Origin of the sequence: Candidatus Limnocylindrus sp. (genome assembly GCF_040397215.1) — a bacterium.
Classification (GTDB): domain Bacteria; phylum Chloroflexota; class Limnocylindria; order Limnocylindrales; family Limnocylindraceae; genus Limnocylindrus.
This window is the reverse complement of the sequence record NZ_JBBAWK010000001.1, coordinates 1-57,671: the sequence shown is the minus strand read 5'-3', so window position 1 is coordinate 57,671 and position 57,671 is coordinate 1. Positions and strand designations below refer to the sequence as shown.

The 57,671-nt window shown below is 62.7% G+C and carries 50 protein-coding genes, 1 tRNA gene and 1 pseudogene (1 of these 52 running past the window's edge); 41 read left to right on the top strand and 11 right to left on the bottom strand.

Annotation, left to right across the window (positions count from 1 at the left end; all coding sequences use genetic code 11):
* The 3 genes in view from AC3LCN_RS00260 to tkt are tightly spaced (at most 1 nt apart) and all read right to left on the bottom strand, a layout consistent with a single transcriptional unit that may run on beyond the window.
* A protein-coding gene (locus tag AC3LCN_RS00260; protein ID WP_488648087.1) for a glucose-6-phosphate isomerase crosses the window boundary here: on the bottom strand, positions 1-1,733 show its 5' portion. Its footprint begins 46 nt before the window's first position; the window shows 1,733 of its 1,779 coding nt (coding positions 1-1,733); the start codon lies at positions 1,731-1,733; its stop codon lies beyond the left edge, outside the window.
* A complete protein-coding gene (locus AC3LCN_RS00255; RefSeq protein WP_488648086.1) occupies positions 1,730-2,194 on the bottom strand; it encodes an RpiB/LacA/LacB family sugar-phosphate isomerase in 465 nt (154 codons plus the stop codon). Before AC3LCN_RS00255 ends, AC3LCN_RS00260 begins: the two co-directional genes overlap by 4 nt.
* A 1-nt stretch (position 2,195) precedes the next feature.
* Entirely contained in the window at positions 2,196-4,244 is a 2,049-nt protein-coding gene (tkt, locus tag AC3LCN_RS00250) for a transketolase (RefSeq protein ID WP_488648085.1), read from the bottom strand.
* Positions 4,245-4,392: 148 nt separating this feature from the next.
* Here tkt and AC3LCN_RS00245 point away from each other — a divergent pair, with 148 nt between their 5' ends.
* From AC3LCN_RS00245 to rsfS, 11 genes are all read left to right on the top strand, one after another.
* The gene (locus AC3LCN_RS00245; protein WP_488648084.1) at positions 4,393-5,427 is read left to right on the top strand and encodes an ABC transporter ATP-binding protein; all 1,035 of its coding nucleotides are present in this window, start codon (positions 4,393-4,395) and stop codon (positions 5,425-5,427) included.
* Entirely contained in the window at positions 5,420-6,310 is an 891-nt protein-coding gene (locus AC3LCN_RS00240; protein WP_488648083.1) for an ABC transporter permease, read from the top strand. The genes AC3LCN_RS00245 and AC3LCN_RS00240 overlap by 8 nt, the downstream gene beginning before the upstream one ends.
* Entirely contained in the window at positions 6,300-7,193 is an 894-nt protein-coding gene (locus AC3LCN_RS00235; RefSeq protein ID WP_488648082.1) for an ABC transporter permease, read from the top strand. Before AC3LCN_RS00240 ends, AC3LCN_RS00235 begins: the two co-directional genes overlap by 11 nt.
* Positions 7,190-8,104: a DMT family transporter gene (locus AC3LCN_RS00230; RefSeq protein ID WP_488648081.1), complete on the top strand. Its 915-nt coding sequence runs from the start codon at positions 7,190-7,192 to the stop codon at positions 8,102-8,104. The genes AC3LCN_RS00235 and AC3LCN_RS00230 overlap by 4 nt, the downstream gene beginning before the upstream one ends.
* Positions 8,105-8,170: 66 nt before the next feature.
* On the top strand, positions 8,171-9,910 hold the full coding sequence (gene pyrG, locus AC3LCN_RS00225) for a CTP synthase (RefSeq protein WP_488648080.1): 1,740 nt from the start codon (positions 8,171-8,173) through the stop codon (positions 9,908-9,910).
* A 43-nt stretch (positions 9,911-9,953) separates the two neighbouring features.
* Complete coding sequence (gene fsa, locus AC3LCN_RS00220) at positions 9,954-10,610, top strand: fructose-6-phosphate aldolase (protein ID WP_488648079.1); 657 nt, start codon at positions 9,954-9,956, stop codon at positions 10,608-10,610.
* Positions 10,611-10,922: 312 nt separating this feature from the next.
* Entirely contained in the window at positions 10,923-12,161 is a 1,239-nt protein-coding gene (gene rho, locus AC3LCN_RS00215) for a transcription termination factor Rho (protein ID WP_488648182.1), read from the top strand.
* An 89-nt stretch (positions 12,162-12,250) separates the two neighbouring features.
* Positions 12,251-13,783 (top strand): peptidoglycan DD-metalloendopeptidase family protein, encoded by a 1,533-nt coding sequence (locus AC3LCN_RS00210; protein WP_488648078.1) that lies wholly within the window; start codon positions 12,251-12,253, stop codon positions 13,781-13,783.
* A 5-nt stretch (positions 13,784-13,788) separates the two neighbouring features.
* The gene (obgE, locus tag AC3LCN_RS00205; RefSeq protein WP_488648077.1) at positions 13,789-15,180 is read left to right on the top strand and encodes a GTPase ObgE; all 1,392 of its coding nucleotides are present in this window, start codon (positions 13,789-13,791) and stop codon (positions 15,178-15,180) included.
* Positions 15,177-15,854 carry a nicotinate-nucleotide adenylyltransferase gene (nadD, locus tag AC3LCN_RS00200; RefSeq protein ID WP_488648076.1) on the top strand — a complete coding sequence of 226 codons (678 nt, stop codon included), beginning with the start codon at positions 15,177-15,179 and terminating at the stop codon, positions 15,852-15,854. The genes obgE and nadD overlap by 4 nt, the downstream gene beginning before the upstream one ends.
* A 32-nt stretch (positions 15,855-15,886) precedes the next feature.
* Positions 15,887-16,255 carry a ribosome silencing factor gene (rsfS, locus tag AC3LCN_RS00195; RefSeq protein ID WP_488648075.1) on the top strand — a complete coding sequence of 123 codons (369 nt, stop codon included), beginning with the start codon at positions 15,887-15,889 and terminating at the stop codon, positions 16,253-16,255.
* 2 nt (positions 16,256-16,257) lie between these two features.
* On the opposite strand, the gene galE is transcribed toward rsfS, so the two are convergent.
* The 3 genes from galE to AC3LCN_RS00180 are packed head-to-tail and all read right to left on the bottom strand — an operon-like array spanning position 16,258 to position 19,109.
* Positions 16,258-17,229 carry a UDP-glucose 4-epimerase GalE gene (gene galE, locus AC3LCN_RS00190; RefSeq protein ID WP_488648074.1) on the bottom strand — a complete coding sequence of 324 codons (972 nt, stop codon included), beginning with the start codon at positions 17,227-17,229 and terminating at the stop codon, positions 16,258-16,260.
* Positions 17,230-17,238: 9 nt separating this feature from the next.
* On the bottom strand, positions 17,239-18,579 hold the full coding sequence (locus AC3LCN_RS00185) for a CCA tRNA nucleotidyltransferase (RefSeq protein WP_488648073.1): 1,341 nt from the start codon (positions 18,577-18,579) through the stop codon (positions 17,239-17,241).
* The gene (locus AC3LCN_RS00180) at positions 18,576-19,109 is read right to left on the bottom strand and encodes an HNH endonuclease (protein ID WP_488648072.1); all 534 of its coding nucleotides are present in this window, start codon (positions 19,107-19,109) and stop codon (positions 18,576-18,578) included. The genes AC3LCN_RS00185 and AC3LCN_RS00180 overlap by 4 nt, the downstream gene beginning before the upstream one ends.
* An 85-nt stretch (positions 19,110-19,194) precedes the next feature.
* On the opposite strand from AC3LCN_RS00180, the gene pdxS reads away from it, so the two are divergent.
* The 12 genes from pdxS (at position 19,195) to mreC (ending at position 33,327) form a co-directional block, all read left to right on the top strand.
* Positions 19,195-20,094, top strand: a complete 900-nt coding sequence (gene pdxS / locus AC3LCN_RS00175; RefSeq protein WP_488648071.1) for a pyridoxal 5'-phosphate synthase lyase subunit PdxS — start codon at positions 19,195-19,197, stop codon at positions 20,092-20,094.
* A complete protein-coding gene (gene pdxT, locus AC3LCN_RS00170; protein WP_488648070.1) occupies positions 20,066-20,713 on the top strand; it encodes a pyridoxal 5'-phosphate synthase glutaminase subunit PdxT in 648 nt (215 codons plus the stop codon). The genes pdxS and pdxT overlap by 29 nt, the downstream gene beginning before the upstream one ends.
* Before the next feature lie 56 nt (positions 20,714-20,769).
* Complete coding sequence (locus AC3LCN_RS00165; protein WP_488648069.1) at positions 20,770-22,707, top strand: R3H domain-containing nucleic acid-binding protein; 1,938 nt, start codon at positions 20,770-20,772, stop codon at positions 22,705-22,707.
* A gap of 6 nt (positions 22,708-22,713) precedes the next feature.
* The gene (gene tmk / locus AC3LCN_RS00160) at positions 22,714-23,334 is read left to right on the top strand and encodes a dTMP kinase (protein ID WP_488648068.1); all 621 of its coding nucleotides are present in this window, start codon (positions 22,714-22,716) and stop codon (positions 23,332-23,334) included.
* Entirely contained in the window at positions 23,331-24,476 is a 1,146-nt protein-coding gene (locus tag AC3LCN_RS00155) for a GuaB3 family IMP dehydrogenase-related protein (protein ID WP_488648067.1), read from the top strand. The genes tmk and AC3LCN_RS00155 overlap by 4 nt, the downstream gene beginning before the upstream one ends.
* Before the next feature lie 7 nt (positions 24,477-24,483).
* Entirely contained in the window at positions 24,484-26,046 is a 1,563-nt protein-coding gene (gene guaA / locus AC3LCN_RS00150) for a glutamine-hydrolyzing GMP synthase (RefSeq protein WP_488648066.1), read from the top strand.
* Positions 26,043-26,519 (top strand): hypothetical protein, encoded by a 477-nt coding sequence (locus AC3LCN_RS00145; RefSeq protein ID WP_488648065.1) that lies wholly within the window; start codon positions 26,043-26,045, stop codon positions 26,517-26,519. The genes guaA and AC3LCN_RS00145 overlap by 4 nt, the downstream gene beginning before the upstream one ends.
* 27 nt (positions 26,520-26,546) lie before the next feature.
* Positions 26,547-29,537 (top strand): UPF0182 family membrane protein, encoded by a 2,991-nt coding sequence (locus AC3LCN_RS00140; protein ID WP_488648064.1) that lies wholly within the window; start codon positions 26,547-26,549, stop codon positions 29,535-29,537.
* A gap of 10 nt (positions 29,538-29,547) precedes the next feature.
* Complete coding sequence (locus tag AC3LCN_RS00135; RefSeq protein ID WP_488648063.1) at positions 29,548-30,531, top strand: CPBP family intramembrane glutamic endopeptidase; 984 nt, start codon at positions 29,548-29,550, stop codon at positions 30,529-30,531.
* A gap of 176 nt (positions 30,532-30,707) precedes the next feature.
* A complete protein-coding gene (locus AC3LCN_RS00130; RefSeq protein ID WP_488648062.1) occupies positions 30,708-31,349 on the top strand; it encodes a JAB domain-containing protein in 642 nt (213 codons plus the stop codon).
* A gap of 43 nt (positions 31,350-31,392) precedes the next feature.
* The gene (locus AC3LCN_RS00125; RefSeq protein ID WP_488648061.1) at positions 31,393-32,445 is read left to right on the top strand and encodes a rod shape-determining protein; all 1,053 of its coding nucleotides are present in this window, start codon (positions 31,393-31,395) and stop codon (positions 32,443-32,445) included.
* Between the two features lie 6 nt (positions 32,446-32,451).
* Positions 32,452-33,327, top strand: coding sequence for a rod shape-determining protein MreC (gene mreC, locus AC3LCN_RS00120; protein WP_488648060.1), 876 nt, complete (start codon positions 32,452-32,454; stop codon positions 33,325-33,327).
* On the opposite strand, the gene AC3LCN_RS00115 is transcribed toward mreC, so the two are convergent.
* Positions 33,263-34,099: an ABC transporter ATP-binding protein gene (locus tag AC3LCN_RS00115; RefSeq protein WP_488648059.1), complete on the bottom strand. Its 837-nt coding sequence runs from the start codon at positions 34,097-34,099 to the stop codon at positions 33,263-33,265. The genes mreC and AC3LCN_RS00115 overlap by 65 nt on opposite strands.
* Positions 34,100-34,954, bottom strand: a complete 855-nt coding sequence (locus AC3LCN_RS00110; RefSeq protein ID WP_488648058.1) for an ABC transporter permease — start codon at positions 34,952-34,954, stop codon at positions 34,100-34,102.
* A 74-nt stretch (positions 34,955-35,028) separates the two neighbouring features.
* On the opposite strand from AC3LCN_RS00110, the gene AC3LCN_RS00105 reads away from it, so the two are divergent.
* The 4 genes from AC3LCN_RS00105 to rdgB are packed head-to-tail and all read left to right on the top strand — an operon-like array spanning position 35,029 to position 39,321.
* Positions 35,029-36,768, top strand: coding sequence for a peptidylprolyl isomerase (locus AC3LCN_RS00105; protein WP_488648057.1), 1,740 nt, complete (start codon positions 35,029-35,031; stop codon positions 36,766-36,768).
* Positions 36,765-37,994, top strand: a complete 1,230-nt coding sequence (gene mazG, locus AC3LCN_RS00100; protein ID WP_488648056.1) for a nucleoside triphosphate pyrophosphohydrolase — start codon at positions 36,765-36,767, stop codon at positions 37,992-37,994. The genes AC3LCN_RS00105 and mazG overlap by 4 nt, the downstream gene beginning before the upstream one ends.
* Before the next feature lie 8 nt (positions 37,995-38,002).
* Positions 38,003-38,716, top strand: coding sequence for a ribonuclease PH (gene rph / locus AC3LCN_RS00095; RefSeq protein ID WP_488648055.1), 714 nt, complete (start codon positions 38,003-38,005; stop codon positions 38,714-38,716).
* Positions 38,713-39,321 (top strand): RdgB/HAM1 family non-canonical purine NTP pyrophosphatase, encoded by a 609-nt coding sequence (rdgB, locus tag AC3LCN_RS00090; RefSeq protein WP_488648054.1) that lies wholly within the window; start codon positions 38,713-38,715, stop codon positions 39,319-39,321. Before rph ends, rdgB begins: the two co-directional genes overlap by 4 nt.
* Here rdgB and AC3LCN_RS00085 read toward each other — a convergent pair.
* Entirely contained in the window at positions 39,293-40,174 is an 882-nt protein-coding gene (locus AC3LCN_RS00085; protein ID WP_488648053.1) for an alpha/beta hydrolase fold domain-containing protein, read from the bottom strand. The two genes, rdgB and AC3LCN_RS00085, sit on opposite strands and share 29 nt — an antisense overlap.
* Before the next feature lie 9 nt (positions 40,175-40,183).
* The gene (locus AC3LCN_RS00080) at positions 40,184-41,758 is read right to left on the bottom strand and encodes an LCP family protein (protein WP_488648052.1); all 1,575 of its coding nucleotides are present in this window, start codon (positions 41,756-41,758) and stop codon (positions 40,184-40,186) included.
* A gap of 48 nt (positions 41,759-41,806) precedes the next feature.
* Between AC3LCN_RS00080 and AC3LCN_RS00075 the strand changes: the two genes are divergently transcribed.
* The 3 genes from AC3LCN_RS00075 to AC3LCN_RS00065 all read left to right on the top strand — a co-directional run bounded on the left by AC3LCN_RS00075 (position 41,807) and on the right by AC3LCN_RS00065 (position 43,592).
* Positions 41,807-41,883, top strand: a tRNA-Pro gene (locus AC3LCN_RS00075).
* 61 nt (positions 41,884-41,944) lie between these two features.
* Complete coding sequence (locus tag AC3LCN_RS00070) at positions 41,945-42,595, top strand: carbonic anhydrase (protein WP_488648051.1); 651 nt, start codon at positions 41,945-41,947, stop codon at positions 42,593-42,595.
* An 85-nt stretch (positions 42,596-42,680) separates the two neighbouring features.
* Entirely contained in the window at positions 42,681-43,592 is a 912-nt protein-coding gene (locus AC3LCN_RS00065; protein WP_488648050.1) for a hypothetical protein, read from the top strand.
* A gap of 51 nt (positions 43,593-43,643) precedes the next feature.
* On the opposite strand, the gene AC3LCN_RS00060 is transcribed toward AC3LCN_RS00065, so the two are convergent.
* Positions 43,644-44,120, bottom strand: a complete 477-nt coding sequence (locus tag AC3LCN_RS00060; protein WP_488648049.1) for an Lrp/AsnC family transcriptional regulator — start codon at positions 44,118-44,120, stop codon at positions 43,644-43,646.
* 80 nt (positions 44,121-44,200) lie between these two features.
* Here AC3LCN_RS00060 and AC3LCN_RS00055 point away from each other — a divergent pair, with 80 nt between their 5' ends.
* The 11 genes and pseudogenes from AC3LCN_RS00055 to AC3LCN_RS00005 form a co-directional block, all read left to right on the top strand.
* The gene (locus tag AC3LCN_RS00055) at positions 44,201-45,640 is read left to right on the top strand and encodes a cytochrome c biogenesis ResB family protein (protein WP_488648048.1); all 1,440 of its coding nucleotides are present in this window, start codon (positions 44,201-44,203) and stop codon (positions 45,638-45,640) included.
* Positions 45,640-47,220, top strand: a complete 1,581-nt coding sequence (locus tag AC3LCN_RS00050) for a PucR family transcriptional regulator (RefSeq protein ID WP_488648047.1) — start codon at positions 45,640-45,642, stop codon at positions 47,218-47,220. Before AC3LCN_RS00055 ends, AC3LCN_RS00050 begins: the two co-directional genes overlap by 1 nt.
* Positions 47,221-47,277: 57 nt before the next feature.
* A complete protein-coding gene (locus tag AC3LCN_RS00045; RefSeq protein ID WP_488648046.1) occupies positions 47,278-50,118 on the top strand; it encodes a LysM peptidoglycan-binding domain-containing protein in 2,841 nt (946 codons plus the stop codon).
* Between the two features lie 171 nt (positions 50,119-50,289).
* A complete protein-coding gene (gene glnA / locus AC3LCN_RS00040) occupies positions 50,290-51,672 on the top strand; it encodes a type I glutamate--ammonia ligase (protein WP_488648045.1) in 1,383 nt (460 codons plus the stop codon).
* 111 nt (positions 51,673-51,783) lie between these two features.
* Positions 51,784-52,443, top strand: a complete 660-nt coding sequence (locus AC3LCN_RS00035) for an RNA polymerase sigma factor (protein WP_488648044.1) — start codon at positions 51,784-51,786, stop codon at positions 52,441-52,443.
* Between the two features lie 64 nt (positions 52,444-52,507).
* A complete protein-coding gene (locus AC3LCN_RS00030; protein WP_488648043.1) occupies positions 52,508-52,789 on the top strand; it encodes a hypothetical protein in 282 nt (93 codons plus the stop codon).
* A gap of 12 nt (positions 52,790-52,801) precedes the next feature.
* Positions 52,802-53,161, top strand: coding sequence for a hypothetical protein (locus tag AC3LCN_RS00025; protein WP_488648042.1), 360 nt, complete (start codon positions 52,802-52,804; stop codon positions 53,159-53,161).
* A 101-nt stretch (positions 53,162-53,262) separates the two neighbouring features.
* The gene (locus tag AC3LCN_RS00020) at positions 53,263-53,865 is read left to right on the top strand and encodes a hypothetical protein (protein WP_488648041.1); all 603 of its coding nucleotides are present in this window, start codon (positions 53,263-53,265) and stop codon (positions 53,863-53,865) included.
* Positions 53,866-53,987: 122 nt separating this feature from the next.
* Positions 53,988-55,640 (top strand): hypothetical protein, encoded by a 1,653-nt coding sequence (locus AC3LCN_RS00015; RefSeq protein WP_488648040.1) that lies wholly within the window; start codon positions 53,988-53,990, stop codon positions 55,638-55,640.
* Between the two features lie 146 nt (positions 55,641-55,786).
* Positions 55,787-57,313, top strand: coding sequence for an Ig-like domain-containing domain (locus AC3LCN_RS00010; RefSeq protein ID WP_488648039.1), 1,527 nt, complete (start codon positions 55,787-55,789; stop codon positions 57,311-57,313).
* A 122-nt stretch (positions 57,314-57,435) separates the two neighbouring features.
* A pseudogene (locus AC3LCN_RS00005) lies at positions 57,436-57,671 on the top strand (hypothetical protein); the annotation flags it as partial.

Sequence of the window (57,671 nt, the reverse complement as noted above, 5' to 3'; positions counted from 1 at the left end):
AGCCCAGCGTCTGGATCGTCGCCCAGGTGCACCCGCAGCACGGGGAGCCCGTGGTCGGCGAGCGACCGAACGTCGCCGAGCGCCTGAGCGTCAATGAGCTGGCCGAAGCTGTATGGCCGCCCTGGGATCGCGAGGTCTCGTGGGTGGCCAGCGACGATCTGCAGGAACCAGCCGATCGGCGCCCCACCCTTATGGAGCTGCCCGGTGGAGTGCAGGAAGCGTGGGCCAATGCCAACCGTGGTGGCTCGCCCCGTTGCGTCACGCACGGCCAGGCGCAGCTTGGTCAGCGCCGCGGTGCGCGCCGGGGTGCTGGCGATATACGCCTGGATGCCGATGTAGCCGCGCGCGCCGAGTCGATCGAGCTGACCGGCAATCAGCCGCTCTGCGTCGTCGGCGAGAGCGGCTGGGAGCGCATCGTCGACCCACAGCTGCAGGCCGTCGACCGAGCACTTCACAGGCAGTTCTGGAAGCGCATCGCTCGCCGCGAGTTCGGCAAGAACGTTGGCCGTATTCGTCTTCGACTCGGTGACGTTCGGCTCATCGAACGGATTGATGTTGAGAACAGCACCAGCGAATGCGGTCGCGACCTCCCAGCGCACGAACTCTCCACCAAGGTCAATGCGATCGTTGAGCGTCCACTCCAGCACTGGATGCCCTGCGGCAGCGAGTGCGTCGAGACGTGCCTCAACAGCGGAGCCATCGGCGCAGCGTGGCGCCGTGCCGCCATCCAACTTGATGCGCACAAAGAGTCGATCGTCGCCGTACACACTCACGGCGCCGAGCGGCTCGCCATCAACCGGCACCACACCAACGCCGTGCTTTCCTGTGCTCTCGGCAACGAGCTGCTCAGCCCACGCACCGAAACCATCAATTGGTTCGTCAACGATGAGCGTCGCCTTGTCGCGACCCTCGCGTGCCAGCGCGCCCATGATGCAACCGAGTGCAAGGGCATGATTCCCCGCTGGCTCTGGATCACGGCTCTGCGCCACTGCTGCGCTCCCCGAAGCGAGGAGCGGATCAAGATCAATGCCGAGCAGCGCCGCGGGCACGAGGCCAACAAAGCTGAGGGCGGAGTATCGACCGCCAATGTCGGCGGGATTCAAGAAGAGGCGACTTGTATTGACTACCTTCGTGACTCCGTCAACGCACGGCGACGGGTCACTGATGGCAGCGAAGTTTGCCGTTGGCTCCTGCGTGGAGCCCGTTGCAGCGAGCTGTTGCTGATTGAGTTCGTATGCATAGGCGGCGAAGGAGAGCGTCTCGGTGGTGGTGCCAGATTTGCTCGCCAATAGGTAGTAGCAGCTCTCTGGGCTCAAACCTTCGACGGCAGTGCGTACCGCCTCCGGGTCGGTGGAGTCGCAGATACGCGCCTTCCCCCAGTCGGTGATGTCGGCAAACGCACGCGCGAGCACTTCGGGGGCGAGCGATGAACCGCCCATGCCAGCAACGACGAAGTTGGTCACGCGTGATGTTGCGCCAGCGACCGGCGCATCGCCGAATGCTTCGAGCGACGGGATCTCTGTGGTGAAGTGGTCTGGTGCATCGAGCCAGCCGAGACGATTCGCGATCTTCTCCTGCACCTCGACGTCGTTGCTCCAGAGCGTTGCATCGCGTGCAGCAAGTCGTACCGCCCACTCGCCAGTGCGGGCGCGGTCAAAGGTGCTCTCAATTGCTGCCAGGTCTGAGGCTCGTCCGATGCGAGCGCGGAAGGGGAGTCGTGGCTCAGCGCTCACGACTGCTCCTCTTCGATGTCGGCAACTTTCGCTGTGCGGCGGAGGTATCGCTCCTCGCTGCTCGGCTCGGCCTGCAAGAAGGCGGCGAGCGTCTCGAGCGCCATATCAAGAGAGATGATGTTCGCGCCGAAGGCGAGCACATTCATGTCGTCGTGCACCACCCCCTGTCGGGCCGAAGCTGGATCGTGCGCGATGGAGGCGCGAATGCCGTGGAACTTGTTCGCGGCGATCGTCACGCCGATCCCCGAGCCACAGATCAGCAGGCCGCGATCGGCCTGGCCGGCGATCATGCGCTCGGCCACGGCACGTGAGGAGTCGGGGTAATCGTCGGTTGGGTCACTCCCATCGCCACCAAGGTCGGCGACGCTCCAGTCAGGGGCGATCTCAGCAATCCGGGCAACGATCGCCGCCTTTAGGGCAGCACCCGCATGGTCGGCGGCAACGGCAAGGCGGCGTGCCACCTCAGCGAACCTGATGCCCGTCGTGCAGGTGTGGCGTCGGAACGACGCCGCGCACGCTGCCCGCGAGCACGCCCTTGGCGATCTCGACGATGCGCTCAGGGGTGAAGCCGAACTCCTTGAAGAGGATTGGCGCTGGGGCTGAGGCGCCGAAGCGGTCCATCGCAATGATGGCGCCGTCGGTGCCCGACCAACGATCCCAGCCCAAGCTCACACCCGCCTCAATGGCGACGCGCGCACGGAGTGCCGCTGGGAGCACCGACTCGCAGTACGCCGCGTCCTGCTCGCCGAAGAGTTCTGGGCAGGGCATCGAGACGACGCGCGTCGGTGTGCCGGCAGCCTCCAGCTGTTCCGCCGCCGCAACGGCGAGGTGCAACTCCGAGCCGGTCGAAATCAAGATCATCCTTGGCGCGCCTGTTGCCTCGCGAAGCACATATGCGCCACGTCGTACGCCTGCAGCCGCTCCAGTAATGGAGCCGGCGAGTACGGGCAACTTCTGTCGCGTGAAGGCGAGCACGGTTGGCGCATGACGTCGCTCAACGGCAACACCCCACGCCGCCGCGGCCTCGTTCGGATCACCAGGTCGGAAGAAGCGCACGTTCGGAATGGCGCGCAGCGCCGCGTAGTGCTCGACCGGCTGGTGTGTTGGGCCATCTTCACCAAGACCAATTGAGTCGTGGGTGAAGACAAAGATGCTACCGAGGTTGGCGAGTGCTGCAAGGCGCAGTGCGCCACGCAGATAATCGCTAAAGGTCAGGAAGGTTGCCACAAATGGAATCAAGCCACCGTGATACGAGATGCCGTTCGCAATCGCTGCCATCGCATGCTCGCGCACGCCGTAGCTGATGTTGCGGCCCGACTCGGTGGCGGTGAACTTGCCACCACCATGAATGTCGGTGAGGTTCGACTCCGAGAGATCGGCGCTGCCGCCAATCAACTCTGGAAGCACAGCGCCGAGCGCCGTAATACTCGACTGGCTGACGTTGCGCGTTGGTGCATCGCCACCGAGTTCGTACTTCGGTAGCGCGCTCTTCCAACCAGCGGGAAGAGTTCCCGCCATGCGGCGCTGCAGTTCAGCGGCCTCAGCCGGGAAGGCGGTGGCGTAGGCGAGCAGCTGCTTAGCGTGCGCGGCAACGAGCGTGGCACCGTGATTACTGCGCTCCTTATATAGAGCGGCAACATCGGCAGGCACCGCAAAGGTTGCATCGGGATCAACGCCGTAGGCGGCCTTGGTGAGCTTCACCTCGTCGACACCGAGTGGCGCGCCGTGCGACTTCTGGCTCCCCGCCTTGTTTGGTGAACCGAAGCCAATCACCGTGCGCACTGCAATCAAGCTCGGCCGCTCGTCGGCGATCGCCCAATCAATGGCGCGATCAATCGCCTCAATGTCGTTGCCATCTTCGACGCGGGCGGTGTGCCAGCCGTAGGCATCAAAGCGCTTCAGGACATCCTCTGACCAGGCGGTGGCGGTTGGCCCGTCGAGTTGGATCAGGTTGTCGTCCCAGAGGTAGATCAACTTGCTGAGCTTCAGGTGCCCGGCGAGCGATGCGGCCTCAGCAGCGATCCCTTCTTGCAGGTCGCCGTCAGAGACGATGGCAAAGACACGGTGGTCAATGACGGTATGCCCTGGGCGGTTGAACTCTTCGGCGAGGCGGCGCTCTGCGATTGCCATGCCGACGCCGTTGGCGAATCCCTGGCCGAGCGGCCCGGTGGTGGCCTCGACGCCAGCGGTTAGGCCGAACTCTGGGTGCCCTGGTGTGAGCGAGCCCCACTGGCGGAAGGCCCTGAGGTCGTCAAGGGTCAGGCCGTAGCCCGCGAGATGAATGAGCGAGTAGAGGAGTGCGCTCGCATGTCCGTTAGAGAGGAGGAAGCGGTCGCGGTTGAACCAGCCTGGCGTTGCTGGTGCATGGCGAAGGTGTCGTGACCAGATGGTGTGCGCCATTGGCGCGCAGCCCATCGGAGCCCCTGGGTGCCCACTGTTGGCTGCCTGCACCGTATCGATCGCGAGGGTGCGAATCGTGGTGACGGCCGACTGGTCGAGGCGCTGATCCATGGGTCTCTCCATCCATCAATAGGCAGGTAGGCCGTCGGCGCGGAGCTGCTCACGTGCGCCTTGGTGCTGCAGGGAGATTGTAGACTCACTGCACGCGCGCCGTTGCCACCGAGTGACAACGCAGCACCACCCTTCAGAAGGAGGAGAGATGTCGGGATCGGCCTCGCCTGCAGCCGTTGACGCGACGGGAGTCGGCCGCGTCTTTCACGCGAAGGGCGGCCCGGTCACCGCACTGGACGGCATCGACCTGCGCATTGAGCCTGGTGAGCTCTTCGGGGTGCTCGGCCCAAATGGCGCGGGGAAGAGCACGCTGATCAAAATCCTGAGCACCCTTCTCCTTCCGAGCACCGGATCCGCATCCATCTTCGGCCTTGATGTCGTCACCGAAACGGCACGCGTGCGCCGGATCATGAACCTGGTCGCCGGCGGTGACTTCTCTGGGTACGGCCTACTGAAGGTTCGTGAACAGCTGGCGATGTTCGCCCAGTTCTACGGCCTGCCGTACCGCGAGGGGATGGCGAAGGTCGATGCGCAGCTCGCCGCGTTCGGCATCGATGACATTCGTGACCGCAAGATCAGCGCCCTCTCGACCGGGCAGCGCCAGAAGCTGAACTTTGCGCGATCGTTCCTCAACGATCCATGGATCCTCTTTCTTGATGAGCCAACAATCGGCCTTGACGTCTCGGCCGCCCGCGACGTGCGCGATCGCGTGCGAGCCTTCCAAGCGGAGCAGCCTGGTCGAACCGTACTGCTCACAACGCACTACATGGCAGAGGCGGATGAGATGTGCGATCGCATCGCCATCGTTGACCATGGGCGCATCTTGGCGCAGGGGACACCAACAGAGTTGAAGCGCATGGTGCAAAAAGATGCACTCTTCATCGTTGGCATTGATGCGCTGCCAACAACAATGCCCATGGATGCACTCCGTGCCCTTCCCGGCGTGATCTCTGTCGCGGCGCGAGACGCCGATGGCACCGACGCCTCTGGCGTCGGTTCGCCCATGCTGCGACTCGCGATCGGCCTGAAAGAAGATGCTGCGCTCGGCGGTGTGATCAGTGCGCTTGCTGCAGGAGGTGCGCACCTACGAGAGATCTCGAAGAGCGAGCCGACACTTGAAGAGGTCTTTGTGCAACTCGTCGGTCGAGGCATTAGCGAATCAGATGAGACGAGCAATGGGTAACAGCATTGTCGGCGCCGAGGCCACCGCACTCATCTCGCGCATTCACCAAGAGGCCACCTGGAGCTTGGGTCGCCGAACGCGCCACGCCTTCACCTCAGTGCTGGCACGCGCCTATCCGCGCGTGATCGGTGCAGCGCGCGAGCCATCGTGGCTCTTCTTCGACCTTGTCTTCCCGATTCTCGGCATGTGTTCCATCGTCTTCCTGCTCCGCTCTCGTGGCGTCGATGAGGCCTGGATCGGCTCCACGATCTTGGCGACAGCACTCCTCTCATTCTGGATCTCCGTGGTTTGGATGATGGGGGCGCAGTTTCACTGGGAGCGCGACTCCGGGAACCTCCTCCTCTACATCACCGCGCCCGTTGGCCTGGGCGCGATTGCGCTCGGCATGGCGATCGGCGGCGCCCTTGGGGTGGTGATTCGGGCGGTGATCATCACGACCGCGGGCGTGCTCCTCTTCGGAGCGAAGTATCAGGTCGCTGATCCGCTCCTGCTTGCGCTGGTGATTCTGGCGGGGGTGGCGGCGATGTATTCGCTCGGCGTCTGTCTCTCCTCGATCTTTTTGATTTCAGGTCGCGAAGCAGATCACCTCGGCAGCCTATTGAACGAGCCTATGCAGCTGCTGGGTGGCGTCTACGCACCAGTTCGTTCAATGGGTACCGCAGGAGTGGTCGCACTCGGCATCTTGCCGCTCGCCCCCGCGATTGACGCCCTACGCCAGGTCGCGGTGCCCCAACTCGCTGCGACAGGAATCTTGCCTGTCGGCGTTGAGCTCCTGATTCTGCTGGTGATGACGATCGTCTTTGGTGTGATCGGGCGAGTACTGCTCGCCCACATTGAGCGCGTTGGTCGTGCCGGTGGAAAGTTGTTGGCGCGTGCCGATTAGCGCAGGTTCCGCACCAGAGGTGCGACGGTTCGGCCCGCTGCGCGGCGGCGCTGCAGATGCCGCTCGCTCCCTTGTCGCCTCGGCGCGACTCGCGTGGGCGATTGAGGGGAACTGGGCGGAGCCGATCTATCTCGCCGCGTTCCTCATCGTTCGGCCGCTTGCATTTCTTGGACTCTTTCTCGCCGTCCTGAGCATTGGTGGATCGCTGAACGTTGCGACGATTGGATTTGTGGTGATCGGTCAGGCCGTCTTCCAGATCGTTAGCGCAGCACTTGAGGGCCCAACGCATGCGCTACTCGACGACCGCGAGCGCTACCGCACGATTCGCTACATCTTTGCAACGCCATCGTCGCTGCTGCCTGTCTCCATTGGTCGCTCGTTGGTGAAGGCCAGCATTGCGGGGTTTAGTGCCCTCATCGTGATCGGCGCAGGGATGCTGCTCGGTGTGCCAATGCGCGCGGGCGGGCCAGACCTGCTGCTATTTGCGGCGGTGCTGCCACTCGGGCTCCTCTCTGTTGTAGGACTCGGCATCGTGCTCGGTGGCGTTTGCGTGCAGCTACGAAATGATGCGTGGTCGTATCCGCAGGCCGTCTCATCAACCGTCTTCCTGCTCTGCGGTGCGATCTTCCCGCTCGAGGTTCTCCCAGGGCCCGTGCAAAACATTGCAGCGGCACTGCCAATCACCTGGTGGATCGAGGGGCTGCGCCGCGCGCTACTCGGTACGACCTCAACAGGTATCCTCGGCACCATGCCCACCAACGAGCTCCTGCTCATCCTTGCCGTTGGTACCGCGGTGATTTGGCTCGTCTCGCCACGCCTCTTTGTGGCGGGGATCGACCGCGCCCGTGAAAAGGGGTATCTCGACCGGAATACCGCCTCGTGAGCCGTGCTCCACTGAGCGTCCGAGCCGTTGCCGAAATCGGCGTGCTCATCGCCATGGCAACGTGGGCGATCAACTTTACGGTCGTCAAATCGGCAGTGTTGGTCTGGCCCGTACTGCCGTTTTCTGCCATTCGCATCACTACGGCCGGGATCCTCGTGCTGGGCTGGGCCGCCATGCGCGGCGCAAACTTCCACATGTCACGTCGTGATCTGCTCGCAGCCGCACTCTTTGGTGTGATCGGACAAGGGATCTATCAACTCCTTTGGGCCGGTGCGTTCGGCACCATTAATGCAGGAACGAGTGCGCTCCTTATTGCCGCTACCCCGTTCCTCACCGCCATCCTCGCCTCACTGCTACGCATCGATCCGCTGAAGCCTGCGGTCGCCGTGGGCGGCATCATCGCGTTTGCTGGCGTTGTGGCCGTGGCCCTTGGAGAAGGGGCAGGCGCGTTTGGGGGCGAGACGACTGGTGTGTTGATGACACTCGGGGCCGCCGTCTGCTGGGCGGTCTATCTGCTGGCTGGAGCGCGCGTCATCCCACGTGTTGGCGCAATTGCCTGGACCGCCTGGAGCATGATCTTTGGCGGCGGGGCACTCTTCTTATCTGCGATCGCCGCTGGACAATTCGACGGTCTTGCCGCGCCGCCACCACCCGCAATCTTCGGCCTCGTCTTCGCCACGCTTGGATCGAGCAGTCTCGCCAACGTCTTGTACTTCACCGCAGTGCCGATCGTTGGCGTCTCCCGCGTCTCCAGTTTCCAGCTACTGGTGCCGTTCCTCGCCGTCATCGTTTCAGCCATCGTGCTCAGCGAGGCCCCCGCGCCAATCCAGGCGTTCGGCGGCGCACTCATCCTCTTCGGTATCTGGGCAGGGCGCCAAACAACCTTCCCGTTCCGCCGCCGCCTGCGATAGACTCCACCAGGCTCGTTCGGGGAAACCCCGAGCGCCCCACCTTGAGTGATGGAGGGAGAGCGACCAATGGCGACGAAGTTCGTGTTCGTCACTGGTGGTGTCACCTCCTCTCTCGGTAAGGGAATCACCGCCGCCTCGGTCGGCCTCCTCCTCAAAGCGCGCGGTCTGCGCATCTCCGTCATCAAGCTCGACCCCTACCTCAACGTTGACCCGGGCACCATGTCTCCGTACCAGCATGGCGAAGTGTTCATTACCGACGACGGCGCAGAGACCGACCTCGACCTCGGGCACTACGAGCGCTTCATCGACGTCAACCTCTCGCAGGCCTCTAACGTCACCACCGGGCGCATCTACTCCACCGTGATCGCACGCGAGCGCCGCGGTGACTATCTTGGCGGCACGGTGCAGGTCATTCCGCACATCACCAACGAGATCAAGGAGCGCGTGTTGCGCCTGAGTGGCGATGACGTTGATGTGGTGATCGTTGAGGTTGGTGGCACCGTTGGCGACATTGAGTCGCTGCCGTTCATTGAGGCGATTCGACAGCTGAAGAAGGATGTTGGCCGCGGCAACTCGCTCTACATTCACGTCACACTCCTTCCAGAACTCGCCGCTACTGGTGAGCTGAAGACGAAGCCAACCCAGCACTCCGTGAAAGAGTTGCGCGGGAGCGGCGTTCAGCCCGACATCATCATCTTGCGCGCGGACCACCCGGTTCCAGACGACGTCCGCGAGAAGATCGCCCTCTTCACCGACGTCCCCGTTGAGGCGGTCGTTCCCGCAACCACCGCGCGCACTATTTATGAGGTGCCGCTGCAGTTCGAGAGGTTCGGCCTCGGCGACCTGGTCGTGAGCGAACTTGGTCTCCCAGCAACCACGCCAGACCTCTCGCGTTGGGAGAAGCTCGCCACTGAGATCGTCGCCGAGAAGCCTGCCGTTGAGATCGCCATCGTTGGCAAGTACACCGAACTTCCTGATGCATACCTCTCGGTCACCGAAGCGCTGCGCCACGCCGGTTGGGCACACGGCGTTGATGTACGCGTGCGCTGGGTGAGCGCCGAGCGACTCGATGATGCTGAGCCTGCCGTCCTCTCCGCAGAACTCGCCGGCGCGCACGGCATCTTGGTGCCAGGCGGCTACGGCTACCGCGGCATTGAGGGGAAGATCCGCGCCGCGCATATGGCGCGCACGGAGCGCATCCCGTACCTGGGTCTTTGCCTCGGCCTACAGATTGCGGTGATCGACGTCGCGCGCGAGGCCCTCAGCTCCAGTGATGCGAACTCGACCGAGTTCGACATGTTCACCAAGAACCCCGTGATCGACTTCACCCCTGACCAGCGCGGCGTTGAAGAGAAGGGGGGCACACAACGTCTCGGCCTCTACCCCGCCAAGCTCACCCCTGGGAGCCGCGCCGCAACGGTGTACGGTGCCGAGGTTGTGTACGAGCGACACCGTCACCGCTTTGAGGTCGCCAACCGGTTCAAGCCGCAGCTTGAGGCGGCCGGCATGCGCTTCACCGGCGTGTCACCTGATGGCCGCCTCGTTGAGATCATCGAGCTCGCTGACCACCCGTGGTTCGTGGCCAGCCAGTTCCACCCCGAATTCACCAGCCGACCGCTGCGTCCGAACCCACTCTTTGACGGGTTCATTGGCGCCGCTGTGGCACTGCGCGACGGGCGACTCGCCTCGTATGCCCCACGAATGGTTGGGGTGCGCGATGATGAGGCGGCGAAGGCTGAGCGAAGTCGTGCCGTCGAGGCCGCCGCCACCAAGGCGGCAAAGCGCAGCAACGGATCAAACGCGTAATCGCCCAGCATCGGGCTAAGCCATTCAGTATTGAGGGGGCACCATGAAGTTCTTCTTGGACACCGCTGACATTGAAGAGATCAAGACCGGGATCAAGTGGGGCGTCGTTGACGGCGTCACCACGAACCCGTCGCTCTACGCGAAGGTTGGCGGCTCGTACGAGGAGATTCTGAAGGAGATCTGCGGCCTCACCAAGGGCCCGGTCTCGGCTGAGGTCATGAGCGATGACGCCGACGGCATGGTCAAAGAGGGTCTCGCCTTTGCGAAGATCGCTTCGAATATCGTCGTCAAGGTCGCCCTCACAACCGCAGGGCTAGAGGCAATTAGCCGCCTCGCCGCCGAGGGGATCAAGACAAACTGCACCCTGATCTTCACCGCGAACCAGGGGCTCATGGCGGCGAAGGCGGGCGCCTCACTGATCAGCCCATTCGTTGGCCGACTCGACGACATCAATGAAGACGGGATGATCGTGATCCAGGAGCTCGCCGAGATCTTCGCGAACTACGAGGGGCTTGACCACTGCGAGATCCTCGCCGCCTCGATCCGACACCCACGACATGTCACAGAGTCGGCACTGGCGGGGGCGCACGTGGCGACGATGCCACTCAAGGTGCTTGAGCAGATGACGAAGCACCCGCTCACCGAGAAGGGGATCGCGATCTTCAAGTCGGACTGGGCGAAGGCCACCTCCGGGAAGTAGCCGCGGGCCCGATCCTGCGGGCTCTTGACGAGCGGCAACGGCTGCCGTAGAGTTCTCTCATCCCCCCCGAACTGCACAGCGAACGCGGCGCAGTCTCGCGTACCAGGGATGCATCCACCCACAGATAGAGGAAGGTATTCAACTGATATGAACGACGGACGAAACCGCGGCCCACGACGACCACCCCGCCGCGGCGGACCGAACCCAAACTCCATGCGCATGCCGCAAAGCGCGCTTCCGGCTGACGTCGAGGTGCTCTCCGAGGCTGACCTTGCCGCTGAAGGCCTCGTCACCTTTGTTGCTCTCGCCAACATGACTGCGACCGAACTGATTGCCGCGGCCAAGAAGCTCGGCGTAGTGGCCACGCAGCAAGAGGAGCTCACCACGGTCATTCAGATGATCCTCACGGCACAGGCCGACGAGCAGGGCCAGATCTGGGCCGAGGGAATTCTTGAAATCGTCGACGACGGCTACGGCTTCATCCGACGCAATGGGCTACTTCCAAGTGCTGACGATGTCTACGTTCCGTCGCCGATGGTGCGCCGACTCGGCTTGCGCCAGGGCGACACGATCGGCGGCGTCATTCGCGCACCGCGCGAGGGCGAGAAGTTCTGGGGGATGCTCCGTATTGAGATCGTCTCCGGCACCGACCCAGAGTCGGCGCGACAGCGTCCACACTTTGGCGACCTCACACCGATTCACCCGATTGAGCTGATCAACCTTGAGACTGTTCCCTCGAACCTCTCGCAGCGCCTGATCAACCTCGTGAACCCACTCGGCAAGGGGCAGCGCGCCCTCATCGTCTCGCCACCGAAGGCTGGGAAGACGAGCCTGCTGAAGCAGATCGCCCAAGGCGTCACGGCGAACTACCCGGAGATCTCGCTCATGGTCTGCCTTATTGGCGAGCGTCCAGAAGAGGTTACCGACATGCGACGCTCCGTCAAGGGCGAGGTCATCTCGTCGACCTTCGACGAGCCAACCGAGAATCACACCCATGTTGCCGAAATGGCGCTCGAGATTGCGAAGCGCCGCACCGAGGCTGGTGCCGACGTCGTCGTGCTGCTTGACTCCATCACTCGACTGGCGCGCGCCTACAACCTGGCGCTTCCGCCATCCGGACGAACGCTCTCGGGCGGTATCGACCCAATTGCGCTCTACCCACCGAAGCGCTTCTTCGGTGCCGCGCGAAAGCTCGAAGAGGGCGGCTCACTCACCATCATCGGCACCTGCCTGGTCGATACAGGCTCGAAGATGGACGACGTGATCTACGAAGAGTTCAAGGGAACAGGTAACTCTGAACTCGTACTTGACCGCAAGTTGGCCGAGAAGCGCATCTTCCCGGCGATCGACGTGCAGCGCTCTGGCACCCGCCGCGAGGAACTCCTCCTTGATGAGGGGACCCTCAAGATGGTCTGGACAATGCGCCGCATGCTCTCCGCCGTAGGCGCGAATGAGGGGATCGAGTTGCTCCTGAACCGCATCGCGAAGACGGAGTCGAACGCACAGTTCCTCGCCTCGCTCACCAAGGGAACCGAGGGGTCGAACCCCTAGTAGCCCACGCACGAGGCACAGCGTGTGCCAGGGTGCCCCGCTCGGCGGCATAGCCGAGGGGTAGACTAAGGCGGAGATCGGAGGCTGGAATGCCAGATGTGAAGCGCCAAAAAACGTCTGCCCGCGGATCCAAGCATCGCAATGTGCGAGCTGGAAGCGCAACCTTCCGCCTCGCTGCGGCCATCCGCCATCGACTCCTCGCCTTCCGATCGTTCCTTGAGCGTAGCGGTGAGCGTGCCATCCGGCTGAGCCTCTTCCGCGCTGGAGAGTTCCTGAGGCACCCGCTCCCACGACGAATCCGCGTTCATCCCACCCTTGCGGCCCGCACCACCGGCATCGTCGTCGCCGCAATCGCCCACAAGGTCACCCCAGCGCTTGAGGAGCGCGGCATCCTTCGGTCGCTGCGTCGCCGTCGCCACTCACTCGACTTAAAGCTGCGCAAGCTCCGTCGTGAGCCAGAGCGAGCAATGCCCGTCGTGATCGCAGGGCTCCTGAGCGTGGCCATCATCGCCAGCCTGCTCCCAGGGCCAACCGTTGATACCCGGTCACAGGCACTGAACGACGGCGGTGTGGACATAGGCAAGAGCGGATCGTATGAGCCAACGTTCACCACGGTGTGGGGCGGTACCGAGAACCCAGACCGACTCGCATCAGATGGCACTACCGAGAACCTTGCTGTAAGTGACGGCGTACTCATTGGAGAAACTACAACAGAGAGCACCTTCTCGATGCGTGCAACCGAGGTGGTTGCGAAAGTCCCGGACCCAATTGTTGCGACAACGGCAATCGACGGGCCAATCTTTCTTGATGACGGAACCCTGGAGCTCCCCGCGGCAATAGACATTGTGGTGGCCGATGGTCGCGATCATGTTGCCATCCATGTAGTCTCGCGTGGAGAGACGCTTGCCGCTATCGCCCGAAAATTTGGCATCACCTCGATGGAGCTGATCTGGTCAAATGGCCTCCAGTCTGCCGACAACCCAGCGGGCGGGAAACGGCTCCGAGTACCTGACACACACGGCATTGTCATTACGGTGCGTGAACATGAGACGCTCAAGTCGATCGCATCAAAGTATCGAGTTACACCGATGACTATTCGTACTTACAACAAGCTAAAGACTGCAGATCTTGTGCTGGGCATGGTCCTTGTTCTTCCTGGCGGAAGTGGTTCAGCACTACCAAAATTTACTCGGGCGGATGGCTCAGTCGGCTACTCAGGGCCAGTGCCGAAGGTGTACAGCGGTGTGAAGTTTAGGTATCCCGTCCCGGGTGGCTACTACATTCGCGGATTCACGCGAACCCACCTCGGCATGGACATTGGGAATAAATACGGCGCCTCAGTTGTCGCCGCGGGCGACGGAGTTGTGGTCTTCACAGGGTGGCGCAACAACTGCGGCGGCAATCAAATCATCATCGCGCACGGATCAAACCTGTACTCCGGCTACTACCACCTTTCTGGGGTCGTGGTGAAGACGGGCCAAAAGGTGACGCGCGGAACGCGCATTGGGAGAATTGGACAAACTGGCTGTGCCACCGGCCCTCACCTGCACTTTGCTGTCTCTCGAGGCTTTCCGCTCGCGGGCGATTCAGTGCTCTACAACCCCGCGCGCTTCCTCCCGTAGCACAAATGTTTCTTGACATTGTAGAGATCCACTTGGCCGCTGGGCGTGGCGGCGACGGTGCATCGACGATGCGACGCGAGTCCCATGTGCCGCGTGGCGGGCCTGATGGCGGCGACGGCGGTCGCGGCGGGAGTATCTATGTCGCAGTTGATACTGGGCAAACCACCCTGCGAGACTTTGAGGTGAAGCGTCGATACGTTGCGGGCGATGCCAGTCAAGGCGGAAACAAGACGTCGCACGGTAAGGCTGGTCATGATTTAGTGATTGGAGTACCGCCAGGCACCGCAATCTTTGACGCGAAGAGCGGAGACCTCATCGCCGATCTCGTTTCGCGAGAGCAGCATGTGCTGCTGGTGCGCGGCGGTCGCGGTGGCCTTGGCAATGCGCACTTCACCACGGCGACACATCAGGCGCCGCGACATGCGCAAAAGGGGGAGCCGGGCGAGATGCGTGAGGTGCGCTTTGAGTTGCGGCTGATTGCCGACGTCGGCCTCGTGGGGCTACCGAACGCAGGAAAGTCAACGCTCCTCGCCGCCATCACTGCGGCGCAGCCAAAGATTGGCGACTACGCCTTCACCACCCTCGAGCCGAACCTGGGGGTGCTGGAGCTGGGCATTGACGATGGCCGTCGACCGACTGTTGCCGATCTTCCAGGGCTGATCGAGGGGGCATCAATCGGGGCGGGTCTCGGCTTCGCCTTCCTGCGACACGCCTCTCGAACCCGCGTGCTGGTACACGTGGTGGACGCGTCGGCCCCCGACCCCGTACGTGACGCCGCAATCATTCGCACGGAGCTTGAGGCGCACAACCCAGCCCTGCTTCAAAAGACAACCCTTATTGCCCTCAACAAACTTGATCGCCCAGAGGCGAAGGCTCGTGAGGTGGAACTCACCGCCGCGTTCCGCGAACTGGGTCTGCATGTGCTGCCGATCTCTGCCGTGGGCGGTGAGCGAGGGGAGGGGATCGCGGCTCTGCGCGACGCCTTGGCAGACCTTCTCCCTGACGCAGAGACGCTCTCGTATCCGGCAGAGCCTGCTGGTGTTGTGGTGCACCGCATCAATCCGATCGCCTCGATTGGCTTTGAGATCAGTCGCGAGGGCGAAGGGTTCCGTGTCCGAGGCAAGGCAATCGAGCGACTCGTCCACCAGACCGACTTCGCTCGTGAAGAATCTGCGGAGCGCTTCCAGCACGAACTCGCCCGTCAGGGGATCGAGTCCGCGTTGCGAAAGGCGGGCTGCCGCAGCGGCGACACTGTGACGATTGGCGAGCTGTCACTTGAGTGGGATGACCCTGATGACGCGTCGCTGCTCAATGCCGCCGAAGAGGCCGAGGCACTCGAGCTTGATGGCGTCCTCCTGCCTTCGGCGGCAAACAACGACGGGGAGAGCGAAGGGTGACTGGCATTGGCATTCTCGGTGGCACTTTCGACCCGATCCATGACGGTCACCTTGCCCTCGGCCAGGCCGCCTATGAGCTGCTGAAGCTCGATCACGTGCTCTTCGTTCCCGCCGCACGGCCACCCCATAAGGTTGCCGATCGCGTTACCGACCCTGAAGTTCGGTGCCGCATGGTTGAACTTGCTATCGCCGGGAATCCAGCATTTGAGATGAGTCGCATGGAGATCGATCGCCCTGGCCTCTCATACACGATCGATACTCTTCAAGCTATCGCCACGGAGAGGCGAGAAGGCGGTGCTGCGCCGGAGCTCACGCTGATCCTCTCCGTTGAATCACTCCTCGGATTCAACGAGTGGGAAGACGCAACGGGCATCCTTGATCTGGCGCGCGTCGCAGCACTGCCGCGGCCGGGCACACCAACTCCAAACCGCGCCTGGCTCACTCGTCACTTTCCAGGCCGTGAGGACCGCTTCCTCTATCTCGATGGCTTTCATCTCTCTCATGCCAGCCGAGAGTTGCGCGCGTTGGCCGCACGTGGCCGATCGCTGCGCTATCTCGTCCCTACCGCAGTTGCCGACCTCATTCGACGTGAGGGGCTCTATCGCGACCGACCCGAATTGGTGCTCGAGCGCCCTGTCGAAGTGGAAGACGTACCCGTTGATCCAGCCTCGTAATTGCACAGCCGTTAGTGCGGTACGCTGAGAGCATGTCAACCAAACAGCAAACTGCCATCGAGCCGCACGACCTTGCGCGAAAGGTCGCCCTCCTCGCGGAAGATAAGAAAGCTGTCGACATTCTGGTTCTAGATGTGAGCGGCCTGACCACCGTCACTGAGGCCTTCGTGATCTGCACAGGTGGCTCTGAGCCGCAACTTGCCGCAATCACCGAGAGCATCGTCAGCGGCATGGCCGAGGATGGCATCACTCCGGCGCACCGCCATCGTGCGGCGGCTTCGCACTGGATCGTTCTAGATTATGGAAGCGTGATCGTGCATATCTTTACGCCGCCAGAGCGTGACTTCTATAAGCTTGAACAGCTCTGGTCTGATGCAAAGGTGCTCGTCCGAATCCAGTAGCGCTACTTCGGGAGCAGGCTCTTCGCAATCCGATTGATGTCGCTCTCGCGTGGGCGCCAACCCAATTGACTTTGCGCCCGCCCAATGTCGGCCACGAGGCGGGGCGGATCACCGGCACGGCGGGGGTGCTCTTGTACGTCAATTCGCGCCCCAGAGGCCTTTTCGATGGCCTTGATCGCCTCGCGGATACTCGTGCCTGCGCCGCTCCCAATGTTGATGGCGCTAAATCCACGCGCCTCTTCGGCGGCAATCTTCTCGATCGCGGCAAGGTGCGCTGCGGCAACGTCGGCAACATGCACATAGTCACGGACGGCGGTGCGGTCGGGGGTGGCGTAGTCGTTCCCGTAGAGCTCGAATGGTTCCCCAGTACGCGCGGCGTTCATGAGGCGTGGCAGCAGGTGTGTCTCTGGGCTGTGGCGCTCTGTCACCTGTTCCGTTGCCCCCGCAACATTGAAGTAGCGCAGCGCGATTGCCGTGAGCCCATGCGCCGCGGCGTAGGCGCGAAGAACCTGCTCAAAGGCGGCCTTGGTTGCCCCGTACGGGTTAACAGGCGCGAGGGGGAGATCTTCATGGAGCACACTCGATGATGAGGCGCCGTAGACGGCGGCACTTGAAGAAAAGACCACCCGCTTCACGCCAACGGCGATCGCCGCGTCGAGCAGGGCGATGCTGCCAACAAGGTTTGCCTTGAAGTAGCGCTCTGGCTGGGCCACGCTCTCGGCGACGATGCTGAGCGCCCCGATGTGCAGGATGGTGTCGACCCGCGCGTCGCGCAGCAGGCTCTGCAGGCGATCCCCGTCGGCATAGCTGCCAACAATGGAGGAGGCCTCATTTGGGATCGTGTCGGCGTGTCCCGCCGAGAGGTCATCCAGGATGACAACACGATGGCCCCTGGCAATCAGGGCATTCGCGCTCGCCGCACCGATGTACCCAGCCCCACCTGTCACCAAGATCGTTCGTGACTCTAGTGTCATACCAAGAGTCTACGCGATGGAGTCACGCCCTTCGCTTGTAACGACGCGTTCGGACCATCTGAGGAGGTCGCTTTCAGCATTCGCCACGCGACGATGTGCAACATCGTCAACGAGTCGCGCGAGGAGCGCTGCAACCCACGGCCCTGGGGTGCGACCGAGGTGAGCTATCAGCTGATCGCCCCCGACGGCGAGGTCGCTCGCTGTGGCGGGAGCCTGCTGATTATCAGCCTGCACGCATGCGTTGAGGAGTGCAGCGGCTGCGCGACTGGCCCGACCGGCGGCGACACGGCGGCGAATCTGTCGCGCGGCATCTCGTGGATCACCAGTAGTGGCGGCGGCCACGATGCGTAGCGCTGCCCCATCAAGGTGGCCCCGCTCTGCCTCGCTCTCTGCAGCCGCGGCGGCACGATCGAGATCGCGAATCTGCTGAATGGCTGCAACGGTTGCACGCGGTCGGCGCCAGGATTCAAGGAGCGCTGCAACATCATCATCATCGGCGATCGGCAGAAGGAGCTCGCTCATGCGCCCCAGGGGATCTGGCACATCGGAGAGCGTATCGCCGCCGACCGCCTCGACGCGCCTACCAACCTCTACGCTCCATTCGGTGGCAAGTGCTGGCGCGATTGCGGCGAGGATGCCGAGTTCCGCAGCGAATTGCAGTGCACGTGCTGGTCGCTCGGCGGCAAGAATCCCGTCAATCTCCGCGCCGATGCGTTCACCAGAGAGGCGTGCAACGAGCGGGGCATCGCGCCTGATCGCTGAGGCGGTCTCTGGCTCCAACAACAAGTTGAACCGTGCAATAAACCGAATCGCGCGAAGCATGCGTAGCGCATCTTCAAGGAATCGTTCAGCGGGATCACCAACAGCGCGCAGTAGACCGTTGGCCAGGTCATTGACACCACCATGTGGATCAACGATGGCCCCATCAGCAACCGGATCAGCACGGCGACTCGCCTCGGGGGCGAGACCGTAGGCGATCGCGTTGACCGTGAAGTCTCTGCGCGCGAGGTCACCCTCAATTCGCGCGAGGAAGGTGACCTCATCGGGGCGGCGGGCGTCACTACTGACGCCGTCAGCCCGAAAGGTCGTGATCTCGCGCACTACCGAGTCCCCAGTTGGAACACCAACGGTACCGAATCGATTCTCATAGGTGGCGTTGGGAAAGAGGGCACGCAACTGGTCTGGAGTGGCCTCTGTGGCAAGATCCCAATCTGCTGGGGCTCGCCCAGCGATCACATCGCGGACGGCACCACCAACAACATAGGCGCCAAATCCTGCCGCCCGCAGCGCGCGCAGCAGATCAGCAACGTCGCGAGGGATAGCGGCGCGCACCGCCGCCGCGGGGGTCACGCGCCGCTGGCCGCGGCGCTATCTGAGATAAAGAGGAAGTCGCGCCACGCTGAGTAGGCTTCGTGCCGCAGGTAGGGGAGGAAGACGGCGTACACGTCGCAGCGAGGCTCGTACGGTTTGCGTCGAAGCGCAAGTCCTGCAGCTTCGGGGAGGCGGTCGCCCTTACGATGGTTGCACGCCATGCACGCGGTGACCAGGTTCTCCCAGGTCCAGGTATCGCCGCCGCGACTCTTCGGCACAATGTGATCGATCGTCAGAGAGACGCCAGTGCGACCGCAGTACTGGCAGGCATGACCGTCACGCGCGAAGATCTCCTTGCGGCTCAACTTGGCGCGCGGTCGTGGTCGGCGCACTCGATGACGGAGGCGCACAACCGAGGGGGCGGTCCAGCTGCGCGATGCGCTGCGGATCGGGTCGCCTTCGGCGAGGATCTCGGCCTTACCGCCCAGCACCAGTCGGAAGGCACGCGGCAAGGAGGCGACGTTGAGCGGTTCGTAGTCCTGATTTAGAACGAGAACTTCACTGTTCATATGATCGCGATCGTAGCAGGGGATCTGCGCCCATCGCACCGTCGTTCAGCCCACGGCGGGCGGGGCAATATGCGAGAATAGGGGCATGCCAGCACCGAAGCGCGCCAAGACGTCGACCTGGGCCACGAAGAGCGGCCTCGCCCAAATGCTGAAGGGCGGCGTGATCATGGACGTCGTTAACCCGGCGGAGGCGAAGGTCGCCCAGGAGGCTGGCGCCGTTGCCGTTATGGCACTCGAGCGCGTCCCGTTCGACATTCGTCGCGACGGGGGAGTTGCCCGCATGAGCGACCCCGACATGATCAAGGGGATCCAGGCAGCCGTCTCCATTCCAGTGATGGCGAAGGCACGCATTGGCCATGAGATCGAGGCGCGAATCCTGGAGGCGCTCGATGTGGACTACATCGACGAGTCAGAGGTGCTCACCCCCGCCGACGATCGTTACCACCTCAACAAGCACGGCTTCAAGGTGCCGTTTCTCTGTGGCTGCAAGAATCTTGGTGAGGCGCTTCGCCGCATCAACGAGGGCGCCGCAATGATGCGTACCAAGGGCGAGGCGGGAACCGGCAACATCGTTGAGGCGGTGCGCCACATTCGTACCGTTACGGAAGAGATCGCGGCGCTTAAGGGGCAGAGCGAGAAGCGTTTGCGCGCCGCCGCGAAAGAGATGCGAGTCCCCTACGAGCTCGTCAAGCTCACCGTCAAGGCGGGTCGACTCCCTGTCGTGAACTTTGTTGCGGGCGGTATCGCTACTCCGGCCGACGCGGCGCTCTCCATGTGGCTCGGCGCCGATGGAGTCTTCGTTGGCTCAGGCATCTTCAAGGCGGAGAACCCAGCGAAGACTGCGGCCGCAATCGTTCAGGCGACCACGCACTGGAAGAACGCCACCATCCTTGCCGAAGTTTCGGCGGGCCTTGGTGAAGCAATGAAGGGGATCGAGATGCGCACCATCCCCGAGAGTGAACGCCTCTCAAATCGCGGCTGGTAGCACCGTGGCGCAGCGCCACGCTACGCCAGTCATTGGCGTCCTCGCAGTGCAGGGTGACTTTGCTGAACACATCCGCCTGTTGGAATCTCTTGGCGCTGAGGCGCGCGAGGTACGACTTCCAGCAGATCTCGATGGAGTAAACGGCCTGATCCTTCCTGGCGGTGAGAGCACCGCGATGCGCAAGTTGTTGCATCGCTGGGAGCTCGTAAAACCAATTAAGGCGCTGGCGAAGCGAGGCGCACCAATCTTGGGCACCTGCGCTGGGGCAATCCTGCTTGCAACGAAGATTGTCGATGGTGACGAGCCAGTCCTTTCGCTGCTCGATATTAAGGTGCGGCGCAATGCCTTCGGCCGCCAACTTGAGTCCTTTGAAACGAGCCTTGTGATGGAGGGTTTCGGCAAAGAGGGGCAATCGCGCAGCATTCAGGCTGTCTTCATTCGTGCGCCGGAGATCGTGAAGGTTGGCCCATCGGCCCGTGCCGTCGCCACCCTAGAAGATGGTCGGATCGTCGCGGCGCGCCAGGGGCGAATCCTTGGCATCGCCTTCCACCCCGAGATCACTGGCGAGACGGGTGTACACCGCTGGCTTGTTACCGAGGCGTTAGCGGCCGCGCTCTAGCGCCCAAAAGAGCCGCACGACGCGACGCCACGCGAAGCGCACGCTAAGATTTACCAATGAGCATTGCTCGCGACCCCCACGAGGATCCAGCCCGCGCGGCAATTCAAGACGAGGCGATCGTCGACAATCTCGACCTACTGCTCGACTGTCTCCCTGGTGAGATCGTTGCCGCAATTCGTGAGCTCGCCACTCACGAAAATCTCGCCGCTGGCCGTGATGGATTGCTTGAAATTGTTCTCGACCTTGGCCGGAGACCTGAGGCACGCATCACATCGGGCGACGTCACGCTACTCGAACGCGAAATCACTGACGAAGACTTGAATTGGGTGATCTCGCGCATCGGCAACTTTGGTGGTGACAACCGTGCTGGGATCGAACGAACGTTGCACCGCATCTCTGCGATTCGCAATCGCTCTGATCGAGTCGTTGGCCTCACCTGCCGTGTCGGTCGATCGGTGTTTGGCACCATTGAGATCTTGCGCGACCATATTGAAGCGGGCCGGTCGATTCTTATCATGGGGCGACCGGGTGTCGGTAAGACCACCATGCTCCGCGAGGCGGCACGCGTCCTCGCGTCAGAATTTAGCAAGCGTGTTGTGGTGGTTGACACCTCAAACGAGATCGCCGGCGATGGCGACATTCCGCATCCAGCGATCGGCAAGGCACGACGCATGCAGGTGAGCGCGCCAGAGCGCCAGCATCTCGTCATGATCGAGGCGGTTGAGAACCACATGCCCGAGGTGATCGTCATCGACGAGATCGGCACCGAGGCAGAGGCGATTGCCGCACGAACGATCGCCGAGCGCGGCGTGCAGCTGATCGGTACCGCCCACGGCAACAGCCTCGACAACCTAATGTTGAACCCAACGCTCACCGACCTGATTGGCGGCATTCAGAGCGTGACGCTTGGTGACGACGAGGCACGCCGCCGCCGCACACAGAAGAGTGTGCTGGAGCGCAAGGCGCCGCCAACCTTTGATGTGATTGTGGAGATCATTGATCGCGACCACATATTGGTGCACGAGGATGTTGCGGGAACGGTTGACGCGTTGCTGCGCGGTGATGCGGTAGCCCCAGAGGAGCGCTGGCGCGATGAGGGTGGCGTTCGTCGATCACATGCGCGCATTCGACCTGGCCAGACGGCGCAGGGTGAGTCACGCCGATTCGGCGGGCTGACCCCAGGTGATGATCGCCGCGGCCGACGAAGTGATCGGGGCGATCGGGGCGATGAGGGGCGTGGCGGTTGGCGGCGAAACCGCGAACAGGCGCGACACGTTGAGACCATTCCGGGGGGCACGGCGACTCCAGTGATTCGTGCATTTGAAGGTGATCCCGTTGGCGGCGGTAGCTGGCGACCCGAGCGCGGCTGGAGTCATGAGTCAATGGCATCCACTATCGTTGAGATGGATCGCGAGCTTATCGGTCGAACGGTCGACGGCGCACTGGTCCCAGCGGCGTGGGATGAGGCACCGAGCGCTGATGACGACGACGGGCGTGAAGTGAGTCAGCTCCCTGAGCTTCGCGTCTTAGCCCACGGCATCTCGCGCAAGAAGCTTGAAGCGGCGATCCGCGAACTTGGGCTCCCTGCGACAACCGCGCGAACCGCCGATGAGGCCGACGCGGTGGTAACGATCCGCAATGAGTTCAAGCAGCGCGGCACGCCGATTGTGGATGCTGAGCGACGCGGGGTTCCAGTTCATGTGTTAAAAAGCAACGCCTCCGAGCAGATGGAGCGTGCACTCCTCGACATCTATCAGCTGCCACACGATCCACGTGAGATTGCGATGCGCGAGGCGAAGATGGGAATTGAAGAGGTGGCGCGCACCCAACATCCCGTTGAGCTTTCGCCACAGAACGCCTACATCCGTCGGCTGCAGCACCAGCTCGCTGGCGACGCCGGCGTCACCAGTAGTTCGCGCGGCCGCGATCCACACCGACGGGTACGACTCGAGCCACATGGTCGCACCTCGAGCACCCCGCGCCGTCGCCGCTAGGTCACGATGTTCATCACCTTTGAGGGGCCAGACGGATCGGGGAAGTCCACCCAAATCGCCCTCCTGGCCGAGCGGCTCCGCGCCGCGGGTCGCGAAGTGCTGACCGTGCGCGAGCCGGGCGGCACACCAGCCGGAGAGCGGATCCGTGCTCTCCTCCTGGGCGATGGTGGGAGCGTGGAGATCAATCCACGTGCCGACGCCCTCCTCTTCAACGCCTCCCGTTCGCAGCTGGTTCTTGAGGTGATCCGCCCTGCGCTGGCGCGCGGCGCCACCGTCATCGCCGATCGCTTCGCCGACTCGACCCTGGCCTACCAGGGCTACGGGAGCGGACTCCCGCTGGACGAGTTGCGGGCGGCGATCAGCTTTGCCACTGCAGGGTTGGCCCCTGACCTCACCGTGCTCTTGGACCTTCCCGCCGAGGAGGGGCTCGCCCGCAAGTCGGGTGATGGGCGCACGCGCTTCGAAGAGGGGTTCGACGCCGCCTTCCATGCGCGTGTCGCCGACGGCTTCCGCGCGCTGGCAGCCGAGGAGCCTGCGCGTTGGCGCTCGTTTGATGCACGCCGCCCGAAGGGTGAGCTCGCGGATGAGATCGCCTCCGCCGTTGACCTCGCTACACTCCGCCAATGAGCGGCCCATTTATCTCCAAGATCGACACCCTACGACCCGCATTTGGGTTCGACGACATCTCGCTCGCCCCTGGTACCGACACCATCGATCCCGCCGACGTCGATTTGACACAAGTGTTTTGCGGCATCCCGCTTACCGAGCCGATCATTGCGTCGGCGATGGACGCCGTTGTCTCACCTGCGACGGCGGGGCTACTTCGTGGACTCGGCTCACTCGCCTTCATTAATCTTGAAGGACTCTGGTTTCGCTACGAAGATCCCGCTGCCCAGTACGCCACCATCATTGCGGCAACCGCCGATAAGGTGCAGGCTACCTTTGCTGAACTCTACGCCGTTCCGATTCGCCCAGAGCTGATCGCCCGTCGCATTGCCGAGATGCGCGCCGCCGGTGCACCCGTTGCGATTGCGGCGACGCCACAGGCGGTTGGCAAGTATGCCGACGCACTGATCGGCGCCGATGTCGACCTGCTGCTCATCCAAAGCCAGGTCTCATCTGCACGGCACATTGCCTCGGGCTACGCGCCACTTGAGCTTTCTGCATTCGTGAAGCGCGCCGGCATGCCGGTAGCGATCGGCAACACCACAAATGCTGAAGCCGCGTATGCCCTGATGGAGCAGGGCGCCGCCGCCGTCTTCGTTGGCGTGGGGCCAGGGAACGCCTGCACCACTCGTGAGGTACTCGGCATTGGCGTGCCGCAGGTAACCGCCGTGAGCGATGTTGCCGCCGCTCGTGATGCCTTCTTCGCTGCGACCGGTAGCTATGTTCCCGTCGTTGCAGATGGTGGCATTCGTAAAGGTGGCGAGATTGCGAAGGCGCTCGCTGTTGGTGCGGATGCGGTCATGATCGGATCGCCACTCGCCCGTGGCAGCGAGGCTCCAGGCGGTGGATTCAACTGGGGGATGGCGGCACCCTCACCAACGCTGCCGCGCGGCACGCGCATCAACGTCGGTACGGTTGCGAGCATGAAGCAGATCCTGCATGGCCCATCGCACGTCACTGACGGCAGCGAGAACCTCGCGGGCGCGGTGCGTCAGTCGGCCGCCGCACTCGGCGTGCAGAACGTGCGCGGCTTCCGCGACGTTGAGGTGATCTACGCTCCAGCTGCCGCGACCGAAGGTAAGAGCTGGCAGCGTGGGCGCTAACGGCGCCGTGACCCCAACGCAGGGGGGCATCCTCGTGCTCGACTTTGGTAGCCAATTCGCGCAGCTCATCGCGCGTCGCGTGCGCGAGCTGAACGTGCACTCAGAGCTGATCGCCTTTGACACCCCGCTGAGTGAGATCGTGGCGCGCAATCCCGCGGGCGTCATCTTGAGCGGCAGCCCAAGTTCCGTGTATGACGCTGATGGCCCAAAGCCAGATCCTGCCCTCTGGGAGAGCGGCCTGCCGATCTTGGGCATCTGCTACGGCGTTCAGCTGATGGCGCAGCAGCTCGGAGGGGAGGTTGGCCCCTCGGCGCATCGTGAATACGGCCCCGCTGACATCCGCATCGGCGACCAGTCGAATCTGCTGCTGGCTGGCGTTGCGGGCGACGGTGGGAGCGCCCGCGTCTGGATGAGCCACGGCGACTCCATCACAAAGGCTCCAACTGGCTTCGCGCCGATCGCCGAGACCGACTCCACCCCGTTTGCAGCCCTTGCCGACGTCACGCGAAACCTCTGGGGGATTCAGTTCCACCCTGAGGTGGTGCACACCCCTGGCGGCAAGCGCCTGCTCCGCAACTTTGTCTATGACATTGCAAGGGCGCCGGCCAGCTGGACACCAGGGCGGGTTGCCGAAGATGCCATCGCTGCGATCACCGCACAGGTGGGCCCAACCGATCGTGTCCTCTGTGCCCTTTCAGGCGGGGTTGATTCTGCCGTCGCCGCAGCGCTCATTCATCGCGCGATCGGTGATCGGCTCGTCTGCGTTTACGTCGATCACGGTCTGATGCGCAAGCGCGAGTCGAATCTTCTTCGCGAAGTCTTCGCTAATACCCTGGGCATGACCATCCATATGGTTGATGCGGAGGAGCGCTTCCTCGGCGCACTTAGCGGAGTAGAGGACCCGGAAGAGAAGCGCAGGATCATCGGTCGCGAATTCATTCGCGTCTTTGAGGAGGAGTCGACGAAGCTCGGCGACTTCAAGTTCTTGGCACAAGGGACCCTCTACCCAGATGTGATCGAGTCCACTTCGAAAGAGACAAAAGCCGCGCAGAAGATTAAGACGCATCACAATGTAGGCGGCCTCCCCGACGACTTGAAGTTCAAACTCGTTGAGCCGTTGCGAGCCCTCTTCAAGGACGAGGTGCGCGCGGTTGGCCTTGAACTTGGCCTCCCCGAGTCTGTAGTTCTGCGACAACCGTTCCCAGGCCCCGGCCTTGCGATCCGCATTCTTGGTGACGTGACGAAGGAGCGACTTGACACGTTGCGCGAAGCCGATTGGATCGTGGTCGACGAGATCAAGACGGCGGGGCTTTACCGCAGCATCTGGCAGTCATTCGCCGTGCTTACGCCAATGCGCTCGGTTGGCGTGATGGGCGATGGGCGCACCTACGGCAATGTGCTCGCACTGCGCGCGGTCACGAGTGAAGACGGGATGACCGCAGATTGGGCGCGACTCCCATACGACCTGATTGAGCGCATCTCGGCGCGCATCGTCAATGAGGTGCCGGGCGTGACGCGGGTCGTGTACGACGTCACCTCCAAGCCACCCGCCACGATCGAGTGGGAGTGACCCCCGGACCTGAGCGCCTCCCCTCACCGGGGGCGAGCTACCTAAAGGTGAAGCCGATCCTCCTCGAAGGGCGACCAGAGGCTGGAGTGCATACAGGGATGAGTACGCCAACGACCATGCCTGACGGCTGGTGGGTTGGCCTGATGTGGGCTGAGGATGATGCTGGTGTTGTGAGTTGTCGCGAGGTTGCGCCGATCGCCGGCCCCCCACCAACGCCCCCACTCCAGCGCCTCGGCGAGCTAATGACGAATGGCCTCGGCGACCTTCTCGCCGTTGAGGAGGGGCGCTCCTGCTTGAAGTTGCGCCTCCTCGGCGATCTTGCGAGCGAGAGCGAGCCCTGGCGCCGCCCGCTGGTGCTCCAAGTGGCGGCCAAGTGGGATCCGATGCGAGTCGCTACGATGAGTGAGACGAAGGTTGCCGAGGCGGCACTCGATGCCTTCACCCGTGCGATCGAGGTCGCGCACCGACCCTGACGCACCGCAGCAGGAGGGGGATCGATCATGAGTGATCCGTTTAAGGACTTCCTTGAAGAGCTGGAGCGACGCCGAGGTAACGGCGGCCCCAAGGCCAATGAGACCTCTGAACCCGAGCCTGAATCCGACGCGCCAACCTCGCGCACCCGTGCCCGTCGCCCTGGAGGCTCTGCCCCGCGCGGACCACGACCAACATTCAAGTTTGGACTTCGCACCCTCCTCCTGCCGCTGATCATCGCTCTCGTTCTGGTCGGCGGGCCCCTCGTCGGGCTCCTCACGGATGCGCGCTGGTTTGAATCACTCGGCGCAGGGGTCCTCTACTGGCAGCGACTACAGCTGCAGGGCGGACTCTTTGTTGGCGGAACGCTTGCCGCACTTGTTCTCTTGATGGTGAGCCTCGTTGTGGCAGGGCTCATCGCCCGCCGCCTCGGCGGTGAACCAACCAACTCCGGAACTCCACGTGAACCGCGCACTCCGCTTATGGATGATCGCGGCAATCTGCAATCAGACGGGATCCTCGATGCGCTCCGCGGACTCCTTGGCGCGGATGGCGATGGCACAGTGCGCAGTGCTGGTGCCACGATCGGCAACGGCGCCTTGCGTATCGGTGCTGTGGTAATCGCGCTGCTCATTGGCGCACAGGTTGCGGCGAATTGGCAACAGATTGCGCTCTGGCAGAACGCCGTACCGTACGTCGCCGATGGCTCAGCGGTTGATCCAATCTTCGGGCGCGACATTTCGTTCTACCTCTTCAGTCTCCCCGTCCTGCGCCTCGCGCAGGGTCTTGGAATTCTTCTTCTCGGCGGCGCCACGGCGCTTGCCGCGCTGCGCTACCTCCCTGCACTCGGCGCTCGTGGCCTTGGCGGCATTGGCACCCTGCCACGCCTCCACCTCGCCCTCCTGGTTGGGGGCATCTTGCTGGTCACCGCGTACGGCTATCAGCTCGACAAGCTTGACCTTGTCTACTCACAGAACGGCGTTGCAACAGGCGTCTCGTACACCGACGCAATGGCACGCATCCCTGGCCTTGATGCACTAACCGTGATTGCAGCACTCGCCGCCGCCTTCTTGGTGGGCGCCGCCGTTACGCGTTCAACGTGGCCGCTCGTGCTCACCGTTACCGTCTGGTTCGGTGCGTCAGCGGTGCTTACCGGCCTCTATCCAGAGTTTGTGCAGCGCTTCCAGGTCACGCCGAACGAGTATGCGCTCGAGGAGCCGTACATCGCCAACAACATTCGCATGACGAGGTTGGCCTTCGGCCTTGATGGCTGGACTGAGCGTCAATACGGCGGATCTGCCGAGCTCACCACCACAGCCATCGCGGATAACTCGGAATCATTTGCTGATGCACGTCTCTGGGACTACCGCCCACTGCAGGCGACGCTCGATCAGCTCCAGACCGTCCGCCAGTACTACAACTTCTCGGATGTTGATGTTGACCGCTACATGATTGATGGGAAGCAGCGACTTGTGATGCTCTCCGCGCGTGAGTTGAACCCACAGCGTGCGCTCCAGTCGGCCACCTGGGTGAACCGTCGCATCGCCTTTACGCACGGTATCGGCGTGGCCATGGTCCCCGTCGCTGGTGTGGCGAGCGGTGGACTTCCGCAACTGATCATTCGCGACATCCCACCAGTCTCGAGCGGCGGCGCTCCGGTGGTGAGCGAGCCGCGCATCTACTTTGGCGAACTTGATGATGACTGGGTGATCGTCGGCGCTAAGACCGACGAGTTTGATTACCCGGTTGGCGACGATGCCAACGGTTCGGGGAACTCAGGCGATGCGACCACGAAGTGGAGCGGCACCTCAGGAATCTCGCTGAACACCTTCTTCAATCGACTCCTCTTCGCGGCGCGACTCGGCGACCTGAACCTGCTGATCAGTGACCAGATCACTGCAGACAGCCAGCTGCTCTGGCGCCGCACGATCAGCGAGCGCGTCTCGTCCCTCGCACCATTCGTCACCTGGGACTCCGATCCATACCTCGTGATTCGTGCGGATGGTGGACTGAGTTACGTCGTGGACGGCTACACCACCAGCGATCACTTCCCGAACGCCAACGCGGTGGAGGGGAGCAGCGTCAACTACCTTCGCAACAGCGTAAAGGCGACGGTCGACCTCTATACGGGCGAGACCGCGCTCTACCTGGCGGATGCCAAGGACCCGATCGCTCAGGCGTGGTCGAAGGTTTTCCCAGGCCTTCTTCGCCCAATCGATACGATGCCGGCCGATCTACGTGCGCACCTTCGGGTCGGCGCGAGCGGCTTCGACATCACCACGCGCGTTTACGCCACATACCACGTGACCGACCCGCAGACCTTCTACCGCCAGGACGACGTGTGGACCGTCCCTGAGTCGGCAGCCGGCTCACAGTCACTCCCAGGGGAGTCGTACTACGTACGGGTTCGCCTGCCAGGTGAGACCGGCACAGAGTTCACCCTGATTCAACCGCTCGTGCCGACGAGCCGACCGAACATGATCGCCTGGATTGCGGCGCGCAACGACGGCGATTCGTACGGTCAGATCGTGAGCTATCGCTTCCCGAAGGACACCTCGGTCTTCGGTCCAAGCCAGGTTGGCGCCCGCATCGATGCAGACCCAATCATCTCGGCGCAGACAACGCTCTGGGATCAATCTGGTTCAACCGTTACGCGTGGCAACCTCATCGTGACCCCAATTGGCGGCACGGTCGTCTACCTGCAGCCGGTGTACCTGCAGTCAACGTCAAGCTCGTTCCCAGAGTTCCAGAAGATCGTCGCCGCAACCTCGACCAAGGTGGTGTGGGGAAACACGCTCTCTGAAGCGTTGAATTTCCTCGTTGGCGGCGGCGTCGTAGATCCGGGTGGTGGAACGAACCCGACCGACATTGCGGGACTCGTCTCCAAGGCCTCAACGCTCTTTACCCAGGCCCAGACCGCGCTGAAGGCTGGCGACTTCGCAACGTACGGTGTACGCATCAGTGAGCTGCAGGCGGTTCTCAAAGAGCTGACGGCGCTGACGGAGAGCACCAAGCCGTAGCGGCGAACGAATGAGCACGGTGCCGCGCCTAGGGCCACTACAACTTGCGGGGCGTGAAGCGCCGGCGCTTTACGTCATTGGCCTGCTCGCTACCGTCGTCGGAGCCAGTGCCCTTGTCGCGGGGTTCGCAGGTGCAGGCGTTGGGCTTGTCATGTTCGCCCTCGTCTTGGTTGGCGTTGGTGGCATCGCTCTCTCAGGGGCTTCCGCACTGCAGCGGCGCGTCGATACGCCCGCTGCGGGTTGGCGCGGTCCTGGTCCGCTCGCAATCTTCTGGACGACGATTCCGTGGGCCCTGCTCGCACAGCTACTCGTCGGAGCAACGCTCACCTCGGTTGGTGCGGCATTCGCGCTGCTGCGTACGCCACTTGGAACCCTCGCCCTGGCGGCGGCATCGAACGCTGCGACGGTTCTGATCATAGGCCTCGTGGTGGTTGGCAGCGGCGCAGTGCACTGGCGAGATTTGATCTTTGCGACACGAGCCGCTTCACCAAAAACGCTACCACCACCTGATCGTCGTGGCGGACTCGCCGGCGATCTCTTCTGGGGCGTTGCCCTTGCCCTGCCGATCCTGAGTGCCGCCGGCCTCTTTGCAACGCTCGTTATGAACGGCACTGGGCTAAGCGCCCCAGTAGTCCTGCCACCAGCGATGGGTGCATTGGACCTAGCCGCAAACGTGCTAACCGCTGGTCTGATCGCACCGATCGGTGAAGAACTTCTCTACCGTGGTGTGATCGCACAGGCCTGGGCGCGGCAATCATCTGCACGCCGAGCGATCCTCTTCTCTGCGATCGTCTTCGCCTTCGCGCACACACTTACGGTTGGTGGAACATCTGTCGGCGATGCTGCGAGCGTTGTTGCTGTCACATTCGCGGTGCGGCTTCCACTCGGGATTGCGCTTGGGTGGCTCTGGATTCGCCGACGATCGCTCCTCGCGACGATCGCGTTGCACGCCTCGTACAACCTTGCCATCGTCGCTGTCATTGCCCTCTCATAGCGGGACCAGGTACATACGCGCCTGATACGCGGCGCGCGAGAGGATGCGCTTGCCTTCGGTAGGGCGGCGGGAAAACGGCGGGCTCGCCGTTCTGCCGAAGGTGCCAATGTTGGCCGCCAGGTCTACGCCGCGGAGGTTCAATGAGTCTCGCCATAGCAGCGGCTGTACCCAGCGATATGAGTCTAGAGCAGCGCGATCGTGATCAGCGCTTCATTAGGGCACTCGATGCGTTGCTCGCGCAGAGCGGCTCAACGCACACCGCGCACGACCTGGTAGAACTCAGTGGAGGGCCAGGCGGGCTCTTGCAGGGGAACCCAATCGAGAGGCTGTTGCGCGCTGGCGTGCGGAGCGAGGCCGCTGAACTGGTGGTTCGCACCGTGAACGCCGCGCACGATCTCACCGCCTGGTGGCCCGCAGAGCGAACCCGCGTTCAGGCGCCGGCCGATCTCGCCGCGATCGCTCAGCCGATCTTCGGCAGGTCGGCACAGGAGCAGCTTCACATCGCCATTGTTGATGGTCGCAACGGGCTGCTCGACCTGCGCCACGTCTATACGGGCACAGCGACGGGCACGAGTGTGCGCATCGGTGAGCTCCTGCGTCCGGTCCTTGAGGCGCATGGTGTCGGCTTCGCCGCCGTCCACAACCATCCGAGCGGTGACCCAGAGCCTTCAGACGAAGACCTCCGGCTGACGAGCGAACTCCTCGCCGCCGCTCGGCTGCTCGACATTGAGTTCCTGGACCACCTCGTCATTGGGCATGGTCGCTGGGTGAGCATTCGCTCGAAGCAGCCCGCGATCTGGGGTGGTGAGGCGCCATAGGGGGGAGGGCGGGGGTGCGCGGAGTGGGTGCTACCATCGCGCCATGCTTGACCGAATCTATAGCCTCTTCTCGCGCGACATCGGCATTGACCTCGGCACGGCGAATACGCTCGTCCACGTCGCTGGTAAGGGTGTCGTCATTAGCGAGCCCTCGGTCGTTGCGGTAGAGTCCAAATCGCGCAAGGTTCTCGCCATCGGCGCTGAGGCGAAGCGCATGCTCGGGCGTACCCCCGCGAATATCGTGGCGATTCGACCTCTCCGCGATGGCGTGATCTCCGACGCCGCGGTCACCGAGCAGATGATTAGCTACTACGTACGCAAGGTGCACCAAGGCGGATGGCTCTCTGCCCGTCCGCGCATGATCATCGGCATTCCTTCAGGGGTAACCGAAGTTGAGAAGCGTGCCGTGCGCGATGCTGCCATTCGAGCGGGCGCGCGCTGGGTGCGCCTTGTCGAGGAGCCGATGGCCGCGGCTATTGGAGCCGGCCTCGCCGTAGGTGAGCCAAACGGCAGCATGATCGTCGACATTGGCGGCGGCACCACGGAGGTTGCGGTCACCAGCCTCGGCGGCATCGTGACGGCGCGGAGCATTCGCATTGCGGGCGACGAAATGGATGAGAACATCGTTGCCTACGCCCGACGTCAGTACAACCTGCTCCTGGGTGAGCGCACCGCCGAAGATATCAAGATGGCGGTCGGTTCGGCGCACTCTGGCGAGTGGGACTCGCAGCGCATCACCTTCCGTGGACGTGATCTACTCACCGGCCTGCCTCGCGCGGTAGAGGTGGCGGCGCCGCAGGTGCGTGAGGCTATTGAGCCTTCGATCGTTGAGATCATCAATGCCGTGCGCGACACTATTGAAGAGACACCACCAGAGCTCGTGGCTGACATTATGGACCAGGGCATCGTGCTTGCTGGTGGTGGTGCACTCCTGCTCGGTATGGATGTGCGCCTTTCTGCCGAAACAAAGATGCCAGTTCGCATCGCCGATGATCCGCTAACCTGCGTCGTGCGCGGCACCGGCATCATTCTTGACGAGGTTGAGGCGCTCGAGAAGATGCTCGTCCCCGAAACCTATCAGCGCCCCCTGCGCTAAGGACCCATGCTCCCCCGCGATCGTGGAGAGCGTAATCCGCAGGCTGGCCTTGTCGCCGTTGGCGTTGTGTTGCTCTTCAACGGGCTCCTCTTCTTACTCTCGGGCAGCGCGCCAGTTCTTGCCGTGCAAGGTGCAGTGGGACAGGTGGTGCGCACCCTCAGCGAGCCCGTTGCCGCGGTGGGGCGAGGGGCCGTATCGGTTCGCGATCTCTTCGTCGACATTCGTAGTCTCCAGGCTCGCCTCGCAGCGCTGCTCCGGGAGCGCGATCAGCTCGCCTCTGAGGCCGCCCGCATTGCCAGTCTTGAGCGTGAGGTAGCGGAGCTCCAGGCGACGCTCGACCTGCGTGCGACAACCTCGTTTGCAACGGTTGCGGCTCAGGTTGTTGCGCGGGATTTCGCGATTGATCGGCGCTACATAATTCTCGATGTTGGGAGCGCCGATGGCGTAAAGATTGGTGACGTCGTCATTGGGGTGGGCGCCTCACTCGCAGGGCGCGTTGTGCAGGTTTCCGATCAGAGCTGCCAGGTCCGTCTCCTCACCGACCCCGAGTTCTCGGTCACCTCTGAGGTCGCCTCAACCGGTGCGATCGGGCAGGTTCGCGGGCGTGCCGCCAACCCGCTCGCCTTCGATGATGTCGACGCACAACGCCAGGTGCTTGTTGGGGCGGAGATCACCACCTCTGGAATTGAGCTCGGCCCGACACTGCGATCAGCCTTCCCGCGAGGGCTCTCTGTAGGCCGAGTGGTCGCCGTGAACAGCGTCGCCTCGGCTGTGCTGCAGAGCGCAGATGTGCAGCCGACCCTCGACTTAGACTCCGTTAGGACGTTGCTCGTAATCCTGAATTACCGCGGCGGGCTACCTGAGCCGAGCGTGACACCGTAGCCGAACGCTTCGCCATCTTCTTCTTATAGGCGGCGATCACTTTTTTTGCTGGTCCGTCCGCCACAATCCTGCCACCCTCAAGTTCAACAGCGCGCGTGCAGAACGTGGCTGCAGAGTCGAGATCGTGCGTCACGAACACTATGGCCCGCGCCCGCTTCATGAGCTCCGTGATTCGGCCACGCGATTTTTCGATGAAGGCGGCATCCCCAGTTGAGAGGACCTCATCAAGGAGCAGCACGTCGGGCTCAACCGAGGTGGCGACGCTGAACCCAAGGCGTGCGCGCATTCCTGTGCTGTACGTGCGGACCTCAGCCTCGGCGAATTCACCGAGTCCAGCAAATTCAAGAATCGCTGGCACTCGTCGCACCATCTCCCTGTGGGGGATCCCGAGGAACTCACCAACGAGGAGCGCGTTTTCGCGCGCATTCAGTTCCGGGTCAAAGCCGGCACCGAGCTGTAGGAGCGTGGCAATCTTGCCGCGAACGGCGACCTTACCGACCGAAGGCTCCAGGATGCCGGCTAGCACCTGCAGCATGGTGCTTTTACCTGCACCATTGGGCCCAATCACCGCGACGGATTCGCCCGCCTCAACACGAAAGTCAACGTCGCGCAGTGCCCAGAACTTGCCGCTCTGGGAGTGTCGGCCGTCGCGTAGCACCGTATCGCGGAGCTTGCGCTTTTTGCTCAGACGCAGGTCGTACTGCACGCCAAGACCCGTGAGTAAGATTGGTAGAGGTGCAACCTTCGTTCGCGTGCTCTTGCGCTGCGCCACTTAGAGCACCTTGACAAAGAGTGGTGAGACTCGTCGGAAGAAATAAATTGAGAGCAGGGTCGCTGGAATAGAGGCGAGTGCCAGGATGCCGAGCGCCCCCCACTCAGGGGGGCGACCATAGTAGAGAGCGTCGCGATACCCGGAGAAGATCCAGGTGAATGGGTTGATGGCGACAAAGAAGCCAAACCACGGGTGTTTATCACCAAGCGCCTGGAGTTTTTCAAGCGGAAAGAGTGCAGGAGAGAGATAGAACCAGATACGAAGGCCATGAGGGATGAAGTTTGAAATATCGCGGAAGAAGACCGCCACCGCGCTCAGCACAATAACGATGGGAACTGTCCAGAGGAACTGCACCGCTGCGACAGGAAGAACAGCGAGTGACCAAGGGCTGAGGCGATCAGGGTAGAGCAGATAGAGCGCTCCGAGCGGGACGAGGGCAAAAATGAAGTTCGCGACGCTTGCAAATACGGAAGAGGCTGGCAGAACGATGTGGGGAAAGGCGATCTGGCGCATCACCTGCTCGCGGCCGCGAACCGAGGTCGTGGCTGAGGCGAGCGCAGCGGAGAACCACTTCCAGGGGAGGATGGCGGAGCCGAGGAATAGGAGGATTGCCGGCTGACTGCGATTGAAAATGACGCTGACCAGGAGGAAGTAGACGAAGAGCTGGAGAGCTGGGTCGAGGAACCACCAGATGTTCCCCAGCAGGGAGTTTGCCCCTTTGTTCCGAATCTCGGACATCGTCAGGTACCAGACGAGGCGGCGGCGCTCCACAAGGGAGGCGAGGCTCTCAAGAATGGTGCCAATGCTGCCCCGGCGCGGCCTGCCGACGGTCAGTTCCGTGCTGTGGGTCGTCATGAGAGGGCGAGAATAGCACCCGCCCCCCCTATACTGCCCATAACTAGGCCCTGACTGAAGGAGGATCACTGAGCATGAACCCAATCGCACGCCTACGCGCCAGAGCCGCCGCCCGATTTCAGGCCGCCGACAAAACGGCGCTGACCAACCTCTCATTTGTTATTGCGATCGCCCTTGCTGGGGCCCTCCTCGTCGGAGTTGCCGGATACTCCGTTTATCAGGGCACGTGGGCGCCTGCAGTTGAGGTCAACAGCGCATCAATCAACAAAGCTGAGGCCAAGGCGCGCGCCGAAGTCACGGCCTTTCAGATCGCGCTCCAGGGCTCACGTGTTCGTGCGCGTGTTGCCGCTGGCACCATGACGAACAGCGCCGGTGACGCTGCCCTCAAGGCGCTCAACGACCAGGCGCAGGCGATTAGCAATCAGGTCACGACCGACATGGTCGACACGCTTCTCATTCGCGACCTCGCGGCCGCCAATGAGGTCACTGCTAACCCGGCTGCGTTTGCAATTGAATGGGCGAAGGAGACAACCCTTCCAGAGCTACGACTCTTCCGCCGCATCAGCATTGACGCGGCAAACGACACGAAGATCAAGAAGCCGACCGCCTCCACACGCGCAGCAGCGAAGGCGAAGGCCGAGGCGATCCTCACCGAGATCAAGGCGGGTGGCGACTTCGCCACAATTGCAAAGCGTGATTCAACCGACTCATATGCTGAACTTGGCGGGCTCGTTGGTTGGACCACGAAGGCCGAGGATCCAACAGAGGATCTCGCTTATGCAGCTGCCTGGGCACTCGCTCCAGCAGCAGATGGCGCTACGCAGCCGATCACCGACGTCATCGCACGTTCCGAGAATCAGTTTGTCATCTTCCGCCTTGAGAAAGCCCAGGCTTCGAAACTTGATCCAGACTTTGAGAAGCAGATCAGCGATGCAGGGATTGACCGCGGCCTCTATGAGCGCATGGCCGAGGAGCGCGCGTTGCAGACCGCCCTCAGCGACAAGATCACGGCACAGCTGCTCGCTGGCCCAGTCGAGCAACGCGAGGTCAGCTACGTCGCGGCTACCGTTCCAGAGAAGGATGCCGAGCAGGTTCAAGTGAGCCACATCCTCTTTAGCCCAAAGGATGATCCGAATACCGCAGGCAACCTCGATCCAGCTGATCCGGCCTGGGCCGCCGCCGAGAAGGAGGCGAACGACCTGGTTGCTCGCCTCAAGAACGGTTCCAGTTTTCAGAGTGAGGCGAAGAAGAGCGACGATAAGACCTCTGGGGCTAACGGCGGACTCTTGGCATGGGCGCCAAAGGGCACCTACGTTCCAGAGTTCGAGGTGGCCATTTGGGCCGGCGGGGTGAAGCACAACGACATCCTCGGGCCAATCAAGACGCAGTTCGGCTATCACGTGATTCAATTCGACGCGCGCCGAGCTTCGCTGAAGGATCGCCTTGACGAACTCGCTACGGCGCTCGCCGCCGATGGCGTGGACTTCAAAAAGGCCGCCACCACCGCCACAGATACAATTGAAGAGCTCAACTTCGCAAGCCCAGGCTACGTGCCGAAGTACACGGTCACCCCAGAGCTCGGCAGTGTAGTGTGGGGCCTAAAGGCTGGCGGAACGAGCGCTGTCGTTGAAAGCTCAAAGACCTATCTCATCGTCCATGTTGATGGCGTGGAGATGCGTGCGTTGACGGCCGATCAGATCACAGGTATCAAGGCGAGCGGCTTCTCGATTTGGCTTGACCGCTATCGCTCCGCGGCGCGCGTGGCGGTTGACGGAGCCGTGGTGCAGGAGGCTGGGGCTTCGCCAACTCCGTGACCGCGAAGGCGTTCAGCGGATCGATTGACGCCCTCATCGCAGCTGCGCAACGTGCCGATGCGAGCCTAGATCCAACGAACGGCATAACCATCGTTGCGCTAAGTCAGTGCGGTGCCGTTGCCATTGACACGGCGCGCCCACTCATCGTGCTGCTCGACAGCGCAACGACGAGTGACCAGTTGCCGGGCCGCAGTGGTTCAGGTTTCGCACTCCTTTCGCGCCTCTACGGCGCCGAACGAGCGGTGAGGCTGCTGCCGAGTGGCGGTGCCAGCACCCTTGGCTCCTGCGCATCCGGTGGCGCAGTCGCTGACCAAGCCATCTATATCGCTGGGCTTGAGCCGCTTGATGCCCTCGCCACACCGTGGACGATGCCCTGGCTCAGCGCCCGACTCCGAGCCCCCGATGGCTGCCCGTGGGATCGCGAGCAGACCCACGCCTCGCTGGCGAAGCACCTCATTGAAGAGGCATGGGAGCTGCACGACGCAATCGCGGCACTTGAATCAGCGAGTGAGAGCGAGCGACCACGAGCGATCGCCGACCTCGCCGAGGAGCTTGGCGACGTACTGCTTCAGGTGGTGCTGCACTCGCAAATCGCGCAGGAGCGTGGCCACTTCGATCTTGCCGATGTGCAGGATGGTCTCGTGCGCAAGATCGTTCGTCGACACCCACATGTCTTTGGCGACGCGAGTGCGGCGACGACGCGCGACGTGCAGCGAAACTGGGAGGCAATCAAGGCGGGTGAGCGCGCCGCGGCTGGCGATGGCGAGAAGGTCAAGGGTGCGCTTGACGGGGTGAGCCGCGGGCTCCCGGCGCTCTCGGCGAGTCGCGAACTGCAAGACCGCGCCAGTGCCGTTGGCTACGATTGGCCAACCCTCGACGGCGTACGGGCGAAGATCAGCGAAGAGTTGGCCGAGCTCGATGAGGCACTCGCCGAGGCTGGGCACCCCGACCAGATCACCAGCACGCAGGCATCAAGCGCTGCCGCGTTGGCACACGCGCAAGAGGAGCTGGGCGACGTGCTCGCTGTCATCGTTAACCTGGGTCGCCGCAGCGGCATTGATGCCGAGGCGGCACTTCGCGGGGGCAACGACAAGTTCCGGCGCCGCTTCAGCGAAGTCGAGCGCCGAGCCGCCTCACGCGGGATCGTGCTAAAAGATGCAGACTTCACCACATTAGATGCGCTCTGGGATGAGGCGAAGGCCGCCGAGCGCGAAGCGAAAGGATAGGGGGCACGATGAGCAAGGTACGAGCCGATGGGCGCGCCGTAGATCAACTCCGCGATCTGAAGATTGAACTCGGTGTCCAGAAGTGGGCTGAGGGTTCCGCCATTATTTCGATCGGCAATACCGTGGTGATCTGCTCCGCCTCCATTGAAGAGCGCGTGCCCCCACACCTTCGCGGCAAGGGGACCGGCTGGGTCACCGCCGAGTACAGCATGCTGCCACGTGCAACCAACACACGCTCCGATCGCGAGGCGGTCCGCGGCAAGCTGGGCGGCCGCACCCACGAGATCCAGCGACTGATCGGCCGCGCCCTTCGGCAGTCGGTCAACCTGACCAAACTCGGTGAGCGCTCAATCCTCATTGATTGCGACGTGCTCGTTGCCGACGGCGGCACCCGCTGCGCCAGCATCACCGGTGGCTGGATCGCCCTTGCCATTGCGATGCGTGCGAAGAAGCTTGAGGCGCACCTGGTGCGCAACGTGGCCGCCGTCTCGGTCGGCATCGTTGACGGCCAGGCCGTTCTCGACCTGCCGTATGAAGAGGACAGCCGTGCTGATGTCGACCTGAACGTGGTCGCCACCGACGCTGGCCACTATGTCGAACTGCAGGGGACGGCTGAACAGGATCCGTTCCACCGCACCGCCCTTGACGAGATGTTGAAGCTTGCCGACGCTGGGATCGCCGACCTCATCAAGTTCCAGCGCGACACCCTCGCCGGCGCGTGATCGCGCCGCGACGGCGGCTCCTCGTCGCGACCGGTTCGGCACATAAGCTGATCGAGCTACAGCGCCTCTTCGGTGATCTGCCGATTGACCTGGTGACCCTGCGCGATCTTGGTATCACCGACGAAGCCCCAGAAGATGGCGCAACATTTGAAGCGAACGCCATGCAGAAGGCTCGCTGGTACGCAGAGGCTTCGAGCGAATGGACGCTCGCCGACGACTCTGGCCTTGAGGTGGCGGCACTGAACGGTGCACCAGGTGTGTACACGCGCCGCTATGCAGGGCCAGATGCCACCGACCAACAGAATTACGAGAAGCTTCTCTCCGAAACATCGGGAGTCACCGATCGATCGGCGCGCTTCGTCTGCACCATGGCGCTGATTGATCCCGTCAACGGCTCAGAGCGCTCCTTCCGTGGTGAGTGCGCTGGCGCTCTCACAACAGCGCCGCGAGGGGAGTTCGGCTTCGGCTACGACCCGATCTTTGAGGTGGATGGACGAACGATGGCGGAGCGAGCACCCGCAGAGAAGGATGCGCTCAGCCATCGCGGCCGTGCCGCCGCCTTGGTTGCAGCAGCGCTTAGGAGTGAGCTCGAACAAACGCGCTAAGCGCCGCGCGCGGCCCCTTCGCCTCGGGGATGGGTAGCAGCGGATACACGTGCACCAGGCCCTCCTCAAGATAGGCGGTGCAGGAGACGCCGGCGGCTTTCGCATCTGCCACCAGCCGGAGCGCTTGTGGGTAGAGCACGTCGCGCGAGCCACTAAAGAGCAGCAGCTCGCCAATTCCGCGGAGCGAACCGAACTGCGGACTCACTTCAGCGCGACGAGGATCATCGCTGCCGGCCCAGAAGAGACCCGCAACCTCAAGAAATGGCGCGCTGAGAATGGGATCGGCGCGGTCGTATGTTGGCGTCTTGGGATCGGACATGGTCACGTCAAGCCAAGGCGAGATGAGTGCGACACGCGGTGAGCCACCGCCTGCGGCGACGCGTTGCGCAAGCGCCAGTGCAAGCCCACCGCCGGCAGAATCACCCATCAGCACGGGGGCACTGGCGCCGCTCCCTCGCGCCAACGTCAGGAGAGCATCAAACGATGTGGACCATGTTGCCTCAGGCGCCAGTGGATAGATCGGCAGTACAACCGTGGCGCCACTCGTTCGGGCAATCTCTGCGCACAGGTTCCAGTGAATGATCGAAGCATCACCCACATACGCTCCGCCATGCAGATACACCATCTCCACGCCAGTACTGCCGCTCTTTGGGGTAAGAGTCCACACCGGGAAGCCAAGCGTCTGATCAACCTCTGCGCTCACCGTCTTCAGGATTCCCTTCGGCGGGAGCGCAGGCTTCTGGCTGTGCATTCGCGCGAACATCGCACGGGCATGCGCATCGTCTCGAGGCGGCTTCAGCGCCGCAATCGCTCCCAAGATCCACCCGAAAAGGTTGTGCTGCAGTGAAGGCATGGGGGGATTCTACGGCGCGGATGGCAGTGGTGACGGCGTGCTTGACTCTGTGGGCGTCGGGCTCGGCGTTGCGCTCGGCGGTGGCGCCGTTGGGTCTGGGGTTGGGGTGTAGCGCGGCAGCGGCAGCCCAGCGTCGCACGAGGCGAGCGTTGGGAACGGATGGGTCAGCGATGGTGATGGCGTCGCGGTTGGCGTGGGGGAGGCCCCACTCGCGAGCGGCGCGGGGCTAAAGGTTGCCTCTGCGCCGAGCTTCGGCTCGCTTGCAGTTGCCGGGAAACTCCACGGCCGTGTGCCAGGGGTTGGGAAGAGGCGCTCTCCGAGCATCAGCATGCGTGCAGCGTCAAAGAAGACGACCGAGCCGAAGGGGCTGTATTCGCCCTTATGTCGATAACGCAGGATCGTGTCCCCTGGCTGGATCACGGCACGCACGATCTTGCTCGTGTCAAACGATCCGGCCGCCTCAGCCAACTGCGGAATCAGGGCTGGGTTGAGGTCGGTGCGCACCCCATCGCCAATCACATCAAGAAGGGCGAGGGCATTGCCAACAAAATTTTCGCTGCGCGCCAACTCATCGCGGGCGGCGAGCAGGATCTCAATCTGTCGTGGACCACGGGTCATGTCGTCAGTCCCTGGCGCCTTGCGAATGCGCGCGTAGGCGAGCGCACACTCACCACTCATGTGCCAGTTTCCGGCGGGTAGTCGTGCCCCGTCCATGTTGGTTCGATAGGAGACGTCAAGAATGGTGCGTCGGATCGTAAGGTCAACGCCGCCGAGCTGGTCAATAATCTTGACGAAGGTTGGAATCACGACGACGGCGGTCGCATCAATCTTCACGTTGAACGCGCTGCCCAGTGCGGTGCTGAGCGCAACGGCCGGGCCCTCGGGGAACCTCTTCGGATAGCGCAGCGCATACGACCAGAGCGAGTTGATCTTCGGCCCGAAGATATCGCCGTTGCCGAGAGGTACGTTAACCAGATCACGAGGAATAGAGACGGTACTAACGTAACCGCCGATGCGATCCCAGCTGACGATGATCATCGAGTCGGTGTTAAACGAGGTGCGGTGCCCCATGGTGTCGGCGCCGATGAGCAGCATCGTGAATCGATCGGCGAGTGGTGGCGGTGTTGGTGTGGCGCTCTCCGCAGCTGAACCATCCGGAGTTGGTGTGCCGAATCCCGAGAAGACGCCGGTCGCCGCGACCTTGGCGCGGTAGACAATCGCCGCCGCACCGGCCTGCGGCGCAATTGAGATCAAAAGGGCGAGCGCGAGCAGGATCGCCGAGCGGCGAGTGCGCCTCGTACCGCGGGCAGCATCGACGGTCACCAGGATGCGCCATGGGATTGAGAGGAGCAGGAGGGCGAAGAGCAGCGTGAGGCGGCCTGGCGTGGCAATCGCGGCGGCGGTGCGCACTACGCCGAAGAGGAGGAGGGCACCGAGCGCCACGACAAGGAAGACGACCAGGGGGAGGGCGGAGAAGAGTGCTGCGCGGCGACGTCTGTCGAGCCACTGGCCGAGTCCGGGCACGATGGCTGATGCGGCGGCGGCTCGGAGGGAGCCCGTTTTGGGCGTGGATTCAGCAGGCATAGGGTGATGATGCCACCCGATTGGGAGGAGCGTTTAGGATGAGCATGTCGGGGTGTGGCGCAGCTTGGTAGCGCGCCTGCTTTGGGAGCAGGAGGTCGGAGGTTCGAATCCTCTCGCCCCGACCACAACCTCCCCTCTATTGCCCTCAGATCTGGTCGCCTTGACCGCCTCGTTTAGACTGACGCCATGACGAGCCAGCCCCTCTCGGAGCGCCTCAGCGCCGGATACCGTCGCTTCCGCGCCGGCCGTTACAACGACGAGCGCGTGCGCTATGACGAGCTTGCACGCGAGGGCCAGAAGCCGCGCACGATGATCGTCGCCTGCTCCGACTCCCGCTCTGCCCCAGAGACAATCTTTGACGCTGGCCCAGGCGAACTCTTCGTGGTGCGCAACGTCGCTGCGCTTGTCCCGGTGTACGCACCAGATGCCAAGAGCCATGGCGCGAGTGCAGCCCTCGAGTTTGCCGTCCTTAGCCTTGAGGTCACCTCCATCGTGGTGATGGGGCACGGGCGTTGCGGCGGCGTTGCGGCGGCGCTCGATCCAGCATCGCGGCTGACTGACTCCGACTTCATCGGCTCATGGGTTGCCGACCTCAAAACGCTCGATGAGCGAACCCCAGCCTCGACCACAGGCGTCCCGCAAGAGCGCCATCGGCTCATCGAGCATCTCAGCGTGCAGCAGTCACTGGAGCATCTCCGCACCTTCCCCTGGATTGCCGAGCGCGAGCGCGCCGGCAGCCTCACGCTTCACGGCGCCTGGTTCGACATCTCGCTCGGGGAGCTCCACGCTCTCGCAGGGGGCGAGTGGCTCCCACAGCCTTTCGACCAGGCGGGCTGACCCCTCTCGGGAACCGCCAGCCCCGCTCGCTCGTTACGATGGTGATGGGGATACTCCCCACACAGAGTTGAAGTTGAGGTGAACCGTGCGATCACTCCTGAAGGTCTTCCTCCCGCTCGCCCTCCTGCTGGTGGCTGTTGCCCCCGCAGCTGCAGCTGACGAGGCTCCATCCCCAGATGCCACCCCTGAGGCGGTGATGTATTCGGTCGGCAGTTACAGCGGCACACTTCCGATCGCCACTCCCGCTGATGCACACGCCGCGGTACTTGCCGCCGGTGGGCCATTCGACGAATTCACCTACAACGACGGCGCACTGATTGGCGCCACGAAGTACTACGACGTTAAGGGCGAGGCAGGTATCGACACCACCTGGTTCGTTGTCTACACCTACGGATGGAACGACTGCGCATCAGGTTGCCTCAACGGACACAGCTTTGTCTACCAGGTTGATCCACTCACTGGCGCAGCAACCTTTGATAGCCATCAGGGTGACCTGCTCCCGGTCGATGCACCTGCAGCGCTTGTTGAACTAACAGGTCGCAGTGGCGGAATGGTCCCTGAGCCGTACTGGCGCACACTCAACGGTGAGGCGAGCGCCTGCCCAGAGGGGATCACCGATCCAAACGCGCCAGTTTCGAGCGACACGGTTCTGCCGTGCCTGCTTCCAGATGGCTCGCTCTTCCCGATCCTGATGGCCGGTGGTGTTGATGGCAGCACCGATTGGGCCACGAATTACACCACTTGGATGGAAGAGTTCCGCGCCTCACTCGAGCCATGCGCCGCCGATGTAGACCTAACGGATCCGGGCCTCACAGCCTGCCTCTTGCCTGACGGCACCGCCGTTGGTGCAATGCCACTCTTCGCCATGGATATGGCGGGAGCGGGTGAGGAAGAGAACGGCTGGACGACCACACTGCCAGCACTCATCTTGGCGGCACTGCTCGCCTGGATCGGCGCAGCGGCACTCGTCGGCCGATCGAAGCGTCGCGCCGCGTAACTCGAGCGCACTAGGAAATACCGGGCGACCCCGGCCGAGCCGCTCAGGCGGTCAGGTCGGGGTCGTTCCCCATTCGTAGTTCTGCTTCAAGATTCGCAAGTACACGAATGTCTCCGTTTCGAGCACACCAGCGATGGAGCGCAGTCGATCGGTGAGGAACGTCAGCAGCGCATCATTGTCTTCACAGACCACTTCAATGAGCAGGTCGTACGCACCAGCCACCACAACGCAGTAGCTCACCTCCGGAAGTGCCTCGAGCTCTTTGGCGGTTGTGAGGAGTGCGGCGGGAGTGCAGCGCACGCCGATCATGGCCATCAGTGGGTAGCCAACCTTGAGCGGATCGGCCACGGCAATGACCTTTAGAGCGCCGCGGTCAACGAGCCCCTTGTACCGGGCGCGGATGGTTGACTCGGGAACGCCAAATGCGGCGGCAATCTCTGTGAAGGGCTTGCGGCCGTCGGCCTGCAGTACCTCCATGAGGCGACGATCGAGTTCGTCGAGTGCTCCGTGGTTGTTTCCTCGTGCCATCTCACCCCCTGTGGTGCGTTGACGTCGCCACGACGTCTGCAGGGCAGATGGCCCAGCGGGGCGAAGGCTACCATCAGGGGGTGATAAGTGGCCCACTCCTCCTCGCGCGCGCCCTCCTGGCAAACGTTCGATTTGCCGTGCTCCAGATCGGCGTGATCGCCCTCGCCGCAACGGTTGGCATCGCGCTCCGCCAGCTCCCCGATTACGCGCTCCAGAACGCTGGCGATTACGCCAACGAGATGGCGAAGCGGCGCGCGGAATACGAGCCTGCGCTTGGACCACTGGTGGGAATCTTTGAGCGTCTTGGCCTATTCCGGGTCTTCACCTCGCCATGGTTCACAGCGCTGCTGGTGCTCCTGACCGCCTCAATCATCGTCTGCACCTGGGACCGCCTCCCGAAGATCGCGGCGGCCACCGCGAGATCTCGCCCCGAACAGCCCGACACGTTCTTTAGTGAATCCTTGCCTGGGCGCGGCGTGATCGATCTCCCTACCGCGTTGCCAGTGGATGCGGAACTCGGTGCCCGAGCGAACGCTGCCGCCGCCGAAGCGAAGCGTGCCGGCTGGGAGGTGAGCGTTGCCGATGACTCTGAGCGCAATGGGGGGCTCCTCCTGCATGCAGACCGCTTCCGTCGCTCAGGCCGTTTCACGCTGGTGATGCACACCGGGTTGGTCGTCATGCTGCTCGGTGCAGCCGCCTCGGGCATCTTCGGCTACACGCAGGGCATTCTACTCACCGATGGCGAGGCGCTCCCAGTGGGGAAGATCGGCACCGCTGACGGGCTCGTGATCGTGAATCACGCCTTTAGCGCGCCGCGCAACTCGGCGGGCGCATTTGCAGATTTCGCCACAGACCTCGGTGTCTACGTGGGCGGGGAAGAGGTTGCGCGGCGGATGGTGCGCGTGAATGAGCCGCTCGCCTATAACGGATGGAGCTTCCATCAAAACTTCTTCGGCCCGGCCGCTCGACTAGAAATTCGTGACGACATGGGAGCCCTGCTCTGGTCTGGTGATGCCCCGTTTGCCGCACAGGTTGATGGCGCGCCGTATGCGACGCTGCCGATCCCAGGGAGCAACGCAGGAATCGAGATGCAGTTGCGACGTGATGCGAACGGCGTTGCCGCCATCTTTATAGTGGCCAGCGCCCCAGACCCGAGCGGTACAACAGCTGCAGACGGCACACTCCCACTGAAGACGCTCTTCGCTTCGGTACTCGCAGTGGGTGACACTGCTACAGCGCCTGGTGCTGGGTTTAGTGTGTATCTCCGTGAGGTGACTTCGTATACGGGAATCATCGCGCGACGTGATCCGGCCTCACTCCTAATCTGGATAGCCGCGGCGCTGATCATGGGCGGCCTCATGTTGACGCTGCGTCGCCCACGCGCGCGACTCTGGTTGCAGATCCGACCCGGCGTTGCAACGGTACCCATCGTGCTCCTTACCGAACGGGGCGCTGATCCAGTGCAATATGGCGCCGTCATTCGGCGCATTACGCGTCGGCTGTCAGGAGAGGCGGCGTAATGGCATCACTGCGAGAGCTTGTGCAGACACTGCTTCCAAACGCCGTTCCCTTGGCGAAGGTGCGCGACGAGTCAATGGCACGCAACGTCACCTGGGTGCGCGTGATGCGCATGCGACTGCCAGCCTTTGATGGCATGGAGTTGGGCGATCTGGCGCTCATTCCGCTCACGCTACTCACGGCAGCCGCCCCTGATGCACAATCACGCGTCGACCTTGCTGAGTATCTTGCCGAGAACGGCTGTACTGGCATTCTGCTCCTCGGTGATGAGCATCCGAGCGCAGCCGAATCGAAGGTGCGGGCTGAGCTCGCGCAGGCCGCAGAGCAGAACGGACTCCCATGCCTTGCAGTGCACGGGATGGAGTCGGCGCAGCTCGAGCGCAGCCTGATTGGTGCGGTCGTCAATCGTCGTGCCGAACTAGAGCGTCAGGCGGTGGGACTCGAACGGCAGATCGCCGCCCTCGCACTTGATGGCCAAGGACTCGAAGCGCTCATCGGTGCATTGGCCGCATTCATCGGTCGCGCGGTGGCGCTTGAGGCGCGTGGCGGTGTCTCACTCGCCGTTGTTGCACCAGCCGGTTTGCCATCGAGCGTCGCTGCGGCGAAGGCGGTCTCGCACTACCTCTCCAAGAGTCGACCAACCGGGCAGCGCATCCCGCTTCCCGCCGTGCCAGGTGCACCAGAGGGGGAACGAGAACTTGAGGAGTCGCCGCTCGGCGACGAGGGTTCGGAGCGGCCAGGCTCGATCATCCTGCTTGGCGATGAGCCGGTTGGCGAGCGTGACCGCATCGCCTGCGAGCGCGTTGCGCCACTTCTCGCGCTTGAGATCGTGCGCGTTGCTGCCGAACTTCCCGGCAACGCCGGTCGCGGCGAGGCGCGCACCCTTCCGGCCGAGGGGCCGCCATGGGTAGCCATCGCGGCTCGCCAGCCGCGCCCACATGAGACCGACGTTCCCGCACTGCGTCGCGAGCTGCGCCTCCTCGCGAGCCCGCGTCGCTTCATGTTGCGTGGGAGCAACGAGAGCCTTGAGGTGCGCATCGTCGCCGTCGCTGACGCAGGCGACCCTGGCGCGGCTGACGCTGCTCGCAAGGTCGCCAAGAGGCTGAAGCGCCCGGTTGCGGTTTCGCGGCCATTCACTGAGGCGTCGGCACGGCCCGCCGCCGAAGCTGAGGCGCGCGCTGCGCTTGAATCATTGGAGCGCCGCATCGGCGGTCGCGCAGGGAGTGGCGGCGAGCAGGTCGTGCGCGCGGAACTGCTCCCTGCGCACCAGCTCCTCGGCTCGGTCATGACGATCCCCGAAGGACGACGACTCGCTCTCGCGCTGCTTGGCCCACTCCTCGTCGGCACTGCAGCCGCCTGGCGCCAGCGCATTGACACGGTGCGCGCCATCCTCGACGCGCCCGGTTCGTCTGAAGCGAGCAGCTCACTGGGCGTGCATCGCAACACCACCGCCTATCGCCTCAAGCGTATCGAGGAGGTAACGGGGTGGGATCTTCGCGAGCCCGATCTTCGTCTCGCCCTCTCGCTCGCGCTGCGCATCTTGGATGCCGAGGGTGGCTTTGATGGGAGCCTCAGCGAGTAGATCTGAGCCTTTCAGAGTTCACAGGATCTGATCTCGCATAGGCGGTAGTATCAGCACATGGAACGCAGAGCGGCATCTCGTATGACGCTCCGCCGCGCCATCGCGCTCGCAGGGGCCGCTCTCCTCTGCCTCTCTGGCGTGGTGGGTGTGGCGGGCGCTAACCCGACCCCTGCAGCCGCCACCACCTTCGTGCAGAAGCCGTGTACCGATTGGAAGAGTGAGATCTCACCCCCTGACACCATCCGCGTGCTGCGCACGAACTCCGGCGTCGTCGAGGAGATCCCCTTCAAGCTCTACGTCTACCGCACCCACGTGGCCGAGTTCTACACCGAGTACAAGGCGAGCCCCTACAGTGATGCCCTGCTCGGTGTTGGCGCGATTGCCATTAAGCAGAACGCCTGGTCTTGGACGATGAAGCATCTTGATGGTGAGCGAGATTGGTGGTACGTATCCAAACCAAAAAGTGCGACGTTCGAAAAGTGGCTTCGTGATGATCTGGCTGACGACCGCAAGGTTAATGGGACGCAAGGACGAGATGGAGCTACGAACGACAAGGGTGTTTGGGTGGAGTGGACTAATACCCAGCGAGCTACAGAAAACTTTAAGACGTTAGTCCCTTTGCGTATTCGTCTTGGTCCAGATCTACTTAATGACGGTATTGGTGGACTGGTACGCGATGATGCGACGGGGCATTACACGGCACCGCTTGCCGAGTACGACGAGAGTGGCGCCAGAAAGCCAGTGACTGCTGACACCCCGCGATCATGCTTTGACGTCACCGATGAGCCGTCCATCAATCAGATTTATCGCACTGGCGGCATCTATGACCCAGGTTGGACCTCAGGAGGCCGCAGTAACGCGCGTTATAACGCCGCGGTTGACGCTACCTGGGGGATCACTGTCCAGCGACTCAAAGAAGACGGCAAGTGGTATTTCGCAAACCCAGGTTTCTATGGCAGCTGGAACGGCGGCGGCGGCGCTGTGACCGGTTGTCTTGCACCGCCGAAGGCTGGCCAAGACGGCATCCCGCTTCGGCATGCCACTCAGCCGGGGCATTGGCGCGGCGTCTCCATCTTCGTCATGAACGCTGATACCTGCGCGAAGGAGCACGACCTCTCGGTCGAGGAGCTCATTCGCTACGTTTGGTACACCGTAGACGCAACCGCCACGAGCGAGACCTCGTACAGCGTTCCAGGTTCACGTGCCTACAAGTACAGCATCAACTGGGTGGAGCCAAACCGCATCATCTCGCCAGGCATCGATGTGACCGGAGACGGGAAGGGCGACTTCACCGCAATCGGCGCTGATGGTTCGATTAAGTTCATCTCCGCAGACAAATACGTGGGGAAGAACGGGCGCCTACGCAATCGTGTTCCAGGTACGGTGCCAGCATTGGCTGGCGCCACCCTGATCGGCCGTGATATCGCGCGAACCGAGCGTGACGGGGGCCTCTCCGTGCTCAGCCTCTGGCGTGCAACCGACGGAGCAACGAGCCTCATCAAGACGCCAATCTCCAGCGGTGTCCTTGGAACCTCGGTCACCATCCTCGATGCTTACACAGGCTTTGATGCAATGGCAAACCTTGCCCTCGATGTTGCCGACACCTCAGCCGACATCATCCAAGAGTTCTTTATCACTGAACGCACGCCAGACCTGACCGATAGAACTACAGCGCGACTCCGCCTCTTCGAGGTCACTACCGGCGCCTCGCCAACGCAGCTCATTGACACAACGACCAGTACCGACGCGGTGACGGTGTTGCGCGACGTCACTGGTGACGGGGTGCCAGACGCCACGGTTCTCTGGCGCGCAAGCGACGGGGCCCTCATGGCGTCGCAAGCGGCCGGCTCGCTTAGCTTTACGCCGAATACCCTCTGGACGCTCGGCACGTTGAGCGCACCTGGCGCACTGCTCTGGCCCATCGCCAGCGGGTGGAGTGTCACTGCGGTCGACGCATTAGGCGATACAGGTTCTGAGCTCTACCTAAGCTATCGCGACCTGAAGGGGATCGGCCACGTCGTGCGCCTTTCCATGAGCGAAATCCTTGACCTTGCAACCCCGCTCAGCGCAAATCCTGATCTGGTTTTCACTGCTGAAACGGCGCCATCGCAAAGTACCAAGGTAGGGAAGGGCGAAACCACCCTTGCAAAAGTTGCGGCACGACTCGGCTACAAGAGTGGTACCACGAACTACACGAAGTTCTTCGCGCTCAATGCTGGGCCAACACGCACCGAGACCATCAAGAAGGGCGACACCTACGCCAAGATCGCCAAGCGCGTCGGTCGTACCGAGGGCTGCTTGCGTTCGATGAATCCAAAGAGTTCCAAGATCGCCTACCCAGCCAAGGTGTTGGTCGTTGGGCAGAAGGTCAACGTACCGGTCGATACGACCTGCGTGTACACCGCCAAGAGCGTGATGTATCGCAACGCGCCGGTACGCATTCTCGCTGGCGAGTTTGACTGGCTCAGAACTGCCGACACCTGGGAGATCGTGGCCACGCGCGCCGCCGCCATCGGCGTCACCGTTGATGCGGCCGGTCTCGCCGAGCTCAACCCAGAGATCGACCTCACCACCGCAACGGTAGGGACCGAAGTACGCATCCGCGCCCCATGGGCCGCCGTGGAGCGCAGCAACGTATCCGCCACCACCTTCGCAGTAGGCGCTCGCACGTACGCCTGGGGGGTCCCGCTCGAGGTCTGGAAGGGCGCCGCCTCAGGGAGGGTGCCGACGCTCGTGGCCCGCGACTGGACCGGCGACGGCATTCTCGACCTCTTCTTCACGAGCGTCTCCTCTTCCGGCACCGTCACTCTGGAGCGCCTCGGCTACACAGCCGGCCGCCTGGCGCAGCGGGAGAAGATCGTGCGGGGCTCGGTGGGCAAGGGCTGGACGCTCCAGTAGGGGTAAAACCGCCGGTTCTTGTGCAAGATCACAATCTAGCCGCACCCTAAACCGCACCCAAGCCTTTCAGAAAGGCCGTATTCTCCTTCCGACGGCTTCTCCCCTGGCTTGCAGGGGGTGAAATCTGTGCCGTACGCACAAGATTCGGGCACTGCCCGGTGGAGGGGGATCATGTCGAAGGGGTATGGAGCACGCACCGAGGCCGAAACCAAGGCGGCACTCGCCACCGTAGCCAAGGCCGAGAAGGCCGGCATTCGCACCGTGCAGCTGCAGTTCGTTGACCTGCACGGCATTACGAAGAGCGTGCAGATCCCGATTCACATGATGCCGAACGCGATTAAGCACGGCACCTGGTTCGACGGTTCGTCGGTCGAAGGCTTTACGCGCATCGCTGAGAGCGATCAGATGCTGCGACCCGACATGGATACGTGGCGCATTCTGCCGTGGGCGCCCGCTGAGAGTGGCGCCGGCACGGCCCGCGTGATCTGCGACGTGCTCCTTCCTGACGGTTCACCATTCGCGGGTGACCCACGTGGCGCGCTGCGCCGCCAAGTCGAACGCGCAGAGAAGCTCGGCTACAAGGTGAACATGGGGCCAGAGCTCGAGTTCTTCCTCTTTGAGTACGGCGCCGATGGGCACCCAATCACCAAGCCGCATGACAAGGCGGGCTACTTTGACTTTACCGGCGATCAGGGGATTGACGTCCGTCAAGACATGGTCGACGCACTCGAGGCGCTCGGCATCAAAATTGAAACCGCGCACCACGAGGTGGCGCCGGGTCAGCACGAGATCGACTTCGAGTATTCGGACTCACTCTCCACGGCTGATAACGCCACCACCTTTAAGTACGCGTTGAAAGAGATTGCCAAGCAGCACGGCCTGTATGCAAGCTTCATGCCGAAGCCGATCTACGGCATCAACGGTTCGGGCATGCACACGCACATCAGCCTTGCCAGCCTGAAGACTGGCAAGAACGTCTTTTACGACGCGAAGGATAAGTACAGCCTCTCGCCCATCGCGAAGTCGTATATGGCCGGCATTCTGAAGCACGCGCGTTCCATGATCGCGGTGTTGGCACCAACGGTGAACTCGTACAAGCGACTCGTTCCCGGATACGAGGCGCCAACCTACCTGGTGTGGGGTCGACGGAATCGCTCGGCACTGATTCGCGTGCCGATGATTTCGGCGGGCCGCTCGGTTGAGGCAACGCGCATGGAGCTGCGCTGCCCAGACCCATCGGCGAACCCGTATCTCGCCTTTGCGGTGATGATCGCCGCGGGCCTCGACGGCATCGAGAAGAAGATGGTGCTGCCAGACCCGGTCGAGGAGTCGCTCTATGAGATGGACGCCGTGCGCGTCGCCCAGAAGGGGATCCAGGAGCTACCAGGTAGCCTGATCGAGGCGATCAAAGAGCTCAAGTCGAACCCAGTCATCTGCGGTGCCCTCGGTGAGCACATCCTCTCGCACTTCCTGGACGCCAAGCAGGCCGAGTGGGACGAGTACCGCACGCACGTTTCGAACTGGGAGGTTGAGCGCTACCTCGAGCTCTACTAGGGCAGATTGGGGCGAACCCGGACAACTGAGAGTCAGAGCGGGGGTCGCTGGGAACGGCTCCCGTTCTGGTTTTCGTGTGGGAAATTCAGGTTTGGCGGCTAGACTGCCGGTATGCCCGTGTTGAGTGATGAGGAGTTAGTCGCCGCATGTCTCTCTGGCAAAGAGAGCGCTTACGCCGTGCTCATCGAGCGCTACAGCCCTAAGGTCTATCGGATTGCTGCACGAATCTGCCGTGACGCGACCGATGCCGAAGATGCCGTCCAGGAGACCTTCATTCAGGTAGTGCGCGACCTTGCCCGCTGGCGGCCGCTTGCACCGCTCGAAGCTTGGATCACGACGATCACTGTTCGGGTGGCGCAGAAGATTGACATACGCACCACGCGACATGCGCGCACCAGTAGCACGATGAGCCCTGGTGGAGCCGAAGCGCCGGGGCGTGAGTTCGCCGATCCGAATGCGCATGACCCAGTGGTCCAGGCGATGGACCATGAGCTTCAGGCGGATCTTGGGGATGCCCTGCAAAAGATCTCCACCAAACATCGAGCAGCGGTCGTCCTCCGATTTCAAGAGGGACTCTCGGTAGCCGAGGCGGCTGCGATCCTAGAACTCCCTGAGGCAACAGTGCGAACACACACGGCGCGCGGTCTTCGTGAGTTGCGTGAAGCCCTTGGCGACACTGACCGGGACGACACCAGAGCCCACCGCTTCCGTGTGGTCGGGGGGGGTTCAAAGCGGTCCCCCGAAGGGGGCGAGACGAAGTTAATTAACTGACAAGCGATGTGAATTTTTTTCAAATTCAGACCAGCCCGCCGCTGCATTATGGGAGAATCCACAGATGATTGAAAAAACCTCAGCACATTTCAAATTCGAGAGCGCCATTGAGGCGCGTCTTGCTGCAGGCAAGATGCTTTCAATCCCGGACGGTTTAAACCAGCGCGTGTTGCGTGCCGTCATCGCTGACCAGCAGTTGATGCGCAGCCAGGTCAACCGCCGAAAGGCTGCTGGAGTGGCAGCGTTCATAATTGGTACCGCCGCCCTAGTCATCCTGACCGTAACCATCACGACCACCTGGTACGATGTAATTGGCCACTTCTGGCACGTAAATCTCGGCGCGTAGGGGGAAGGATTCATGGTCCTAGGCTCGCCAGAACATAAGGAACTTGAGAGTGCCATTGAGGAGCTCATTGCTGCGGGTGGGGTACTCTCGCCAGCACACGCCGACCACGTTCAGGGGTGCATGAGCTGCGCGCAACTGCTTGATGACCTCGTTGGGCTGGCCGAGCGAACCCCATCGGCGCCCGCTGGCCTGAACCAGCGTGTGCTTCGTGCCGTTATCGACGACCAGCAGCAGAGACGCGGCAAAGCCAATCGCCGAGGGGCTGTGCGGATGATCACCCTCACCACCCTTCGCGCCGCCCTCATCATCTTGGCTGTCACCGTTGCCACCTTTAGTGCCGGAGTCTGGGCCGCCTCGCACCTCGGCAACTAGCCAGGCTGAAACGCCCATCCAGGCCCCTCTCCTTCCGTAGGTAGGCGCGCCACCACGCGGGGCCCTGAAACGCCCAACCCCCCACCACGCCTTTACCTGGTGTGAGCATATGTGCACGCACTATTGAGCAGGTCGAGCGCTCCCTAGCCGAGGGGGTGGCCCTGGCCGCCCCGCACGCTCAGCACCTTGAGAGCTGCACCCCCTGCACCCAGGCTTCGGCCACCTATGCCGAGCTCACCGGCGCCCTGGCCCGCATGAAGCCAGCCGCCCTGCCAGCCCACCTCGCCACCCGGGCCTTCGACGCCGTTCAGCTGAGCCGAACCGTCCGCCCAAGCCTCTTTACCCGCGTCATGCGCCCCGTGGCGGCCGCCGCCACCGCCTTTGCCATGGTGCTCGTCACCATCGCCGCCGCCGGTGGCGCCCTGGTGGTGAGCGCCGCGATCGTCTCGCGCGTCAACCCAATCGTTGAGTCGACTCTGGCCGCCCCAACGGCAGAGCCAGCCACCCCGGCCCCAACCCCAACCCCAGCCCCAGAGACCCCAGCCCCAGCCCCAACACCAACACCAGAGGCAACCCCAGCGCCAACCGAGGCGCCAACCGCAACACCGGCTCCAACGGATCTGCCTCGGCGGACTCCGGAGCCGGTCAGCCCAACTCCGGCGGGGGATGAGTCGCCGGCAGCTTCGGAGAGCACGACTCCGTAGCGGTACGTAACACCTTCTCGACGGCTTTCGTGCCGTTGTCGAGTGGGTCGTGCGAAATGGCGCGGTCATTGACTCCGGGGCATTTCCCCTGGGTCTGTAGTTAGGAGGACACAATTGTGTCTATGAAGAATAAGTTCGTGACTGCGGTCACGGCAGCGAGCTTGCTCGCGACGATCTTTGGATCGTCCGTGATGGCCGCGGGTCGACCGACGCCACCAGTGGCGCCGACAGGCCCAATTGCGAGGTACACCGGAACGCCAGTAGAGGGCGCAGCGGTTACACAGGCGGGCAGCACAACCACTTTTGGTTTTTACTCGAACGCATCTAATGTGGCTGTCGCTTCTGCGACTGCAAACCTCACATATACGTTCTTTGTGGCTGGAGCAGCTAATGCTGGCACCACATCACTCGCACTAGCAGACCTTAAGGCAGTCTCAAGCAACTCAAACATTGTTGTTGCCTGGGCCTATGCTGCAGCCGACGGAGTAGCCGCTGCCTGCTCGGCGCTTGACACTCCTTTAGGCTCATTCGCAGCAACCGATATCGTTGAAGGTGTTGCCGAGACAACTGAAACCGCCGGAAACTACAAGCTGTGCGTAGCTGCTAAGACGTCTACGACTGCTGCAAACGGCACGATTACCGTATACGCCTCCAAGGCTGGCCTGACGGCCTCCTCGTGGGTAAGCATGAAGACCGTCTCAATCACGGCAATCGGCGCGCTTAAGACGCTCGATCTTTCGCTGACGACCGGCTACACGTATGTTGCTGGAGAAAACGCAGCGATCGACGGGGCCCTTACGCTCGTCGGTAAGGATGCCAATGGCACCGTGTTGAACGGCGCTACTGGCTCCATTACTGCAGGCGTGGCGCTCTCGGGCGTTGCTGAAAGCGATACCAACCCAACGAATGCCAGTGGTTCAGCTATCGGCTTCTTCACGGTTGCTTCAGACGACGCAGTAGCCGTCGGCTCGGCAAATGCAGGTTCGATGCGCTTGTTTGACATTGACGCAGCTGCCTGCAGCGTAGGTAACGGAGACAACCTCCTGAGTGATTCAGGCAAGGCGTACAACCTCGCGGTTGCAGCTGGCTTGATTGAGTCAAACGCAGTGTCAATCACCTGCACCGGCGACGGCAGCAAGGCTGTCCTGAAGTCTGTCGCAGCTGATGTAACTTCGTTCAAGGGCAAGACCTATGCGAGCGCCACCGGCGGCACGACGTTCAAGATCATCGGCACAATTGTTGATGAGAATGGCCTGCCAATGGGTAACGGTGCTACTGCCATGGACTTCGGCCCGGAGACCTTCACCGGTCTGACAGCCCTCACGGTTGCCAGCCTGGATGTTGATCTTGACGAGAGCGAAGTAGTCGGTGGTAAGGCACAGATTGCAACGCTCGCCCCAACCAACATGAGCTACAAGACGCACAAGTATTCGATTGCGGTTGCCGATTCAGATCTCGGGGCCAGCGCTGCCGTCGCTAAGACGTACTCGTTGACCTACGCGGTTTCGAATCCAACCACGATCACGGTCAAGATGAACGCTGCCAAGACGGTAGCAACGGTAACGGTGAACTTCGGCGAGGATGCAGCTGACGAGTCGGCCTACCTCAACGTTGAGACCGTGACCGGCAAGTTCACCGAGTATCGCAAGATCGCCAACGCCTCAGGCGTTGCCACATGGACGATCGCACTGCGCAAGCAGCAGGTCTTCATGACGGCAAGCTCTGACGTCTTTGGCGTCGCGGTTTCAAACCTGGCTGTCGTTACCTACAAGTAACAACCGCTAGAAACCGTTCGGTGCACGAACCAATGGTTGGACGGCCCCAGGGGAAACCCTGGGGCCGTTCGTTTCTCTCTCGCGTAGTTCTCGCGTTACTTCTGTTTGCCGGAGCTGCTCCGGCGCCGACCTGGGCAGCCGATACTGTGAGCGAAATTCCTGGAGTTACCTGGGTCGGCCCGAGCGTCACCGGTACCGTTGGCGGTGCCATCACAGATCGGGTTTGGCGCATCCAGGTGACCTCTGCGCGGCAGGCCATCATCAATTTGACTGGCGCGAGCGGCGCTGAGCTTGGCCTGTATGTCTTTGGCTCCACCGCCACCTCAATTCTCACCGCTACCCCTATTCGGCAATCTGCCAAGGCGGGGGGCACACAGTTCCTCAGCGTGCCGATGCTCCCCGGCACCTACTACTTGAATGTGAACGGCCGCAATATTGATCGCGCGTACGCATTCACTCTCCGCGTCTCCCTAGTTGCTGACCCAACGCCCCCCTTTGTCGCTATCGACATCGCTAGCGGTCGGCAGCGGATCAGTGATCAAAACTCCACCCTGCGGGTTGCTGCCAGTGATTCACTGAGCGGCATTGATGCCATTCGCACACGGCTTGACGGTGGTGCCTGGGGCGAGTGGCTTACCCCTGCAGTGACGATACCGATCAGCTTCCCCGAGATTGAGGGCCTGCACAGCTATGGCTTGCAGGCGCGCAATGGCGCGGGGTTAATCACGACGGCTGCCGAAGACCGCATCTACCTCGACCTCACCGCTCCAACGGCACGATTGCTTTCGCCCATTGACGGCGCCACGGTAAGCACCGCCACCCCCAAGATCAGCGTGCGCTTTAACGAAGCCATGGATGTGGCAGCGTGGCGGAGTGGGGGAGTGATCGTCGAAGCCCCTGATGGCACTCAGCTCGCGGGCACAGGTACCTATGACGCCACCACCAAGACCGGCACATTCACCGCGGGTGCGCTGGTGCCAGGGGTTGGCTATGTGGTGCGCCTGGGCACCGCGAAAGACGTCGCCGGCAACCTCGCTGAGCTCGACCCTTGGACAATTACCTACGTTGCCACCACCAAGATCACCACGAGCGCCACAGTTCTCACCGTGCCGTACGGCAGCACCGCAACGGTGCTCGTCTCTACCACCGGCATCGAAGCTGGCGCGGAGCTGCGCCTCGAGCGCCTTACCAGCCTGGGCGGCGGTGAGTTCTATTGGGAAGAGATCACCCGCATCGTGGCGACGGGCAGCACCCAGCCACAGCGCGTGAGCGTTACGCCCGACCAGAGCGCCACCTACTCCATTCGGTACGACGGGTCTGAGGGGGCGCTCCCTTCAAGGTCTGCGTCGATTCGTGTTGGCCTGCTCCCCGTGGTGCGCTACGGGGCCGGAACTGTGGCGCGCTCCACGGCGAAGGTCGGGGCATCGGTGCCCCTCTCATTCTCGGTCGCCCCGCTCTCGATCACCTCAGCAACGCTGATCGGTTCAAAGTGCTCGAGCACCTTTACCAAGTGCTCGGTCGCCGTGCGGATCCCGCTCAGCCTGAGCGACGACGGCCTTGTCACCTACGCCTGGACAGCCACGAAGGGCTACTGGATCTGGCGCATCGCCGTGCCAGCCGGCCCCCTGAATCTGGGCGTAAATGGGCCTGCTGCCCGAATCACCGCACGGTAAGGGAGGCTCAACTACACCCAAAGCCACGCCATAGTCAGCAGGCGTCCGCCAACGTATCAACGCGCGACCGCCATCGCCCTATAGCCAGAAGGTTTCTGGCCGGGACATGGAGGTTGGAATTCATGAAAACTATGCTGAAGAGGCTCGGGCTAACGCTCGCGGTCCTCACACTCTTGGCTGCTGGCGCTGCCCCAACGGAGGCAGCAAGCAGGCGCTATACCCAGGTTGCCGGCGGTGTATATCATTCCTGCGGCCTCACCGCGAGTGGTGCCGTCTACTGCTGGGGCGATAACGGCTTCGGTGCACTCGGCGATGGCACGACCAGTAACGCGTCGAGCCCACAGGCGGTCATCGGCGG

Coding starts and splice junctions, on each gene's coding strand:
- AC3LCN_RS00015 (WP_488648040.1), top strand. CDS start 53,988: ATGAAGAATAAGTTCGTGACTGCGGTCACGGCAGCGAGCTTGCTCGCG.
- rho (WP_488648182.1), top strand. CDS start 10,923: ATGACTGCGACCGAACTGATTGCCGCGGCCAAGAAGCTCGGCGTAGTG.
- AC3LCN_RS00080 (WP_488648052.1), bottom strand. CDS start 41,758: ATGCCTGCTGAATCCACGCCCAAAACGGGCTCCCTCCGAGCCGCCGCC.
- AC3LCN_RS00135 (WP_488648063.1), top strand. CDS start 29,548: ATGAGCACGGTGCCGCGCCTAGGGCCACTACAACTTGCGGGGCGTGAA.
- rph (WP_488648055.1), top strand. CDS start 38,003: ATGAGCAAGGTACGAGCCGATGGGCGCGCCGTAGATCAACTCCGCGAT.
- AC3LCN_RS00130 (WP_488648062.1), top strand. CDS start 30,708: ATGAGTCTAGAGCAGCGCGATCGTGATCAGCGCTTCATTAGGGCACTC.
- AC3LCN_RS00240 (WP_488648083.1), top strand. CDS start 5,420: ATGGGTAACAGCATTGTCGGCGCCGAGGCCACCGCACTCATCTCGCGC.
- tmk (WP_488648068.1), top strand. CDS start 22,714: ATGTTCATCACCTTTGAGGGGCCAGACGGATCGGGGAAGTCCACCCAA.
- AC3LCN_RS00165 (WP_488648069.1), top strand. CDS start 20,770: ATGAGCATTGCTCGCGACCCCCACGAGGATCCAGCCCGCGCGGCAATT.
- AC3LCN_RS00025 (WP_488648042.1), top strand. CDS start 52,802: ATGGTCCTAGGCTCGCCAGAACATAAGGAACTTGAGAGTGCCATTGAG.
- rsfS (WP_488648075.1), top strand. CDS start 15,887: ATGTCAACCAAACAGCAAACTGCCATCGAGCCGCACGACCTTGCGCGA.
- AC3LCN_RS00060 (WP_488648049.1), bottom strand. CDS start 44,120: ATGGCACGAGGAAACAACCACGGAGCACTCGACGAACTCGATCGTCGC.
- AC3LCN_RS00030 (WP_488648043.1), top strand. CDS start 52,508: ATGATTGAAAAAACCTCAGCACATTTCAAATTCGAGAGCGCCATTGAG.
- tkt (WP_488648085.1), bottom strand. CDS start 4,244: ATGGATCAGCGCCTCGACCAGTCGGCCGTCACCACGATTCGCACCCTC.
- AC3LCN_RS00180 (WP_488648072.1), bottom strand. CDS start 19,109: ATGAACAGTGAAGTTCTCGTTCTAAATCAGGACTACGAACCGCTCAAC.
- AC3LCN_RS00105 (WP_488648057.1), top strand. CDS start 35,029: ATGAACCCAATCGCACGCCTACGCGCCAGAGCCGCCGCCCGATTTCAG.
- AC3LCN_RS00070 (WP_488648051.1), top strand. CDS start 41,945: ATGACGAGCCAGCCCCTCTCGGAGCGCCTCAGCGCCGGATACCGTCGC.
- pdxS (WP_488648071.1), top strand. CDS start 19,195: ATGCCAGCACCGAAGCGCGCCAAGACGTCGACCTGGGCCACGAAGAGC.
- AC3LCN_RS00140 (WP_488648064.1), top strand. CDS start 26,547: ATGAGTGATCCGTTTAAGGACTTCCTTGAAGAGCTGGAGCGACGCCGA.
- AC3LCN_RS00045 (WP_488648046.1), top strand. CDS start 47,278: ATGGAACGCAGAGCGGCATCTCGTATGACGCTCCGCCGCGCCATCGCG.
- AC3LCN_RS00210 (WP_488648078.1), top strand. CDS start 12,251: ATGCCAGATGTGAAGCGCCAAAAAACGTCTGCCCGCGGATCCAAGCAT.
- galE (WP_488648074.1), bottom strand. CDS start 17,229: ATGACACTAGAGTCACGAACGATCTTGGTGACAGGTGGGGCTGGGTAC.
- AC3LCN_RS00085 (WP_488648053.1), bottom strand. CDS start 40,174: ATGCCTTCACTGCAGCACAACCTTTTCGGGTGGATCTTGGGAGCGATT.
- fsa (WP_488648079.1), top strand. CDS start 9,954: ATGAAGTTCTTCTTGGACACCGCTGACATTGAAGAGATCAAGACCGGG.
- AC3LCN_RS00050 (WP_488648047.1), top strand. CDS start 45,640: ATGGCATCACTGCGAGAGCTTGTGCAGACACTGCTTCCAAACGCCGTT.
- AC3LCN_RS00110 (WP_488648058.1), bottom strand. CDS start 34,954: ATGACGACCCACAGCACGGAACTGACCGTCGGCAGGCCGCGCCGGGGC.
- AC3LCN_RS00155 (WP_488648067.1), top strand. CDS start 23,331: ATGAGCGGCCCATTTATCTCCAAGATCGACACCCTACGACCCGCATTT.
- mreC (WP_488648060.1), top strand. CDS start 32,452: ATGCTCCCCCGCGATCGTGGAGAGCGTAATCCGCAGGCTGGCCTTGTC.
- glnA (WP_488648045.1), top strand. CDS start 50,290: ATGTCGAAGGGGTATGGAGCACGCACCGAGGCCGAAACCAAGGCGGCA.
- AC3LCN_RS00125 (WP_488648061.1), top strand. CDS start 31,393: ATGCTTGACCGAATCTATAGCCTCTTCTCGCGCGACATCGGCATTGAC.
- AC3LCN_RS00035 (WP_488648044.1), top strand. CDS start 51,784: ATGCCCGTGTTGAGTGATGAGGAGTTAGTCGCCGCATGTCTCTCTGGC.
- obgE (WP_488648077.1), top strand. CDS start 13,789: ATGTTTCTTGACATTGTAGAGATCCACTTGGCCGCTGGGCGTGGCGGC.
- pyrG (WP_488648080.1), top strand. CDS start 8,171: ATGGCGACGAAGTTCGTGTTCGTCACTGGTGGTGTCACCTCCTCTCTC.
- AC3LCN_RS00245 (WP_488648084.1), top strand. CDS start 4,393: ATGTCGGGATCGGCCTCGCCTGCAGCCGTTGACGCGACGGGAGTCGGC.